The organism is Bacillus sp. CIS52 (assembly GCF_053545315.1).
In genome coordinates this window covers 170728-227341 of sequence record NZ_JBIUFR010000005.1, presented here as the reverse complement: position 1 = coordinate 227341, position 56614 = coordinate 170728, and the positions used below count along the sequence as shown (strand labels likewise).

The 56614-nt window shown below is 44.8% G+C and carries 60 protein-coding genes, 1 pseudogene and 1 riboswitch (1 of these 62 cut by a window edge); of the genes and pseudogenes, 29 read left to right on the top strand and 32 right to left on the bottom strand.

Going from position 1 to position 56614, the window contains the following annotated elements:
* Positions 1-190, bottom strand: the start of a protein-coding gene (locus ACH32G_RS17080; protein ID WP_448814618.1) for a sugar porter family MFS transporter. Its footprint begins 1229 nt before the window's first position; only the first 190 of its 1419 coding nucleotides appear in the window; the start codon lies at positions 188-190; its stop codon lies beyond the left edge, outside the window.
* 427 nt (positions 191-617) lie between these two features.
* A complete protein-coding gene (locus ACH32G_RS17075) occupies positions 618-1619 on the bottom strand; it encodes an NADPH:quinone oxidoreductase family protein (RefSeq protein ID WP_045926943.1) in 1002 nt (333 codons plus the stop codon).
* 126 nt (positions 1620-1745) lie between these two features.
* Between ACH32G_RS17075 and ACH32G_RS17070 the strand changes: the two genes are divergently transcribed.
* From ACH32G_RS17070 to ACH32G_RS17045, 6 genes are all read left to right on the top strand, one after another.
* On the top strand, positions 1746-2213 hold the full coding sequence (locus tag ACH32G_RS17070; RefSeq protein ID WP_448814617.1) for an SRPBCC family protein: 468 nt from the start codon (positions 1746-1748) through the stop codon (positions 2211-2213).
* Positions 2214-2325: 112 nt separating this feature from the next.
* Positions 2326-3171 (top strand): manganese catalase family protein, encoded by an 846-nt coding sequence (locus ACH32G_RS17065; protein WP_415273358.1) that lies wholly within the window; start codon positions 2326-2328, stop codon positions 3169-3171.
* 249 nt (positions 3172-3420) lie between these two features.
* Positions 3421-4983, top strand: coding sequence for an APC family permease (locus ACH32G_RS17060; RefSeq protein ID WP_047478243.1), 1563 nt, complete (start codon positions 3421-3423; stop codon positions 4981-4983).
* Positions 4984-5099: 116 nt separating this feature from the next.
* Entirely contained in the window at positions 5100-5681 is a 582-nt protein-coding gene (locus ACH32G_RS17055) for a TetR family transcriptional regulator (RefSeq protein ID WP_448814616.1), read from the top strand.
* Positions 5682-5752: 71 nt separating this feature from the next.
* Positions 5753-6082 carry a DMT family transporter gene (locus tag ACH32G_RS17050; protein ID WP_016937080.1) on the top strand — a complete coding sequence of 110 codons (330 nt, stop codon included), beginning with the start codon at positions 5753-5755 and terminating at the stop codon, positions 6080-6082.
* Entirely contained in the window at positions 6082-6396 is a 315-nt protein-coding gene (locus ACH32G_RS17045) for a DMT family transporter (protein WP_007409295.1), read from the top strand. Before ACH32G_RS17050 ends, ACH32G_RS17045 begins: the two co-directional genes overlap by 1 nt.
* Before the next feature lie 59 nt (positions 6397-6455).
* Here ACH32G_RS17045 and ACH32G_RS17040 read toward each other — a convergent pair whose 3' ends face one another.
* Together ACH32G_RS17040 and ACH32G_RS17035 are read right to left on the bottom strand one after the other, a co-directional pair.
* Positions 6456-7670 carry a CynX/NimT family MFS transporter gene (locus tag ACH32G_RS17040; protein WP_188154809.1) on the bottom strand — a complete coding sequence of 405 codons (1215 nt, stop codon included), beginning with the start codon at positions 7668-7670 and terminating at the stop codon, positions 6456-6458.
* Positions 7660-8346 (bottom strand): FadR/GntR family transcriptional regulator, encoded by a 687-nt coding sequence (locus tag ACH32G_RS17035; RefSeq protein ID WP_448814615.1) that lies wholly within the window; start codon positions 8344-8346, stop codon positions 7660-7662. Before ACH32G_RS17035 ends, ACH32G_RS17040 begins: the two co-directional genes overlap by 11 nt.
* Before the next feature lie 358 nt (positions 8347-8704).
* Positions 8705-8804: riboswitch (purine riboswitch) on the top strand.
* Between the two features lie 55 nt (positions 8805-8859).
* On the opposite strand from ACH32G_RS17035, the gene ACH32G_RS17030 reads away from it, so the two are divergent.
* Entirely contained in the window at positions 8860-10020 is a 1161-nt protein-coding gene (locus ACH32G_RS17030) for an MFS transporter (RefSeq protein WP_049627990.1), read from the top strand.
* Positions 10021-10072: 52 nt separating this feature from the next.
* On the opposite strand, the gene ACH32G_RS17025 is transcribed toward ACH32G_RS17030, so the two are convergent.
* On the bottom strand, positions 10073-10639 hold the full coding sequence (locus tag ACH32G_RS17025; protein WP_448814614.1) for a YdhK family protein: 567 nt from the start codon (positions 10637-10639) through the stop codon (positions 10073-10075).
* A 203-nt stretch (positions 10640-10842) separates the two neighbouring features.
* Between ACH32G_RS17025 and ACH32G_RS17020 the strand changes: the two genes are divergently transcribed.
* Complete coding sequence (locus ACH32G_RS17020; RefSeq protein ID WP_016937085.1) at positions 10843-11016, top strand: hypothetical protein; 174 nt, start codon at positions 10843-10845, stop codon at positions 11014-11016.
* 50 nt (positions 11017-11066) lie between these two features.
* On the opposite strand, the gene ACH32G_RS17015 is transcribed toward ACH32G_RS17020, so the two are convergent.
* Both ACH32G_RS17015 and ACH32G_RS17010 read right to left on the bottom strand, forming a co-directional pair.
* Positions 11067-12425: a serine hydrolase gene (locus ACH32G_RS17015; RefSeq protein ID WP_448814613.1), complete on the bottom strand. Its 1359-nt coding sequence runs from the start codon at positions 12423-12425 to the stop codon at positions 11067-11069.
* 139 nt (positions 12426-12564) lie between these two features.
* The gene (locus ACH32G_RS17010; RefSeq protein WP_016937087.1) at positions 12565-12834 is read right to left on the bottom strand and encodes a hypothetical protein; all 270 of its coding nucleotides are present in this window, start codon (positions 12832-12834) and stop codon (positions 12565-12567) included.
* Between the two features lie 232 nt (positions 12835-13066).
* Here ACH32G_RS17010 and ACH32G_RS17005 point away from each other — a divergent pair, with 232 nt between their 5' ends.
* On the top strand, positions 13067-13321 hold the full coding sequence (locus ACH32G_RS17005) for a hypothetical protein (RefSeq protein WP_016937088.1): 255 nt from the start codon (positions 13067-13069) through the stop codon (positions 13319-13321).
* A gap of 58 nt (positions 13322-13379) precedes the next feature.
* On the opposite strand, the gene ACH32G_RS17000 is transcribed toward ACH32G_RS17005, so the two are convergent.
* A complete protein-coding gene (locus ACH32G_RS17000; RefSeq protein WP_047478259.1) occupies positions 13380-14567 on the bottom strand; it encodes a macrolide family glycosyltransferase in 1188 nt (395 codons plus the stop codon).
* A gap of 143 nt (positions 14568-14710) precedes the next feature.
* A complete protein-coding gene (locus ACH32G_RS16995; RefSeq protein ID WP_448814612.1) occupies positions 14711-15394 on the bottom strand; it encodes a GntR family transcriptional regulator in 684 nt (227 codons plus the stop codon).
* 180 nt (positions 15395-15574) lie between these two features.
* Between ACH32G_RS16995 and ACH32G_RS16990 the strand changes: the two genes are divergently transcribed.
* On the top strand, positions 15575-16630 hold the full coding sequence (locus tag ACH32G_RS16990; protein ID WP_049627986.1) for a tartrate dehydrogenase: 1056 nt from the start codon (positions 15575-15577) through the stop codon (positions 16628-16630).
* 21 nt (positions 16631-16651) lie between these two features.
* Entirely contained in the window at positions 16652-17557 is a 906-nt protein-coding gene (locus tag ACH32G_RS16985; protein WP_448814611.1) for an alpha/beta fold hydrolase, read from the top strand.
* Positions 17558-17686: 129 nt separating this feature from the next.
* Here ACH32G_RS16985 and ACH32G_RS16980 read toward each other — a convergent pair whose 3' ends face one another.
* Positions 17687-18304: an NUDIX hydrolase gene (locus tag ACH32G_RS16980; RefSeq protein ID WP_415306011.1), complete on the bottom strand. Its 618-nt coding sequence runs from the start codon at positions 18302-18304 to the stop codon at positions 17687-17689.
* A gap of 271 nt (positions 18305-18575) precedes the next feature.
* Between ACH32G_RS16980 and ACH32G_RS16975 the strand changes: the two genes are divergently transcribed.
* Positions 18576-19046 carry an N-acetyltransferase family protein gene (locus ACH32G_RS16975; protein ID WP_448814610.1) on the top strand — a complete coding sequence of 157 codons (471 nt, stop codon included), beginning with the start codon at positions 18576-18578 and terminating at the stop codon, positions 19044-19046.
* A gap of 145 nt (positions 19047-19191) precedes the next feature.
* Positions 19192-19935: a sulfite exporter TauE/SafE family protein gene (locus ACH32G_RS16970; protein WP_366971493.1), complete on the top strand. Its 744-nt coding sequence runs from the start codon at positions 19192-19194 to the stop codon at positions 19933-19935.
* Between the two features lie 39 nt (positions 19936-19974).
* Here the strand turns inward: ACH32G_RS16970 and ACH32G_RS16965 are convergent, their stop codons facing one another.
* A complete protein-coding gene (locus ACH32G_RS16965; RefSeq protein WP_448814609.1) occupies positions 19975-20814 on the bottom strand; it encodes a helix-turn-helix transcriptional regulator in 840 nt (279 codons plus the stop codon).
* Between the two features lie 108 nt (positions 20815-20922).
* Between ACH32G_RS16965 and fabF the strand changes: the two genes are divergently transcribed.
* Positions 20923-22158, top strand: a complete 1236-nt coding sequence (gene fabF, locus ACH32G_RS16960) for a beta-ketoacyl-ACP synthase II (protein WP_448814608.1) — start codon at positions 20923-20925, stop codon at positions 22156-22158.
* Between the two features lie 27 nt (positions 22159-22185).
* Here fabF and ACH32G_RS16955 read toward each other — a convergent pair whose 3' ends face one another.
* Both ACH32G_RS16955 and ACH32G_RS16950 read right to left on the bottom strand, forming a co-directional pair.
* Positions 22186-23397: a Bcr/CflA family efflux MFS transporter gene (locus tag ACH32G_RS16955; protein ID WP_045926951.1), complete on the bottom strand. Its 1212-nt coding sequence runs from the start codon at positions 23395-23397 to the stop codon at positions 22186-22188.
* A gap of 155 nt (positions 23398-23552) precedes the next feature.
* Positions 23553-24665, bottom strand: coding sequence for a glycerol dehydrogenase (locus ACH32G_RS16950; RefSeq protein ID WP_032864795.1), 1113 nt, complete (start codon positions 24663-24665; stop codon positions 23553-23555).
* A 301-nt stretch (positions 24666-24966) separates the two neighbouring features.
* Here ACH32G_RS16950 and ACH32G_RS16945 point away from each other — a divergent pair, with 301 nt between their 5' ends.
* The 4 genes from ACH32G_RS16945 to ACH32G_RS16930 all read left to right on the top strand — a co-directional run bounded on the left by ACH32G_RS16945 (position 24967) and on the right by ACH32G_RS16930 (position 29234).
* Positions 24967-25824 carry a YitT family protein gene (locus ACH32G_RS16945; protein ID WP_003156057.1) on the top strand — a complete coding sequence of 286 codons (858 nt, stop codon included), beginning with the start codon at positions 24967-24969 and terminating at the stop codon, positions 25822-25824.
* Between the two features lie 113 nt (positions 25825-25937).
* Positions 25938-26465, top strand: a complete 528-nt coding sequence (locus ACH32G_RS16940) for a GNAT family N-acetyltransferase (protein ID WP_016937098.1) — start codon at positions 25938-25940, stop codon at positions 26463-26465.
* Between the two features lie 276 nt (positions 26466-26741).
* Positions 26742-28370, top strand: a complete 1629-nt coding sequence (abc-f, locus tag ACH32G_RS16935; RefSeq protein ID WP_016937099.1) for a ribosomal protection-like ABC-F family protein — start codon at positions 26742-26744, stop codon at positions 28368-28370.
* A gap of 141 nt (positions 28371-28511) precedes the next feature.
* Complete coding sequence (locus ACH32G_RS16930; protein WP_016937100.1) at positions 28512-29234, top strand: gamma-glutamyl-gamma-aminobutyrate hydrolase family protein; 723 nt, start codon at positions 28512-28514, stop codon at positions 29232-29234.
* Positions 29235-29267: 33 nt separating this feature from the next.
* Here ACH32G_RS16930 and ACH32G_RS16925 read toward each other — a convergent pair whose 3' ends face one another.
* From ACH32G_RS16925 to ACH32G_RS16915, 3 genes are all read right to left on the bottom strand, one after another.
* Positions 29268-31421 (bottom strand): MMPL family transporter, encoded by a 2154-nt coding sequence (locus ACH32G_RS16925; RefSeq protein ID WP_448814607.1) that lies wholly within the window; start codon positions 31419-31421, stop codon positions 29268-29270.
* A 98-nt stretch (positions 31422-31519) separates the two neighbouring features.
* The gene (locus ACH32G_RS16920; RefSeq protein ID WP_448814606.1) at positions 31520-32155 is read right to left on the bottom strand and encodes a response regulator transcription factor; all 636 of its coding nucleotides are present in this window, start codon (positions 32153-32155) and stop codon (positions 31520-31522) included.
* A complete protein-coding gene (locus ACH32G_RS16915) occupies positions 32148-33365 on the bottom strand; it encodes a sensor histidine kinase (protein ID WP_448814605.1) in 1218 nt (405 codons plus the stop codon). Before ACH32G_RS16915 ends, ACH32G_RS16920 begins: the two co-directional genes overlap by 8 nt.
* A gap of 383 nt (positions 33366-33748) precedes the next feature.
* Here ACH32G_RS16915 and ACH32G_RS16910 point away from each other — a divergent pair, with 383 nt between their 5' ends.
* From ACH32G_RS16910 to ACH32G_RS16890, 5 genes are read left to right on the top strand one after another with little or no spacing between them, the layout of a single operon-like run.
* Entirely contained in the window at positions 33749-33994 is a 246-nt protein-coding gene (locus tag ACH32G_RS16910) for a hypothetical protein (RefSeq protein ID WP_016937104.1), read from the top strand.
* 17 nt (positions 33995-34011) lie between these two features.
* A complete protein-coding gene (locus ACH32G_RS16905) occupies positions 34012-34380 on the top strand; it encodes a spore coat protein (RefSeq protein WP_016937105.1) in 369 nt (122 codons plus the stop codon).
* An 18-nt stretch (positions 34381-34398) separates the two neighbouring features.
* A complete protein-coding gene (locus ACH32G_RS16900) occupies positions 34399-35535 on the top strand; it encodes a zinc-dependent alcohol dehydrogenase (RefSeq protein WP_366971500.1) in 1137 nt (378 codons plus the stop codon).
* Between the two features lie 18 nt (positions 35536-35553).
* Positions 35554-35751 (top strand): hypothetical protein, encoded by a 198-nt coding sequence (locus ACH32G_RS16895; protein WP_016937107.1) that lies wholly within the window; start codon positions 35554-35556, stop codon positions 35749-35751.
* A 14-nt stretch (positions 35752-35765) separates the two neighbouring features.
* On the top strand, positions 35766-36065 hold the full coding sequence (locus ACH32G_RS16890; protein ID WP_016937108.1) for a spore coat protein: 300 nt from the start codon (positions 35766-35768) through the stop codon (positions 36063-36065).
* Between the two features lie 215 nt (positions 36066-36280).
* On the opposite strand, the gene ACH32G_RS16885 is transcribed toward ACH32G_RS16890, so the two are convergent.
* The gene (locus tag ACH32G_RS16885) at positions 36281-36859 is read right to left on the bottom strand and encodes a TetR/AcrR family transcriptional regulator (RefSeq protein ID WP_095242163.1); all 579 of its coding nucleotides are present in this window, start codon (positions 36857-36859) and stop codon (positions 36281-36283) included.
* Positions 36860-37107: 248 nt separating this feature from the next.
* Between ACH32G_RS16885 and ACH32G_RS16880 the strand changes: the two genes are divergently transcribed.
* Positions 37108-38298: an MFS transporter gene (locus ACH32G_RS16880; RefSeq protein ID WP_064778152.1), complete on the top strand. Its 1191-nt coding sequence runs from the start codon at positions 37108-37110 to the stop codon at positions 38296-38298.
* Between the two features lie 92 nt (positions 38299-38390).
* Here ACH32G_RS16880 and ACH32G_RS16875 read toward each other — a convergent pair whose 3' ends face one another.
* From ACH32G_RS16875 to ACH32G_RS16860, 4 genes and pseudogenes are all read right to left on the bottom strand, one after another.
* Entirely contained in the window at positions 38391-39026 is a 636-nt protein-coding gene (locus tag ACH32G_RS16875; protein ID WP_316936483.1) for a TVP38/TMEM64 family protein, read from the bottom strand.
* Positions 39027-39145: 119 nt separating this feature from the next.
* Positions 39146-40219, bottom strand: coding sequence for a sensor histidine kinase (locus ACH32G_RS16870; RefSeq protein ID WP_448814604.1), 1074 nt, complete (start codon positions 40217-40219; stop codon positions 39146-39148).
* Positions 40216-40902, bottom strand: a pseudogene (locus tag ACH32G_RS16865) (response regulator transcription factor). The gene ACH32G_RS16870 and the pseudogene ACH32G_RS16865 overlap by 4 nt, the downstream one beginning before the upstream one ends.
* Positions 40874-41482, bottom strand: coding sequence for a class I SAM-dependent methyltransferase (locus ACH32G_RS16860; protein WP_016937114.1), 609 nt, complete (start codon positions 41480-41482; stop codon positions 40874-40876). The pseudogene ACH32G_RS16865 and the gene ACH32G_RS16860 overlap by 29 nt, the downstream one beginning before the upstream one ends.
* A 203-nt stretch (positions 41483-41685) precedes the next feature.
* On the opposite strand from ACH32G_RS16860, the gene ACH32G_RS16855 reads away from it, so the two are divergent.
* Positions 41686-42048, top strand: a complete 363-nt coding sequence (locus ACH32G_RS16855; RefSeq protein WP_016937116.1) for a hypothetical protein — start codon at positions 41686-41688, stop codon at positions 42046-42048.
* Between the two features lie 48 nt (positions 42049-42096).
* Here the strand turns inward: ACH32G_RS16855 and ACH32G_RS16850 are convergent, their stop codons facing one another.
* Positions 42097-42717, bottom strand: coding sequence for an FMN-binding negative transcriptional regulator (locus ACH32G_RS16850; RefSeq protein ID WP_016937117.1), 621 nt, complete (start codon positions 42715-42717; stop codon positions 42097-42099).
* A 117-nt stretch (positions 42718-42834) separates the two neighbouring features.
* Between ACH32G_RS16850 and pdxR the strand changes: the two genes are divergently transcribed.
* Positions 42835-44217, top strand: coding sequence for a MocR-like pyridoxine biosynthesis transcription factor PdxR (pdxR, locus tag ACH32G_RS16845; RefSeq protein ID WP_016937118.1), 1383 nt, complete (start codon positions 42835-42837; stop codon positions 44215-44217).
* A 30-nt stretch (positions 44218-44247) separates the two neighbouring features.
* Here the strand turns inward: pdxR and ACH32G_RS16840 are convergent, their stop codons facing one another.
* Positions 44248-45537, bottom strand: a complete 1290-nt coding sequence (locus tag ACH32G_RS16840) for a Na+/H+ antiporter NhaC family protein (RefSeq protein WP_016937119.1) — start codon at positions 45535-45537, stop codon at positions 44248-44250.
* A gap of 223 nt (positions 45538-45760) precedes the next feature.
* A complete protein-coding gene (locus ACH32G_RS16835) occupies positions 45761-46165 on the bottom strand; it encodes a MerR family transcriptional regulator (protein ID WP_047478556.1) in 405 nt (134 codons plus the stop codon).
* Positions 46166-46324: 159 nt separating this feature from the next.
* On the opposite strand from ACH32G_RS16835, the gene ACH32G_RS16830 reads away from it, so the two are divergent.
* The gene (locus tag ACH32G_RS16830) at positions 46325-47374 is read left to right on the top strand and encodes an NAD(P)-dependent alcohol dehydrogenase (protein ID WP_188154794.1); all 1050 of its coding nucleotides are present in this window, start codon (positions 46325-46327) and stop codon (positions 47372-47374) included.
* A gap of 70 nt (positions 47375-47444) precedes the next feature.
* On the opposite strand, the gene ACH32G_RS16825 is transcribed toward ACH32G_RS16830, so the two are convergent.
* Positions 47445-48407 (bottom strand): arsenic resistance protein, encoded by a 963-nt coding sequence (locus ACH32G_RS16825; protein WP_448814603.1) that lies wholly within the window; start codon positions 48405-48407, stop codon positions 47445-47447.
* 361 nt (positions 48408-48768) lie between these two features.
* Positions 48769-49155, bottom strand: coding sequence for a hypothetical protein (locus tag ACH32G_RS16820; protein ID WP_448814602.1), 387 nt, complete (start codon positions 49153-49155; stop codon positions 48769-48771).
* 191 nt (positions 49156-49346) lie between these two features.
* On the opposite strand from ACH32G_RS16820, the gene ACH32G_RS16815 reads away from it, so the two are divergent.
* Entirely contained in the window at positions 49347-49877 is a 531-nt protein-coding gene (locus ACH32G_RS16815) for a DinB family protein (protein WP_342007406.1), read from the top strand.
* Positions 49878-49993: 116 nt separating this feature from the next.
* On the opposite strand, the gene satA is transcribed toward ACH32G_RS16815, so the two are convergent.
* From satA to ACH32G_RS16795, 4 genes are all read right to left on the bottom strand, one after another.
* The gene (gene satA, locus ACH32G_RS16810; protein ID WP_045926968.1) at positions 49994-50515 is read right to left on the bottom strand and encodes a streptothricin N-acetyltransferase SatA; all 522 of its coding nucleotides are present in this window, start codon (positions 50513-50515) and stop codon (positions 49994-49996) included.
* A 349-nt stretch (positions 50516-50864) separates the two neighbouring features.
* Positions 50865-51425 (bottom strand): cupin domain-containing protein, encoded by a 561-nt coding sequence (locus ACH32G_RS16805; protein WP_448814601.1) that lies wholly within the window; start codon positions 51423-51425, stop codon positions 50865-50867.
* Positions 51426-51847: 422 nt separating this feature from the next.
* Positions 51848-52885: a flavin-containing monooxygenase gene (locus tag ACH32G_RS16800; protein ID WP_016937127.1), complete on the bottom strand. Its 1038-nt coding sequence runs from the start codon at positions 52883-52885 to the stop codon at positions 51848-51850.
* 63 nt (positions 52886-52948) lie between these two features.
* Positions 52949-53890: a cation diffusion facilitator family transporter gene (locus ACH32G_RS16795; protein WP_095242159.1), complete on the bottom strand. Its 942-nt coding sequence runs from the start codon at positions 53888-53890 to the stop codon at positions 52949-52951.
* A gap of 207 nt (positions 53891-54097) precedes the next feature.
* Here ACH32G_RS16795 and ACH32G_RS16790 point away from each other — a divergent pair, with 207 nt between their 5' ends.
* Positions 54098-54520, top strand: coding sequence for a VOC family protein (locus ACH32G_RS16790; protein ID WP_047478530.1), 423 nt, complete (start codon positions 54098-54100; stop codon positions 54518-54520).
* A gap of 77 nt (positions 54521-54597) precedes the next feature.
* On the opposite strand, the gene ACH32G_RS16785 is transcribed toward ACH32G_RS16790, so the two are convergent.
* Complete coding sequence (locus tag ACH32G_RS16785; protein ID WP_047478528.1) at positions 54598-55944, bottom strand: FAD-binding oxidoreductase; 1347 nt, start codon at positions 55942-55944, stop codon at positions 54598-54600.
* A gap of 344 nt (positions 55945-56288) precedes the next feature.
* On the bottom strand, positions 56289-56609 hold the full coding sequence (locus ACH32G_RS16780; RefSeq protein WP_016937131.1) for a hypothetical protein: 321 nt from the start codon (positions 56607-56609) through the stop codon (positions 56289-56291).
* Positions 56610-56614 lie beyond the last annotated feature (5 nt).

The window sequence follows — 56614 nt, the reverse complement described above, 5'->3', positions numbered from 1 at the left end:
CAGCCCCCAAGAGAAGGGAGCTTGCCACCATGCCTTCAGTCAGGGCCGTAAGATTAAGCTGGTCAGCTTTCGCCATAAAAGGAAGCGCTCCATTAATTACACCTGTATCGTAACCGAAAAGAAGCCCCCCGAACGTCGATACTAAAATGATGGTTCTCAAAAATGAATACTGGCTGCTATTTTTATTCATCTTCAAATCCTCCCAGTTTTTATACAGAGATATAAACCGAATATTCAGTTATCTATATTTACGCCTATAATGACTTACCCACGTTTCGACAATTCAAAACAGCTTTTATATAAAAAATCACTCGAAAGTGTCATCATTTATCATTTATATTTGCTCTCTCCTTTCGTCGAATTGTTACTTTATAGTTATTTTTTAGTTAAGTTGTAATTATATTATTAGCACTTATGTTATTATCTTAATTTTAAAAGCGCTTTCAGTCAATAAATATTTCAGATAATTTCAAAACTCTTCTAAATATGATCTACAAATAATCAATATTTGTTTAAAATCAGCTCACTTTCAGAATATACTCAATAATCATCTCAGTTTTAATCAATAAATGATTATATAATGAAAAAACCCCCAACTGCTGATCGGGGGTTTTTGTTTATTCTTCGTTCAGTTTAACGATCGTTCTCCCTCTCGCTTTTCCTTTTAAGAGAGCAGGAAGCGTGTCCGGCAGTTCCTCAAGTGTAATTTCCTTTTGAATAAAGGTCTCGAGATCCGCTGGCTTGAAATCTTCAGCCAGACGCTGCCATGTTTTCTTTCTTGTCTCCATCGGACAGGATACGGAATCAATTCCTAGGAGGCTGACGCCGCGCAATATAAACGGAAAGACCGTAGCCGGGAGTTTCGTTCCCGCTGTCAGTCCGCTCACTGCAACTGCTCCGCCGTACTGAATCTGGCTGAGAACTGAAGCAAGCGGCTCACCTCCGACCGGATCGACGGCCGCGGCCCATTTTTGTTTTTGCATCGGTTTTAACGTGCCATTGTAAACTTCGTCACGGTGAATAACCGATTTCGCACCGAGACTCTTCAGATAGCCGCTTTCTTCTTCTTTTCCTGTACTGGCCTCTACGTCATAGCCTAATGCAGAAAGAATGGAAACCGCAAAGCTTCCAACGCCTCCTGTTGCTCCCGTCACCAGCACTTTCCCTTTTTCAGGGGCGGCATGGTTTTCCTCAAGACGCTGAACGGACAATGCGGCCGTAAAGCCGGCGGTTCCGATCGTCATGGCTTCTTTAAGAGTCAGACCTTCAGGCAGCGGCACGATCCAATCTGCCGGAATGCGGGCCATCCCGCTATAGCCGCCAAAGTGGGAAACACCTATGCCGTAGCTTGTCGCAATGACTTTGTCCCCTTCTTTAAAACGGGCGTCATCTGAGGAAACGACGATTCCCGCTAAATCAATTCCCGGCACGAAAGGATACGAGGTTACGATCTTGCCGTCAGGAATGGCAGCCAAGCTGTCTTTGTAATTCACGCCTGAATAGCAAACCTTAATCAGCACTTCACCCTCGGGAAGGTCCTGAACTGCGAGCTCCTGTACGCTGACTGAAAACCGGTCTTCACGTTGATCGACTACTAACGCTTTAAATTGATCTGTCATCACTACGTCTCCTTAAAATGTATTGAATGGCTTTGAAAAAGCATAAACTAAGTTTGATTTGTTTTCAAATGTCCTGCCCCGTGTAGTATGATCAAAAGAAAAAACAGCGAAAGAGTGGTTAGCAGCATGTCTGATAAACAAAACAATGATAACAAAAATAACAACAGCAGTAATCAAACATTACCGGACATTATTCATACCGCCGTTTTCAAGGCGCCGCTGCAAGTGGTCTGGGATACGGTCTCCACTGCGGACGGACTGTCTCTCTGGTTTATGCCGAATGATTTCACGCCTCAAGAAGACAGTGATTTTCAGCTGGAATCTCCATTCGGTCCGTCTCCGTGCAAGGTGCTGGATATCGAAGCGCCGTACCGTCTTTCTTTTTCATGGGATACGGAAGGCTGGATCGTTTCTTTTGTCTTGAAAGAAACGGAAAGCGGAGATACGGAATTCACTCTCATTCACGGCGGATGGAAAGAGCCGGATGCCGTCATCAATAAAGTCAATCGGAAAAGCTCGGAGATTCACAGTACGATGGACCAAGGATGGAACGGGCTTGTGAAAACGAAGCTCCGCGGGGCGGTCGAGGCTTAATGCAAAAGGACGGGACACACTTTCCGTCCTTTTTTTGCTGCCGATACATAAAAACCGACTTTGCTAAGACACTAACAGAAGAACCGAAAACTGTTTTCAGCGGGCGCTGTTAATGTACTATTACAAAGAAGAACTGATCAATATCATTAAGCCGGATCCGGCCGCCGCCAAGGTGCTTCAGGAAATTTTAGGCGGGCACTACGGAGAAATGCGGACGATGATGCAATACTTTTTCCAAAGCTCTAATTTCAGGGGAAAAGAAAAGCAGTTCCGCGACCTGCTTCGGGGCGTATTTTTAGAAGAAATTGCACACGTTGAGCTCGTCCAGCATACGATTAATGCGCTGCTCGATGAAAGCGGGGCTGAGGGCCCCGGAAATCAGGCTTCAGATCAGGCGCCGATTGACGAAGCGGTGAAGCATGCCAATCCGCACCATTATATTATCGGGGCGCAAAGTTCTCTGCCTGCAGATGCAAGCGGCAATCCATGGAATGGCTCTTGGGTCTACAATCACGGGAATCTGATTTCCGACTTATTGGACAATGTCGTGCTGGAATCAACCGGCGTGCTGCAAAAAACGCGCATTTATGAAATGAGTTCTAATCAGACGTTCAGAGAAACACTCGGTTTCCTGATTGTCCGTGACAATGCTCATCAAAATGCTTTTACAAAAGCGCTGGAAACACTGGGTGTTGAATGGGGAAAATTATTCCCCGTGCCGAATTATGACATTGAGAAATATCCGGAGTGCCGTAAATTCGTTGAGATGGGATATCACAATACCCAATTTAATTTCAGACTGGATTCGACACGGATCGGAGAAATTCTGCAAGGACAGACGCCGAGCCGAAACGGCGGCGAATTAAGTGTGTCTGAGCCGCCTAAAGGGTTCCCTGTGCCGGAACTTCCTGAGCTTCCGAATGAGCACAGCCCCGGACTGAAAGATATGAACTTGTAATAAAAAAACGCCTGCTTCGGGCGTTTTTTTATTTTTATAGATGTAAGGTTTGAACGTGAGCAAAACGGGGAATATAAGCGGGGAGATCTTGACATGCGGCCGTATCAAGTCACTCCATTATGATTTGAGCATACTGCTGTACATACTTCAGCATATAAAGCTGTCCTAATTTTCCAGCCGGCCGGCTGGGTATGTTCGAATGATAATGGGAATTATGTAAATAGAACATGTCTTATAAGGAGGCAGCGAATGTCTAAGCAAGGAAACTTCCAGAAATCTATGTCACTTTTTGATCTTATTTTAATCGGCATGGGAGCCATATTCGGTTCAGCATGGCTGTTTGCCGTCAGTAACGTCGCCTCTAAAGCGGGCCCATCAGGCATTTTTTCCTGGCTGATCGGCGGGGGAATCATCTTATTGATCGGTTTAGTTTATGCGGAACTGGGCGCCGCGCTGCCGCGGACCGGGGGAATTATCCGGTATCCCGTATATTCACACGGACACCTTGTCGGATATTTAATTTCCTTTGTCACCATTGTGGCCTACACGAGCCTTATTTCTATAGAAGTCACGGCAGTCCGCCAATACGTGGCGTATTGGTTTCCCGGGTTGACCGTGAAAGGTTCTGACTCGCCGACAATTGCCGGGTGGATATTGCAATTTGCGCTGCTCTGCATGTTCTTCCTCCTCAATTACTGGAGTGTCAAAACCTTTGCAAAAGCAAACTTCATTATTTCGATTTTTAAATATGTCGTTCCGATTACGGTTATTATAGTACTGATTTTTCATTTTCACCCGGGCAATATGACCGTTCACGGATTCGCGCCTTTTGGTTTCACCGGAATTCAAGCCGCGATTTCTACCGGCGGTGTCATGTTCGCCTATCTTGGGCTGCACCCGATTGTGGCTGTCGCAAGTGAAGTGCAGAATCCGAAGCGGAACATTCCGATCGCGTTGATTGTCTGTATTATCGTTTCTACTATTATTTACACCGTGCTGCAGCTCACTTTTATCGGGGCGATTCCGGCGGATACCCTGAAGCACGGATGGCCGGCTATCGGGACTGAATTCTCTCTTCCGTTCAAAGATATCGCCGTTTTGCTCGGATTAGGGTGGCTGGCGACATTGGTTATTTTAGATGCGATTTTATCACCGGGCGGTAACGGTAATATCTTTATGAATACGACTTCACGTCTCGTCTACGCCTGGGCCAGAAACGGAACTTTATTCAGCATCTTTTCTAAAGTCAATAAAGAAACCGGGACACCGCGTGCCTCCCTTTGGCTTTCGTTCGGTCTGGCTGTTTTTTGGACGCTGCCGTTCCCTTCTTGGAACGCTCTCGTCAACGTGTGCTCTGTCGCATTGATTCTGTCTTATGCGATTGCGCCGATTTCTTCAGCGGCGCTGAGGGTGAACGCGAAGGATATTAACAGACCGTTTTATTTAAAAGGGATGAGCATCATCGGGCCGCTGTCGTTTATTTTTACCTCTTATATTGTATATTGGTCCGGATGGCGCACCGTATCCTGGCTTCTCGGTTCTCAAATTGTCATGTTTCTGATCTATCTCTGTTTCAGTAAATATGCTCCCAAAGATGATGTCAGCATACGGCAGCAGCTGAAATCAGCATGGTGGATCGTCGGCTTTTATGTGATGATGCTGATTTTCTCCTATCTCGGCTCGTTCGGCCACGGATTGGGTATTATCAGCAATCCGCTTGACCTGATTCTGATCGCCATCGGTTCGCTCGGTATTTATTACTGGGCAAAATATACGGGACTGCCGAAGGCTATGATCGACAGTGATAAATGATGAACGCCGGAAAGAAGCATGATCTTCTTTCCGGTCTTTTTATTTTTAAGGATGACAAAAAAGCGAAAATACGATAAAATGAATGACAGTCATTCATAAAAGGAGGAACCCCTCTATTGGCAAAACAAAGCTCGGGAAAATATGAAAAGATCCTGCAAGCCGCGATTGAAGTCATTTCTGAAAAAGGATTAGACAAAGCATCCATCTCAGAAATCGTCAAAAAAGCCGGAACGGCCCAAGGGACGTTTTACTTATATTTTCCTTCTAAAAACGCCCTCATATCAGCGATTGCAGAAAACCTGCTTGATCATACGCTGGACAGAATCAAAGGGAAAACGGACGGCACTGAAGATTTTTGGACGGTGCTGGACATTTTGGTTGATGAGACATTTCACATCACCCGGCTTCATAAAGATATTATCGTCCTCTGTTATTCCGGTCTTGCCATCGATCACTCAATGGAAAAATGGGAGGCCATTTATCAGCCTTATTATTCCTGGCTGGAAGGCGTCATCAATACGGCCATTGAGCAGGGTGAGGTCATCAGCGGCATTCATGTCAGATGGACGGCCAGAACGATTATCAATGTTGTCGAGAACGCGGCTGAACGGTTTTATATCGGCTGTGAACAGGATGTCGATCTCGAAGTATATAAAAAAGAAATATTCAGCTTTCTCAAAAGAAGCTTACAGAAATGATTGGCAGAGACCGATCATTTTTGACCGCCATAAAAATGACTGACATTCATTCATAATTGAGGTGACTGTAAATGTATTGGCTGCTTGTACTGATAGCCGGACTGTTAGAAGTGGTTTGGGCGTCTGCTCTGAAACATGCGGACTCGCTCATTGATTGGATCGGTATTTTCCTGCTGATTGCCGTCAGCTTCCTGATGTTGATTCGTTCTTATAAAAAAATACCGATGGCTGCCGCATACACCGTTTTTGTCGGAATAGGCACCGTCGGCACATATGTAACGGGCGTCATTTTAGGAGAGCCTTTTTCAATCGGGCAAATCTTCTTTTTGGCTCTGCTGTTGTCCGGCATTTTAGGAATGAAGGTATTTACGAAAGAAACTGAAACAAGGGGTGAACATTAATGGCATGGCTGCTGTTATTTATTGCCGGAGCGGAGGAAGTTGTAGCGGCCGTTGCCATGAAACATATTGACGGTTTTAAAAAAAAGTGGCCGCTGATTGTCATGGTAACAGGCTTTATGCTTTCATTCTTTTGCCTTTCCGGAGCGATGCAGGTTCTTCCCACAGGTGTCGCGTATGCGGCTTGGACCGGCATGGGAAGCATCGGCGTATCAGCCGTGGGCATACTTTGGTTTAAAGAAAAATTCAATCTGTCACAATTGGTGTCTCTGGGGCTTATCCTCATCGGGGTCATCGGTTTGAAACTGACAACGTGATGTCCGGAGACAGCTTTTTAAATAAAGAACAAAGGGCCCTAAGCAGACCCTTTGTTTTTTTATGCAGTTTTAATCTGTTCCGCTTTTCCGGCCCCGACACCGAAAATGAAAATCAGAACGGAGACCGCGATCAGCATGAATAACGGAACCGTCCAGCCGTGCGTGATATCATGCAGCAGGCCGAATACGAGCGGTCCGAACGCGGCAAGCAAATATCCGAATGACTGGGCCATTCCCGAAAGCGCCGCGGCTTCATGGACATGGCGGGTCCGCAGGCTGAAGAACATCATTGCCAGACTGAACGCACAGCCTCCCGCAATTCCGATCAAAATGACCCATAGCGGAGTGAGAGCCGGGCTTCCGAAAAGAACGCCGGCAATGCCGATAAGGAAAAATAAAGCCGTCAGTCCGGCGAGTGCGCGCTGGTTTTTCATTTTAGCGGCAGCGATCGGCACGATAAAAGTAATCGGCAGGACTGAGAATTGCATTAATGAAAGCATCCATCCCGCCTTACTTGAGCTGAGTCCATTCTGCTGAAGAATTTCCGGCAGCCAAGCGATGATGGTGTAAAAAATAAGGGATTGCAGCCCCATGAACAACGTCACCTTCCAAGCCAGAGGAGACCGCAGCAGACTGCTTTTCTTCTCTCCGTTTGTCCCAGTCGTGCGGACGGGCAGTTCGCGTCCTTTCATTTGCGGAATCCACATGATAAGCGCAATGAAAGAAAGGATAGCCCAGCAGCCGAGCGCGCCTTTCCAGCCTAACCCCGCTGAGGAGGCGATCGGAACGCTGATGCCGGATGCAATCGCGCCGCACAGATTCATAGAAACCGAGTAGACGCCGGTCATGACGCCTAAATTTCCGGGAAACTTATGTTTAATGAGACTCGGCAGCAGGACGTTGCATACGGCGATCGACAATCCCAACAGGATCGTTCCGAAAAAGAGAGTGCCGATCCCTGCGATGGAGCGCAGCAGAGTTCCGGCTGTCAGGACAATTAATGATGACAGTAAGACAATCTCGGTCCCGAAGCGCCGGGACAATAAAGGAACAAACGGCGACAGACATGCAAAGGCCAAAAGCGGCACTGTCGTAATGGTGCCGGCAGCCGCATTGGTCATTCCGAGGCTGTCCCGAATTGAGGAAACGAGCGGCCCGACCGATGTCAGAGGCGCTCTGAGGTTGGCCCCTATCAATATGACTCCGATAACCAGCAATATCAGTTTTTTACGCTGACTTGCTTGCAGAATTTGATGTTCGTCTTCAATTTTCATGTTCATCCTCCATGTGTATTGTATCTTTAAATACTGTGATGTATTGGTTGACGGCCTCCATGGCCTCATCCGGTTTCTGTCCGGCAATCGCAGCGGCAAGCTGGCTGTGGATCCGGATAGCAGGCGTAATTTCCAAGAGATTATGGACTGACGCACAAAGCGCATCCGTCATATGCTCGTATAAATCAGAAAGCATATTGTTATGGGCCGCCTGTACAATTGTTTTGTGCAGTTTAATGTCAGCTTCGGCATACCGTTTTCGATCTTCATTTTGCAAGGCCGCCTCACATTCATCCAGGCATGCCTTCAGTGCTTTAAGGTCTTCTTCATTACGCCTTTGGGCCGCCAATCGTGCGGCTTCTCTCTCAAGTGCGTATCTGACTTCTAATGTTTCAAGCAAATTTGATTTTTTTATATGGCGGTAAAATGCCGCGCCGAGGACGCTGGATGAGCTGACATACGTACCGCTCCCCTGCCTAGTCTGAAGAAGGCCGGCATGTACGAGCGCCCGAATGGCCTCACGCAATGTGTTTCGGCTCACATCAAATTGCTTCATTAAATCCAGCTCAGGGGGAATGCGCGTCCCGACCGGCCATTTATCCGATTGTATTAACGATTCAATTTGCGCCACCACTTGTTCTACGAGCGACAGTCTGCTTGTTTTGGATATCTCCATCAAAACACCTCTGTAATTTGTAGGATGATTCTATCATTGGGTAATATAACATAAATGAAGCGAAGATGTAAATCAGCCGCAACGAAAAAAAGTGAGATTTCTCTCACTCTTCGGCGCTTTACGAACGTTTTAAATTGACTGACGTCACGACGAACTTGTCATGGCGGCGGCGATTTTTTTCGTACTTATTCATCGGTTTCCTCCGGCTGTGTAATGTTTGATCTGTATAGACTCCTTATGGTTATCATAAATTTTTTTCTGCTTCATCAATGACCCGCTGTTGAAATTGAAAGGATTTCCTCGAATTTTCTATGGAATCTCTCTCACTATTATGGTAGAATTCTTTGCAGAAACGGACACAAACGAATATTGTATACATTGTATAACCTCAATGATATGGTTTGAGGGTGTCTACCAGGAACCGTAAAATCCTGATTACAAAAAATTGTCCCGCACACTTTTTGTAATCAGGATTTTTTATTTTCTAAAAAATAAAAAAAGGAGTATCTGTACATGAATTTCAAAGTATTTCTGCTTGCAGCATCTACTATTGCAGTCGGATTGGTTGAGTTAATTGTGGGCGGTATTCTCCCGCAAATCGCTTCCGACTTAGATATATCCATCGTCAGCGCGGGGCAGCTGATCAGCGTATTTGCGCTCGGTTACGCGGTATCCGGCCCGCTGCTTTTGGCAGTGACGGCAAAAGCTGAACGAAAGCGGCTTTATTTAATCGCACTTTTTGTTTTCTTCCTGAGTAATCTGGTCGCTTATTTCAGTCCTAATTTCGCCGTGCTGATGGTGTCACGGGTGCTCGCTTCCATGAGTACGGGACTGATTGTCGTCCTTTCTTTAACGATTGCCCCTAAAATCGTAGCGCCGGAATACAGAGCGCGGGCGATCGGCATCATTTTCATGGGCTTCAGCTCCGCAATCGCTTTAGGCGTGCCTGTCGGCATTATCATCAGCAATGCTTTCGGATGGCGCGTTCTGTTTTTGGGAATCGGCGTATTATCTCTTGTTTCCATGCTGATTATCAGCGTCTTTTTTGAAAAAATACCTGCTGAAAAAATGATTCCGTTTCGTGAGCAGATCAAGACGGTCTGGAACGCCAAAATTGCCAGCGCACATCTTGTCACCTTGTTTACACTGGCTGGGCATTACACACTCTATGCCTACTTTGCGCCTTTTTTGGAAACAACGCTTCATTTGAGTTCCGTTTGGGTCAGTGTATGCTACTTTTTGTTCGGCCTGTCAGCGGTATGCGGCGGACCGTTCGGCGGCTGGCTGTATGACCGTTTGGGATCATTTAAAAGCATCATGCTTGTGACTGTTTCTTTCGCTTTGATCCTGTTTATCCTTCCGCTGTCAACGGTTTCTTTAATCATTTTCCTGCCTGCGATGGTGATCTGGGGATTGCTCAGCTGGAGCCTTGCGCCGGCGCAGCAAAGTTATTTGATTAAAATTGCGCCTGAGTCTTCCGATATTCAGCAAAGCTTCAATACATCTGCTTTGCAAATCGGCATTGCGCTCGGGTCAGCCATCGGCGGCGGCGTGATCAGACAAACGGGTTCTGTCACAGCTACCGCCTGGTGCGGCGGTTTGATTGTCATTATCGCTGTCGCGTTAGCCGTGTTTTCTTTAACGAGACCCGCTTTGAAAAGAAAAACCGCATAAGTGTGAGACCGCAAAAAAGCCGAAGGAGTTCCTTCGGCTTTTGCGGTCTTTTTTATTTTGCGGCGGACAGCTCGTCTTCTGTCACCCATTTATGGTTCGTTACTTTTTGGCCGCCGTCCGTCGGTGTATAGTCGACCATATAAACGGTTGTCTTTTTGGCTGAATCAATAACGGCTTCGGCGCCCTTCATGCCTTTCATATGGGATGCCTCGATGACGGCCTTGTCACCCGGCTTTAACGTCTTATCACCGGCGCCCTTTAATTCTTCCTGAATGACCCATTTATGATCTTTAACGCGCTTCCCTCCAGTTGTCGGCGTGTAAGATACACTGTAAACCGTTGTATCATAAGCACCTGTTACCGTTCCTTGCGCATTTTTCATGCCCTTCATATGAGAAGCTAAAATCATGACGTCACTGCCGACTTTATAAGTCGGATTTTCAGCCTTCTTTAAACCTTTCGGCACTTCGGATGAACCTGAGTGATTCATGTCTTCGTGAGAGTGCGTTTCTTTGTCTTTCGCTTTTTCGCTTCCTCCTGAAGATTGGCTGTTGCATCCGGCAAGCGCCAGGACGGGAATGAGGAGAAACATGCTGAATAAAAATAATCTTGCTTTCATTTCAAGAACTCCTTTGCCTTTTTGATTTTTTACTTTTCCCTTTCGGTTCGTCAGTAAAACAAAAGATGAATTGCAGCCGGTCACCTCTCCTAATTCTTCAAATCTCTCTTCATTGCCTTTCGTCAGGTGAAATTGTTCACAAAATGTACACATTAATGGAAATGCAGTATAATTCAATTATCAGATAATAGGGGGAACTCATCATGAAAACGAAGGTTTTTGCGGTGGTATTGGGCGCTGTTTTAATGGTTGCAGGTTTGATTTTGGCAGAGGTTTCACTTTATATGGAATACATCACCATGCTCGGAGCTATGATTTTCTCTTCTATCTTTATGTCAGAGCCGAAAAGGAAATTTCGCGTCATCAAAGGGGTTTGACTTTTCTATTACCGCCGTCTTCTCAGGACGGCGGTTTTTTTGTATGTCACTCAGTCTATTCGCAGAGCGGTTTCTTCTGTGCCGTCTTGATATAAAACGAAATGTGAGGCCGCTTGGTCTTTATCACCGGCAAATTCAATTTCAAGCGGCAGCGCCCGGACAAAATAACGGGTTTCCGCCATTGGGAATAATTCGAATGGTGTCTGCCCGTCTATAGTAAGATACAATCGATTTTCTTTTACCGCCACCGATGCATGTGTATCATCCTGAAATGAGTAATCACCGGTAAATCTGCTGTAAATCGCAGGATCGATATCTGCTTTTTTCTGATCGGCCGGACGTTTCGGAATCTCGTATGGCTGATCAAATAAGATGTTTACAGCCGCGGCAATCACAGCTTGTTCAAATTGATACGGTTGTTCCATATTGCTGAGATAGATCAGTGTTTTATTGTGGTCAATATATCGGATCATCAGAGTTGAATAGCCCGGCCAGCCTCCGTCGTGACTGACAACCTTCCCTTTTTGGGGGCTGTTTTGAATCATCCAGCCAAATCCATACCCGAAGTGCTCTTCTTCATTCCAATAGCCAGGTGTAAAAGCTTGGTCTTTCGTCTCTTTGCTGATGATTTCTTCTGTATAAAGAGCCTGATCAAACAGATATAAATCTCTTATCGCGGAGTTAACGGTTCCGTCACCTTGAATACCGTCAAGGAAGACGACATAATTGGTTTCCTCAAGTTCATCAGGCAGGACATACTCTCCGGAATGCACTTCATAGACATAGCCATATGCATAGTTCGGGATGTTTTCTTTACTCAGCCTTCTGTTATAAACCCGCGTATCGTTCATACGGAGCGGATGAAATACAGCTTGCTTCATAAATGCAGCAAAACTCATGCCTGATACAATTTCAATCATAACCGCTAACACAACATACCCCGTATTACTGTAAAGCCACCCCTTACCCGGCGGGAAATAAGCATCCGGTTTATGCTGCTTAAGCATATCGATCACATCTTGATTCACTGCAATTCTGTCCCGGTCCCAATGTGTTAAGAACAGCTCCATATAATCCGGCAATCCTGACGTATGATGAAGTAAATGCCGAATGGTAATGCCCGGATAAGGAAAATCAGGAAGCCACCGCTCTATCATATCGTCATACCGCAGCTTCCCCTGCTGCTCTAACTTCATAATTCCGAGAGCAGTAAACGGCTTCGATACTGAGGCCAATTCAAAGACAGAGCGGTCATTCAGCATCCTGTTTGTTTCCAGTTCTGCAGTGCCGAATGAACCCTGATATAAAATGCGGCCGTTTTCTGCCGCTAAAACAGCTCCGTTTATTTCATGCCTTCCGTCTAAAGTGCTGAAAAGCTGTTCAAAAGCTTGTTTTTTCTTATCCTTCATTATGATCCCCCCATATAAAAACTGTATCTCTCTTTTATACGAATGGCTTTTATATGAGTTTCAATATTCTTCCTTAAACGGCACAAGTCGGTAAATATACGATGATAATCAGAAGCCGCGGAGTTTTTATGACAATCTTTTATTCACACAATACAGTACAGGCTTCGAATTCAACATGCTTCTCATCTTTTTTGGCCCCAGCAATTTCCATAGTTGAAAACATCGCACAGACGACAGCTTTGTATTCGTTCATGACGGTTTGAATTTCAATCAGGAACCGTTCGGATGAAGCCGCGCATTCCGTTACGTACTCTTTCATTTTGCCGATAATATCATCTGCCTGACGGCTGAATCCTGCAGCCTCCAAATCACTCTCAAACTGGTTTTTGTTCATCAAATGAATATGCATTTTCAGGCCCCTTTCAGCAGTAGGTTTGTGGTTATACCTACTGTAAAGGACAGGGTTGGATAAACTTTTAATAAAATATGAACAAACTATGAATTGGCGCATCAGCCTGACCCGCGTGCATCCGGCTGTTCTCCATACCATTTGAACTACCTGAAAATAATACTTCTTTACTCTATTAAAAACAGCTCATATATGATCTAATACTGTAAAACAATCGTTTAGGAGGCGGCCTATGTCAACAGCAGGAAACCGGCAAAAATTTTGGGTTAAGGCGATGCTTATAGCGGTCTTTGCTGTGTTTGTCTTCTCTTTTTCTGAGAATCATTCACAAAAGGACTGGCACGCGACAGTAGATCAGGCGTCCGTGAATGTTTTCGGCCAGCAGATCTTTGAAAAAGACCGTCTGGAAAAAACACTCGGCGCACGTGAGGCAGAATCTCTTCTGACTCTTATCAAACTCGCAAATGAAGAGCATCACATCATCTAGGAATCTTTATAAAAAGCCTGTTTCCCTTTTTACAGCGGAAACAGGCTTTTTTCGTGTATTATTTTTTTTGTTCAATAAACCGGTCGATCCGGGCCAGGACATCTTTCATGTCCATGCATTCTTTAAAGCTTTCGTTAATGGCTTGAATGCCTTGTTTATATTTCCCGTTATGCAGCACTTCTTCTGCGGCAAGCTTTAACTTTTCAGCGCTTACTTCATCTTTTTGCACTGTATAGCCGGCATTCAGTTCAGTCAGGCGGCGTGCAATCATCGGCTGATCTTTATCATGCGGGATGACGACCAGCGGCACTTGATAATGAATGCCTTCATTTACACTGTTCATTCCGCCATGTGTAACAAATAGGTCAGCTTGTTCCAGCACCTCAAGCTGCGGCACGTATGGAGCGATGATAAAGTTTTCCGGCGCCTGTTTGATTTTCGACTGATCGGCTATTTCTCCGGCGGCGATGACAACCTTGCCTTCAAAATCTGAGAACGCGTCTATGCACAGATTGAAAAACGCTTCCGTGTCCCCGAGCACCGTCCCCATTGAAATATAAATGACTTTTTCATCCTTTAAAGAATCGATCGGGAAGTCGGCGTGCCCCTTTCTCTTCGGAAAACTTGGACTGATAAATAAATACTCATCTCCGAACGTCTCGCTTTCGGGCTGAAAATATCTGCTTGTATAGACGACGTTCAGTTCACCCGTGTTGTTCATAAATTGGAGCAGGCTGTCAGGAGCAACGCCGTATTTGTCTTTCATCTCAGCCAACAGCTCTTCACATTCCCTATCCGGCTGAAACGGCACGCCCGATTCCGGATGGAGCGGGAGGGTTTTCAGGCCGTCTTCATTGAGCAGGAAGGATGCTGAAGAAGAGATGCCGGGAATGTTGAGATAATCTCTCACCAGCTCTCCCGCACCGAATTTATCATAATAGACGGCGTCGAATTGAATGTCCTCAGCCAGACGCTGCACAATATGTAAAATCTCCAGTGACGTTTTGATATGAATTTTTAAGAATGGCAGTATGCCGGACGGGCTGTCTGGATCAATGGGTGTCATTCTGAGCAGATCGCGGTGAAGGTGAACCTCCGCCCCTACTCCTTCCAGCCTGCTTTTGTATTTTTCCGTTGAGATATAATGAACGTGATCGCCCCGTTCACTGAAGGCCTTTGTCATACCGAGGGTCGGGTTTACGTGTCCTTCTGCGGGAAAATTGACCATGAGAATATGTTTTGCCATTTTCAAACTCCTTTGCCTTTTTTGCGCTTTTTCCATATCCATCATAAATGAGCAGAAAAAATCATGCAAGAAACATCAGTCAGGTCTTTATTGCAGTTTGATGACACCGCAAAAAAAAAGGACAAGGCTTTTCGCCTTGTCTATCATGATGATTCGTCTGTTTCTTGTGCTTTCAGCACGCCTTTCAGATGTTCTGCATCGTGCTTGAGATGTTCCGTCATATAGTGCACAGCTTTTGTTTTGTCGCCTTTTTTTATTTCTTCAAAGACTTTCCGGTGCTCATGTAAGATCACTTCCGCACGGTCATCCCCTTTAAAATTAAGGACTCTGCAAAAATGAATCAGCACATTGACATGCTCAAGCAGCTTGGCCAGCTGACTGTTATGGCTGAACTCCACAAGGAGCTGATGAAACGTTTCATTCAAGGAAATAATCTCCGTCTCTTTGACGCCTTTATGGATGGCTTCTTCCGTCTCCCGCAGCTGTTTTTCGATGAGTTCAATTTCACTCTCAGCCGCTTCATCAATGACGAGTTCGACCGCCAGTGATTCAAGTGACATTCTGATTTGATAAATCTCTTCAACATCCTTTACGGATAAAGAATAGATGACAAAGCCGTTTCGATCGTCTGCCGTCAGAAGGCCGTCCTTTTCAAGGAGCCGCATCGCTTCTCTGACCGGCGACCGGCTGACTCCGAAATCCTTGGCCAGCTGTGTTTCATTCAGCCGTTCTCCCGGTTTAAAAATCCCGTCAAATATCATTTTTTTCAATTGGGAATAAAATTGCAGATAATACGGGGTTGGCTTATCTAATTTAAAGTTATCCATCTTTCCTACCTCTTCATACAATTTAGGCCTTATTGTTACCAAGATCATATAACAGTTTATCTATGGAAGCAACATTCCCGAGCTTGTCAGCATAGCGAATGTGGCGTAATATGGAATTATAACAAACGACGGTCGACGGTCTGCCGTAAACCGAAACAATTCATTCAGGGGGGATGGAATATGAAAACATACAAGATTGCCAGCATACCGGGGGACGGTGTGGGAAAAGAAGTCGTTCCGCAAGCGGAGCGGGTGTTGAACGCAATCGCCGAATTACATGGGGGCATGGCATTCGATTTTACTTCTTTTCCGTGGAGCTGCGAGTATTACTTGGAGCACGGAACCATGATGCCGGATGATGGATTAGAAACGTTACAGCACTTTGATGCTTTGTTTTTAGGAGCGGTGGGGAATCAAAAGCTCGTCCCCGACCATGTTTCGCTGTGGGGGCTGCTCATCAAGATACGCCGGGAATTTGAACAGGTGATCAATGTGCGGCCGGCGAAGCTGCTGCCGGGCATCACGTCCCCTCTCGTTAACCCTAAGGATTTTGATCTGCTGGTCGTCCGGGAAAACAGTGAGGGCGAGTACAGCTCTGTCGGCGGCAGAATGTATCAGGGCGAAGACGAAATCGCCATTCAAAACGCGGTCTTTTCCCGCAGAGGAACGGAAAGAGTGATGCGGTATGCCTTTGAACTGGCGGCAAATCGGAAAAAACACGTCACAAGCGCGACGAAATCCAACGGTATTGTTCACTCGATGCCGTTTTGGGATGACATCTTTAAAGAGGTCAGCAGGGAGTATGCCGGGATTGAAACGGACTCGCAGCATATTGACGCACTGGCGGCCTTTTTTGTCACTCACCCGGAGCGCTTCGATGTCATTGTCGCTTCAAACCTGTTCGGAGATGTGCTGACAGATATCGGCGCGGCGATTATGGGAAGCATCGGAATCGCTCCCGCCGCCAACATCAATGTAAACGGCAAATACCCTTCCATGTTTGAGCCTGTTCACGGCTCCGCTCCGGATATTGTCGGAAAAGGGATTGCCAATCCTATCGGCCAAATATGGACGGCAAAATTAATGCTCGATTCATTCGGAGAAGAGGAGCTGGGCAATCTGCTCCTGCAATCAATTGAAACGGTCACAAACAGCGGCGTCCTGACCCCGGACGTCGGCGGAAAACATTCAACGGAAGACGTCACCTCCGCTATTATTTCTCAAATAAAAAAATAACATTTTATAAGGAGAGAGAAAATGGATTCTTTTCGTGAACAATTTGAAAAGCATGTGACCCATGATTCAATTGAGGTAAATGGCATCCGTCTTCATTACGTCTTTGCGGGAAAGGAGGAGGCTCCCCCCGTCATTCTCCTGCACGGCTTTCCGCAAAGCTGGGTGACGTGGCGTTATGTAATTCCGACGCTTGCCGCTTCTCACAGAGTCATCGCTGTTGATCTGAGGGGCTACGGCGATTCTGAAAAGCCGGGCGGCATAAACGGCTATGATAACAAAACGATGGCAAGCGATATACAAGGTCTGATGCGCCGCCTGCATATACAAAAAGCGTTAATTGCCGGGCATGACAGAGGCGCCAGGGTAGCAAGACGGCTCGCTTTAGATGCTCCGGAGCTGGCGGCAGGCCTTGTGCTCATTGACATTATGCCGACTGAATACGTCTATGATTCTCTGACGGCAGCTGAAGCGGCAAAAAAATACTGGCACTGGACATTTCAAGTCGTTCCCTATCTGCCGGAAGAATTAATAAGAGGAAAAGAAGAGGAATATCTTAGATTTTTATTAAGCAGAGGTGACGGGCTTTTTGACCTGCTGACATCAGACGGCGCCTGGGACCGGTACTTAGCCGCCTGGAAGCAGCCCGGCGCTGTCCAAGCTGCGCTTAACGACTACAGAGCCGCTTATCAAATTGATTTGCCGAGATATCGTTCAGAAAAGGAAGCACAGAAAAAACTGGATGTTCCCACGCTTTTGCTGTGGGGAGAAAAAGGGAACTTAGCCGGCCTTCCCGTGCTTGACACATGGAGAGAATCAATTCGTGAAGTCAGCGGATTTGAGGTAAAAGGCTGCGGCCATTACGTCCCCGAGGAAAAACCGACAGAAATTGCCCGCAGGATTATCGATTTTTCAAAAACGGTTTTTTAAGGGCGGACCACACCGAAACAGGCAGACTCTTAAAACCCGGCCTGATGATTTACCATCTCTATCACAGGCCGGATCATTCATAAGTGAAATGGTTCTGAACCAGTTCCTCTCTTTTTCCTGCTTGCTGCCTTAATCAAAATAAACGGGTTCGTCCGGATGTTTGAGATATGCAAACATCCTTTCAATCTGACTTTCCGTATTGCGGGCTTCAGACAGCGGCGGCAGCTCCGTTTCTGCAAAAAAAGCGGCCGCGCTTGTTTCCGTTCCCTCCCTGAGCTGTCCGCCGATGATCTCACATTTGATAAACACTTTGTAAACGTGGGCGGCGGACGGCGGATGGGAATGGCATTTCTTATCCATTACAGCTAACAGTTTAACGGGCTTTACGTCGATTCCCGATTCCTCTTTTACTTCTTTGACAGCGGCTTCGCCCGGAGAGACCCCGATATCGGCCCACCCGCCCGGCAGCGCCCATCTGCCGTCGCTTTTCTCTTTCACCATTAATATGCTCTGATCTTTAAAAACTGCCGCTCTGACATCAACTTTCGGAGTGGGATACCCGCTGTCCCCTGCGAAGACGTCTTGTATAATCTCTTTGCCGGTCCCGGTATGATGCGACATGATATCCACGCTTATTTTTCTTATTTCTTCAAATCTCTCAATATCATATATGTCTTTGGAATAAGCCAGCCCCGCTTGCGCCGCGGATTGAAGCTGTTTTGCCCATTCAAGCCATTTTGGCTCCATTTTCAATCACCCGCCGATCTTTATGTTTTCATGAATACAGAAAATGCTGCCGGTTCATTAGACCCCAGTTTTCCGCCGATGAGACTGGGGCCCGTTCTCCCCTCTGCCGGAGAAAGCAGACGGAACAGGGTTTGTTTTTTTACATGAATTCAACTGTTATGAAGTATTTTTTGACGTCTTCGCTCATAATACCTCCTTGACGATATGGCAACCATATCCTTTATGATGATCATTGAATGATCTTCAGAAAAAGGGAAGAGGAGTATGAAGGATGACGATTGAAATCAGAGCAGTCACGGAAGAAAATCGTTCCGATATACTGGCGCTTCATGTAAGTGAAAGCCAGGCTTTATTTATTGAAACCGCGGAAGAGTGTTTACAAGATGCTGAGGATTGCCGGCATTATCAGCCGGCCGGCCTTTATGTTGACGGGGAGTTGGTCGGCTTTGCCATGTACGGCTGGTTTCCGGAATATGATGAAGAAAATAAAAACGGCAGAGTGTGGCTTGACCGTTTTTTCATTGATGAACGATACCAGGGACGGGGATTGGGCAGACTGATGCTTGATGCCCTTATCCATCATCTCGCTCAATTATATGATTGCAGACGGATTTATTTAAGCCTGTTTGAAGATAACGTGCACGCACTGCGCCTTTATCAAAAATTCGGCTTTAGATTCAATGGAGAGCTGGACTCAAACGGGGAAAAAGTGATGGTCAAAGAGCTGCGGAGCGCTGTATAAAAGCATTCCGGCTTCTTGCCAATACTTTAAATTTGAGGTAACATAAATATATTGAACGACGGTCGACGGACAACGGTCGATCGTTAAACATCTGGTACAGCGGATCGAAACATTGTCATCAGGCATCTAAATGGAGGAGAAGATTGTGCTTATTATATTCGTTATGTTTCTGCTCGGGATTATTCTCGGGTTTATCGGCGCGGGGGGAGCCGGCTTTGTTATTGCACTTTTAACCATACTTTTTCACGTACCGATTCACACGGCTTTGGGCACTTCCTTAGCCGGAATGGCTTTCACAAGTTTGTCCGGGGCTTTCAGCCACTACCGTGAAGGCAATATTCAGATGAAAATCGGTCTCATCGTCGGCGTTTTTGCGGCATTCGGTTCTTTTTTCGGGGCCAGACTTACTTCTCTTATCCCCGCAGATTTGCTGCATTACTTGACGGCGGGCATGCTGTTTTTATCTGCTCTATTGATTTTAGTCCGGTTATTTATTTTAAAAGAAACACAAGAGGACACCGGACCGCAAAGCAATCTGAACATATGGGTGAAAGCCGTTGTTCTCGGTATCATCGCAGGAATCTTGTCCGGAACATTCGGCATCGGCTCCGCCCCTTTCATCCAAATCGGCTTAATGATTCTTTTGCGCTTATCCATCCGCCAGTCGGTCGGCACAACCATGCTAGTCATTATCCCGCTTGCAGTCGGCGGAGGTCTCGGTTATGTGACGGAAGGGTTTGTCGATTATATGCTGTTGGTCAAAGTGCTGATCGGAACGATGTGCGGCGCATATGTCGGAGCGAAATTCACCAATCTCGTGCCGAAAGTCATTCTGAAATCAGCTATCTTTTTAACACCGGCCATCGCCGGTCTGATGCTTTTATTTTAAACTGAACGGAAGGCGGCGGCCTTCCGTTTTTTTCTGTTTTCACCTGTTTTCGAAGAGCTTTTTCAGCTTTGCTTCCGTTTCGGTATGATCTACCGGCGTATAGACGCTGCAGCGCAGGTCACTGTTGCCCTGAACCTGAAAAGAAGTCAGATTAAAGACCATTTTTCCCGCCTTCGCGTGGCGGAACTCAATTAATACTTCGGGAGCCGAGCTGACTTCGCTCTCATTCCACAACGTATGAAACTCTGAATATGTCTTCTCCATTTCTTCTATAAACTGAGAATACCACGTATCCGCTACATATTGGCCGTAATACGTTCTGAAAATGGCAATGAAACCTTTCACAAAGTGCTCCCAGTTCACGGCTAGACTTCTTAATTCTTTTCTTGAAAACAATAGCTCAATGAGATTCCGTTTTTCGGGGGGGATTTGTTCAAAATCTAAAAACACGTGAGCCGCCGCCTGGTTCCACCCTACGATATGACACCGCCTGTCCGAGATAATGGTGGGACAATAACGGAGCTCCTGCAGAATTTTTGAAAGGGACGGGCTGATGACCGCTTCTTCCTCCGCGGTAAACGGCTGTTTCACGCCCTCATCAATGGCAAGCGCGTACAAATAATTTCTTTCATCTTTATTCAGCTGCAGCGCATCGGAAACGGCGTCCAATACACCTGCCGACACTTTAATGTCTCTGCCTTGCTCCAGCCACGTATACCACGTGGTGCTTACGCCGGCTAATTGCGCGACCTCTTCTCTTCTGAGTCCCGGCGTTCTTCTTCGCGTACCCGCCGGCAGGCCGGCCATCTGCGGAGAAATTTTAGCCCGCTGCGTTTTTAAAAACTCTGAAAGAGCCTGCAGTCTTCCTTCTGGTATCATTCCTAATCTCTCCTCTCCTACCCTGGTATTCATTATACTAGGATAAACAACAACTTGTAATAGGATAATTGCGAGTTACAATAAATACATACCGAAGGAGGAATGACCATGAAAAGAGTTGTAATCACCGGAATGGGAGTGATTTCACCTCTCGGCAATGATGTAAATACATTTTGGAAACACCTGACGGAAGGAAAATCGGGAATTTCTTTCATAGATTCTTTTGATGTCTCCGGCTCTAAGACAAAAATAGCCGGCACCGTCCGCGATTTTGACGCAGAAGAAAGATGGGGCAGAAAAGAAGCGAGACGGCTTGACCGTTTCAGCCAGTTTGCTTTAGCGGCAGCGGAACAGGCGCTGGAAAGCTCCGGAATTCAGCTCGATCAGATTGACCGTGAACGCCTCGGCGTGTACGTCGGCTCCGGAATCGGCGGCATCACGACTTTGATTGACAATGTCCATACTTTAAATGAACGGGGAGCGCGGAAAGTGAGCCCGAGCCTTGTCCCCATGATGATCTCAAATGCGGCCGCCGCTCAAATCAGCATCAGATTAGGCGCGCTCGGCCCCTCACTTTCTCCGGTGACCGCGTGTTCCATCGGCAATACGTCGATCGGGGAAGCATTCAACGCCATTCGGAATGATGACGCGGATATCATGTTTGCCGGGGGCGCGGAGGCGGCGATTACCAATCTGTCACTGGCCAGCTTCGGCAATGCCCATGCCCTTTCAGCAAGAAACGAAGATCCCGCCGCGGCAAGCCGGCCGTTTGACGCGGATCGTGATGGATTTGTCATGAGTGAAGGCGCAGGCATCTTAGTATTAGAATCATTGGATAGCGCAATCAGCCGAAACGCCCCTATCCTCTGTGAGGTGCTCGGCTACGGCGCGAGCTCGGATGCCTATCATATGGTAGCCTCTCATCCGGAAGGAACGGGCGCTTACCTGGCGATGAAAAACGCTTTGAAGAAGGCGAACGTTTCAGCGGAAGACATTGATATCGTAAGCGCCCATGCGACAAGCACAAAAGCCGGAGATCTCTCTGAAACATTGGCCATCAAGAAATTATTCGGGGAGCTTGCCTATGACATTCCGGTCACGGCAAACAAATCAATGCTCGGCCACATGCTTGGCGCGGCAGGCGGAGTTGAAGCCATCGCTCTGACAGAAAGCTTGAGACATGGCATCATCCCGCCGACAATCAATCTGCAAAACCCTGATTCGGCGTGTGATTTGGACTATGTATCAGACGGTCCGCGACATCAATCGTTAACGATCGGTCTTTCCAACTCATTCGGCTTTGGCGGGCATAATTCAGCGATCGTGTTCAAGACATATGAATAACGGGAACAAAAAAAGGAGTGAATCATTTCACTCCTTTTTTGCTTTCTCCGGTTTAGTTGTTAAGGTGAAAAAAGCGATGGAACCGATAACGGATGTCGTAAACATAATCGCCCCCATCGGGACGGCCGTCGCTTCATTCATTCCGACAAGCGGCGACACGATGGAACCGAGAAGAAGCGGAAGCATGCCGAGCAGTGCGCTTGCGCTTCCCGCGCGGTGTCCCTGCTTTTCCATCGCCAATGTAAAGGTGCTTGTCAGCGTCATGCCGATCGTAATCATATAAATAAAAATTGAAATCACCAGTGCCGCCAGCGGCCCGTGAATGATCGTCATGACGAGCAGAACGGCAGTCGCCGTCATCGCTGTAATCACGCCGATTCTCAGCAGGCTTTTTTCATGAATAATTCCGCCGAAACGCCCGATGATAAAACTTCCGGAAATGATCGCCAGACCGTTTATGCCGAATAAAATACTGAATACCTGCGGCGAGACTCCGTAAATATCCTGATACACAAAAGGCGTCCCGGAAACATACGCAAAGCTCCCGCCGTGAATAAAGCCGACCGTCAGCGCATAGCCGATAAATGACCGGTCTTTCAGCAGGCTTCCCATTGTCCGCACGGAATTTCCGATGGAACTCGGAATCCGCTTTTCCGGCGGGAGGGTTTCTGTCAGCTTGAGCGCAATGATGAGAACAAGCAAAAACCCGATAACGGTTAAAAAGAGAAAAATCGTATGCCATGATGCAAACGGGAGCAGTAAAATCGCGCCTCCCGTCATCGGCGCCACCATCGGCGCGACGGCGGTAATGACCATCAGCAGCGAGAAAAACTTAGAAAGCTCTCTTCCCGTAAACACATCTCTGACGATCGCACGGGACAGAACGAGCCCCGCCGAAGCGGTGAATCCTTGAAGAAAACGGGCAATCACTAATGTTGTAATGTTCGGTGCAAGCGCGCAAAACAGAGAAAACAAAGCAAATAAAAAAATACATAGTAATAACGGTTTTCTTCTTCCCTTCGCGTCACTTAACGGGCCGACAACAACCTGTCCGATTGTCAGTCCGATCAGACATGCGGTTAAACTGAGCTGGACAAGTGATGCGCGGGCGCTTAAATCTTCAGCGATTTCAGGGAAACTCGGCAGATACATATCTATATTCAGCGGCCCCAGTATCGCAAGCATGCCGAGAAGAAAAGCCAGCGCAAGCCGCTCCTTGCCGGTCGGATTATGCAGCATATCGTTCCCACCTTTCCTTTGTTAGTCTCTCAAAACATTTGTATATTGTATCATAATTTTTTCTTTATTTTTAAAAGTTTTCAAGCGGGGCAAAAAGACATAAAAAAACCAAGAGCCGTCACAGCCCCTGGTTTCAAATCGCGCGATGAAAATGTTTACGCATGCTTTTCTTTAAACGCTTTTGCGTATTGGTCGGCCGCTATAATAGCATCCGCCACGTCGTCAGCCGTCACATCAAAAGCGGCATGAATCGTTTCTTCCTCAATCGTCGCGGCTTCTGCCACTTTCATAATATCCTCTTTCGATGCGTCTTTTAATTTGATGTCTTCAAGTGTGACTGGCAGTCCCAAGCTGATATAAAACGCGATATACCGCTCAATTTCTTCAAGCGAACGTTTTTCCAGCGCCAACTGAACGAGCGTGCCGAATGCCACTTTTTCACCGTGGGTTAAGTGATGGATTTCTCCTTCAAGCGCGGTGAAGCCGTTGTGAATGGCATGCGCCGCAGCCAAGCCTCCGCTTTCAAATCCCAGTCCGCTCAGAAGTGTATTCGCTTCAACTACCGCTTCCAATGCGGGCGTAACGGCTTTCGCTTTTACAGACTCATAAGCGAGACGGCCGTATTTGAATAATACCGCTTCACATTTTTCCGCGATAGCCTCTCCGGCGATTGTCGGAATTCCGCCTGCCATCGTTTTACCGCCATTGGCGATGACACTGCGCGCCTCTATCCACGTCGCCATCGCATCGGCAATCCCTGATGCTAAAAAGCGCGGCGGAGCTTCTGCAACGATTTTCGTATCGACCAGAACCAGATCAGGATTCTTATGGTAGAAACGATAATTTTCAAACGCGCCTTGTTCAGAATACACGACAGACAGCCCGCTTGTCGGGGCATCCGTCGAAGCGGCCGTCGGCACGATAACAGTGTAGCCGTTTATTTCATCTGATACCGCTTTGGCCGTATCAAGCGTTTTACCGCCGCCGACTCCGATTACAATGGACGCGCCCGCTTTCTCTGCGATGCCCGCAATTCTTTTCATTTCTTCTTGGGAGGCTTCCCCGTTGAAAACCGCCTCTTCAGCCGAAATGCTGCTTTTCTTTAATTCAGCCGTCACTTTGTGACCCGCGATATCCCATACGGTTTTGTCTGCAATGACGATGGCTTTTTCACCAACGCCCTCAAGGTGTCCGCCGATCGTTTCAATTGCGTTTTTTCCCTGCACATATTTAGCCGGACTGATAAAAATTCGTTCCAATGTTCTCATCCCTTCTTTGTTGCTTTATTCCATTTCTCTAATCAATAGATTAGAAGTAAAAACTCTTCTGATATAATTCCTTGTTTTTATTTCATTCAAACCTCATATATACAATAGAAAATTCAATTTTTACGTCATTGACAAGATGTGAAGGTGTCTATATAATCTTCGATATTGAAGCTGATCATTCTTTACTGAATGAACAAACGAGATTGTGAATGATTCGTCTTAAAAATTATTTAGTTCTGCTGGATAATTTTTGAGGCGTTTTTGTTTTGTATATATTTTTGACTGCGGAGGAGGTTTGCACATGAAGAATATTTGCAAGGATATACTGATGATTATGGCCGGAGCCTTTCTTATCGCGGCATCCGTGGAATTTTTCGTCATCCCGAATCATCTGGGGGACGGCAGCACCGTGGGAATCGCTCTCGTTTTATATTATCTTTTCCATATACCTGCAAGCATTACAACTCTGGTTGTAAATTTGATTTTTATCGGGCTGGCTTATAAATTTTTAACGAAAAAGACAATTTTATATACGATACTCGGCACGGGAATGACTTCTGTTTTTCTCAGCATCGTCAGCTTTATTCCATTCGGCGTGCACGACATGGTGCTCGGGATTGTATTCGGCGCTCTGCTGATGGGAGCAGGGCTGGCATTGATCTTTATCGCTGACGGATCTACCGGCGGAACCACGCTTTTGGCGTATTTATTGAATTACACAAAGGGCTTTAACATCTCCAAAAGCATGTTTTATATGGATTGCGTCATTATTTTCGCGTCCGTTTTAGCGATCGGCATCAATCATATGCTGTATACGTTTATATTCGTTTATCTGTGTGCCAAAATCGTCGATATTGTCATTGAGGGTTTCCATAATAAAAAAGCTCTCACCATTATGTCCGACCAATACGAAGAGATCGCCAAAGCCATCACGTCCGAATACGGCAACGCGGCGACGATTTTTTACGGATACGGGTATTACGGCAGCAAAGACAAGCGTATTATCTATGTCGTCATTAAAAAGAACGAATTGCTGAAAATCAAAAAACACGTTCAAAAAATTGATCCAAAATCATTTATCGTTATTCATGAAGTAAAAGAAGCTGTCGGAGGACAATTCGGCTTTACTAACCTGCCTGCCGCCGCGAATGAGAAATAACCGCCTGCAGTGTACAGCTGCAGGCTTTTTATATCGCCCTTCCCCGCTCAAAGGTTTTTGCATCTTTTCGATCGAAGTATTAGCATGAAACCTTTTGGATGGGAGAATGTAAAATGAAGATCAAAACCGACAGGCTCGTGATCCGGACATTTGAACGGGAAGATTGGCAAGACGTTTATGAGTACACGTCAAATCCGGAGGTCATGAAGTATATACCGGAAGGCGTCTTTTCCGAAGAAGACGCCAAGAAATTCGTTATTGAAAACAGCGGTGAACATGCTGAAAAGTATCCCGTTTTATTGAAGAATGAAAAAACGGTCATTGGCCACATTGCTTTTTTTAAGTATTTTGGCGACCATACGTATGAAATCGGCTGGGTGTTTCACCCGGAATATCAGGGCAAAGGATATGCTTCAGAGGCTGCACGCGCCGTGCTGGCATTCGGGTTTAACGAGATGAAATTACACCGAATCATTGCGACATGCCAGCCGGAAAATACGGCTTCGCACCGGGTGATGGAAAAGATCGGAATGAGACGGGAAGGTTTCTTCAAAAAATGCATCCCCCATGAAAATCACTGGTGGGATGAATATTATTATGCGGTGTTAGAAGAAGAGCGGGAAGCCTCGAATCTGGAATAAAAAGGCGAATACCCTTTGCTCTTACAGGTAAGTGTGTGCTACACTGTTTGTAACAAATACGAAGGGACGATGGGTGGACAATGATTAACTAATCTTATTTTGACCGTTTGAAATCAAATATTTCAAATTAGAAAAAATAGGATTAGTCTGCCCATTTTCTATACGATACGAAAGCTATGTGAAAATAGCTTATTTGATCATGCACAGGTACGGCTAATCCTTCCAAATCAATTGGGAGGATTTTTTTGTCCTCCCTTTAAAGCGAGGGATTGACATATGAAAGAAATATTAAAATTAAGCGGCATCAGTTATGAAATCAACAGTGTGCCCCTTTTTGAACAGATCAGCGCAAGCGTTCAGCTGGGCGACATTATCGGCGTTATCGGCAAAAACGGCGCCGGCAAATCTTTATTGCTGCAAATGATCTGCAATAAAACAGCGCCGTCACAAGGACAGATTCAGATGATGCAAGATGTGAACATATATATGGTGGAACAAGAAACGGAAGCTTATGATTCCGGCCAACCGGAGCCTGCAGAAGCAGCCCTGTTAGAAAAATGGAACGTGCCCGCCCGCACCTTTTCACAATTAAGCGGCGGAGAAAAACTGAAAGCCCGGCTTGCCAAAGGATTCTCCTCCTCAAGCGGTCTTTTGTTATTAGATGAACCGACGAACCACCTCGATCAGCAAAGTTTAGACATATTGCTTAATCAGATCAAGAACTATAAGGGCACCATTATTTTCGTATCACATGACCGTGCATTTTTGGATGCGGCGGCGACAAAAATCTGGTCGATCGAAGGAAAGAAACTCATTGAACATAAAGGGAATTATTCAAGCTATATGGAGGTCCGCAAACAGAGAAGACTGACACAGCAGCGGGAATATGAGAATCAGCAGAATATGATCAGACGGATTGAAGCTCAAATGAACGAGCTGAGCGCCTGGTCAGCAAAAGCCCATGCCCAATCAACGAAAATAGAAGGCTTTAAAGAATACCATCGCGTAAAAGCAAAACGCACGGACGCCCAGATTAAATCAAAACGGAAGCGCCTTGAAAAAGAGCTTGAAAAAGCGAAAGCAGAACCGGTGGTGGCGGAGTATGAAGTCCGTTTTTCCATTGAGCACCGCAAAAAAGCGGGAAAGCGTTTTTTAGAAGTGAGTGATCTCACAAAATCGTATGACGGCCGAACGCTGTTCAAAAACGTGAATTTCACTGTTATGCACGGCGAAAAGATTGCCATTACAGGCCCGAACGGGAGCGGGAAAACAACATTATTGAAGGTCATTCTCGGTCAGGAAAAAGCGCAGGGAAGCATATGGATATCTCCGTCTGCAAACGTCGGATATTTAACGCAGGAAGTATTCGACCTTCCGCTTGATAAAACCCCCGAACAGCTTTTTCACAAAGAAACGTTCGAAGCAAGGGGAAATGTTCAAGCTCTCATGAAGCATTTAGGATTTACCGCAGCGCAATGGACGGAACCCATCGGCAAGATGAGCATGGGAGAGCGGGTCAAATGCAAGCTGATGGCGTTTATTCTGGAGGAGAAAGATGTGCTGATTCTGGATGAGCCGACAAACCACCTTGACCTGCCGTCACGCGAGCAGCTTGAAGACACATTGGCTCAATACGACGGTACGCTCATCATCGTATCGCACGATCGCTACTTTCTCGAAAAGACGACAGACATCCGGCTTGATATCACGAACGGCAGCGTTCAAAAACAATGGAAAGAATCCCCCGCCGCCAGAGATGATATTGAAGAGCTGCGGTTAAAGCTTGAAACCGAACGGCAGGAAGTCCTCGGAAAGCTCAGCTTCATGACTCCGGCTGATAAACAATATCGTGAGCTTGACCAAAAATTCAAAGAGCTGACGGAAGAGATCAAGAAATTGAAATGAATGTAAAGACCCGTGATTATTGTCACGGGTTTTGTTTTAGAAAGCTTACGTATAAAGAGAATAATTTCAAACTGATTTGTACAACCTACGTTCAGATTTGTTATGAACAGGCTCAGAAAGAAAGGTTCAGGTGAACGAAGAATGGCCAAGCGCATTGGTATTACGGGAAATATTATGGCTGATCAATCCGGGCCTTTCCCGGGTTATAATCGGGCGTATGTCAACAATGATTATATTCAGTCTGCTGCCGAGGCCGGCGGTGTGCCGTTTATATTGCCGGTAATTCAAGAAACTGAGCTTTTAAAGGAACAGGTCTCTCATGTTGACGGCATTATTCTGTCCGGCGGCCAGGATATAGACCCGCTGATGTACGGTGAAGAACCTTTACAGGCTTTAAGAAAGACCTTTCCTGACCGGGATGCCTACGAGAAGGAGCTGATCCAAACGGCGGTTGCTTTGGAGAAGCCGATACTGGCAATCTGCCGGGGGATGCATATATTAAACGTCACTTTCGGGGGGACTTTATACCAGGATCTGACACACGCTTCGTTTGCTGAAATTAAGCACGATCAAGAAAAAGATCCCCCGTTAAGAACCCATCATGTTTCTTTTGAAAAAGGAACCCGTCTTCATTCCTTGTTTGGCGATTCAACGCTTGTGAACTCGTTCCATCACCAAATCATAAAAGAGACAGCGCCATCGTTTAAGGCCGCGGCTTATGCGAAAGACGGGGCCATTGAAGCGATTGAACGGACGGGTGAATTATTTGTCGTCGGCGTGCAATGGCATCCTGAAATGCTGACAAAAAAACATGAAGATATGAAAAAGCTTTTTTCTCTTTTTATGGATGCGGTCAGCACATAAAAAAAGCAGATCATTATGATCTGCTTTTTCATTTTATTCTTCCGGTTTCTCCGGCGTTTTGCTTTGTGTCAGCTTATGGCCTTCGATATCCACGTTCGGAATGATCTTATCCAGCCACTTCGGCAGGTACCAGGCCGCATGTCCCATCAGCTTCATGACACTCGGAATGATGGTCATTCTTACAATGAACGCATCGAAAAGAACACCGAATGTCATTGCCAATCCCATGGATTTGATCGTAGAGTCCCCTGCGAAGATGAATCCCGCAAAGACGAAAATCATGATCAGCCCCGCCGCTGTTACGACAGGCCCGCTATGTTTCAATCCGGCATGGATGGCTTGTACCAGGTTTTTTGTTTTGACATATTCTTCTCTCATTCTGCTGACAAGGAATACTTGATAGTCCATCGCCAGCCCGAAAAGAATACCGATGGCTAAAATAGGCAGGAAGGCGAGAATCGGACCTTTTTCCGGAATGCTCAGCAAGCCGGTAAAATTCCCATCCTGCAGGACGAACACCGATAATCCAAGTGTAGCGGTCATCGTCAGCAAAAAGCCAAGAACGGCCGCCAGCGGCACGAGAAGCGAGCGGAAAACAACGGTCAGCAATACAAACGCAAACCCGACAATGAGAATGGCGAATTCCGGAATCGCATCGTTTAACCGGTCTGAAATATCAATGTTCACCGCGGTTGATCCGGTGACGAGCAGGCGGATGCCGTTTTTGTCTGATAGTTTCCGTATATCCTGCACTAACTCTTTCGTTGCCTTATCGTTCGGCCCGGTTTCAGGCACTGCGGTAATAATGGCATAGTCCCCTTTTTTGTTCGGCATGGCAGGGGTGACGCTCGCCACATTATGCAAGTCCTTCATTTCATTCACGGCGTCTTGGAATGCTTCATTTTTATTGCCCTTGACATCTTTTGCATCGGCAACAATTGTCAGCTTGCCGTTAAAGCCTTCGCCGAATCCTTTAGACAAAAGATCATAGGCGCGGCGATCCGGGCTGTCTTTCGCTTTCATTCCCGCATCAGGCAGCCCCAGCTCTAAATGCATGGCCGGCAGACTGATGACGGCTAAAAGAATAATGCTGAAAATGCTTAACAGAATAGGCCTCTTTGTCACGAAGCGCCCCCAGGCATTCGTGTCGGCACTTTTCTTTTCTTTCTTCTTGTTTGATTTCGGAATCATCCGTTTTCCTGCGATTGATAACACTGCTGGCACCAGCGTAACAGAAGCCAATACAGCCATCAGCACACTGAGTGCCGCAGTCAGCCCCATCGCAGACATGAACGGAATGCCGACAACAGTTAATCCGCAAAGCGCCACGATCACAGTCAGTCCGGCAAAAACGACGGCGCTGCCAGCCGTTCCCGCAGCTTTAGCGATCGATTCATTTTTTTGTACACCTTCGCCCAAAAACTGACGATGCTTCGTAAAGATAAACAGCGCATAATCAATCCCGACGGCCAGTCCGATCATTCCGGATAATGAAAGACTGACTGAGGCGATCGTAAAGAACTGTGTCCCAATTAACGTCAGCGCGACGCTTACGCCTAACCCAATCAGGGCCGTGACAATCGGCAGCCCCGCTATGACTAATGAACCAAACGTAATAGCCAGTACGACGAATGCCAGCACAATACCGATAATTTCTGATACACCGCCGACTTCAACACCGGCCCCCGGTACATCACCGCTGAGCTCCGTCTGCAGGCCCTTGTCTCCTGCGGCAGACAGACTGTGTTTAATATGCGAAACAGACGCGGCCGAAATGTCATCCGCCGCTTTTTTGTACGTAATATCGGCATATGCTACTGACCCGTCTTTAGAAATGGTTCCTGTCTCAAAAGGACTTGCAATTGAAGCGACTGAATGATCTGTTTTGATCTTCTTTAAAGTATCTTCGATCGCTTGTTTTTCCGATTTTGAAGTCAGTTTTTTCCCATCTTCAGCTCCGAAAATAACACGTATGCTTCCTTTATCAGGACCCTTTGAAAATTCTTTTTGAATCATATCCATCGCCTTTTCAGAAGGTGTGTCGGGTATTGACATATCCTCAGAAAAAGCTGGTTTTAACGAGATGGCGATCACAGCCGCAGCGATCAGTATCACAAGCCACGCACTGATCATTTTTAATCGGTTGCGGGCAGACCATCCCCCTAATTTATATAAAAATCCAGACATCGAATACTCCTCTCCAATCATTACTTTCTGCCTAATTGTAGTTCACATTCACATAAAAAAAACGTACATAGGGGTATGTACGTTTGGGCAGTTTTTTATTATATATTCAGTTTCAAAATACCTTTTTGCATGGCAATGGTGACGGCTTCAGTCCGCGAATCCGCTCCTAATTTGTTATAAATCGATGTTAATCTCGCTTTTACCGTCCGCTCTGAGATTCCTAAATCGAAGGCGATTGCTTTGCTTTTATGTCCTTTCGCCACGGCTTGCAGAACTATAATTTCCTTGTCCGTCAGCTGTGTTTCATTGGCATTTGCCCGTTCCATTTTCATTTTCCGGAAACGCTGCAAGATGTCCGGCTGCAGAAGCACTTCTCCCCTGACTGCCGCATCCATCGTATGAAATAAGGTTTCTGAGCTTGTGTCTTTCAGCAGATAACCGTTTGCGCCTGATTCGATGCCTTCTATCATCAGGTGATCTTCATTATAGGTCGTCAAAATAATGATCGGCACATCAGAATGCTCTTTTATCTGTTTAATGGCTTCCAGCCCGCTCATTTCCGGCATGTACAGATCCATGAGAATGACATCAGGCTTTAGTTCCTCTGCGAGGCGGACGGCGGTTTTCCCGTTTTCCGCTTCTCCCGTTATGGTGTAATGGTCATTTGTTTCTATCAAAAGCTTCAGACCTTCTCTGACGACAAGATGGTCATCTGCTATTAACACTTTATACATGTTCCGCCTCTCCTTGAATTGGTATGATGATCTCAATTTGAGTTCCCGCTGATCTGGCGCTTGTGATACGGCAGGTGCCGTTCATCATATTGACACGTTCTTGTATTCCAAGCAGCCCGTAATGTCCGCTTTTTCTCATTTCCGTTCCGGCATCAAAGCCTTTCCCGTCATCTTTGACGGTTATGCGGATCTGTCCCTCTTCTTCCCGGACGGATACCCAGACGTTATCTGCTTCCGCATGCTTGGCGGCGTTTGTCAGGCCTTCTCCGATCATATAATGGCAGTTCTCCGCCATATGAACGTCAAGCACATGATGCACACTGTACTCTAAAAAACAAGACAGCCCGGTGGCTTCTGTAAAATGGTTGATTTGTTCAGTGATGCTTTCTTTTAAGAACCCGATCTCTTCTGATTTGCTGCGAAGGTTATCAATGGCCGAGCGCGCATCAGCCAATGTGCCCTTCACTCTTTTCATTGACTGGCTGATGATGTCTTTCGCTCTGTCAGTGTTATCTTTCGAAAGATGAACTTGCACCGCTTCAAGCTGCATATGCAAGCTGACCAATCCTTGGGCAAGCGTATCGTGCAAGTCTCTCGCCATCCGCTGCCTTTCGTTTTGAAGCGTCAGCTGTTTCACTTGCCGGTGAGCGAGCTCTAATTTTTCAAGCGTCATCTGTGTTTTTATTTTTTCATCAACTTGCGCGAAAAACGTTGCCGCATACGTAATAATCACAATCATAATGGGAGCGGCGATAACAATGAAACGAAGCAGATGATGCGGATGCTCCTCGTGCAAGGCTGTTATGGACATTAAAATGAAAAGATAGAGTATGAGCAGCGTTTTGCCCTTATCCGTCATTCCGATAATCTGCCCGATTAAAAAGGCATAGAGACCGACGACCACCGCGATATAGCCGCCGGCCATCAAGTTAGCCGATGTATATATGATTAATCCCTGTATGATGAAATAAAGAAACGTTTTTCTCTTGACCCAGCGATAGGAATGCCAGTGCAGCACGGCAAAAGTGACGATCAATATCGTAAATAACAGCAGCAAAAAAACCGTCCAGCTTTCATAAATGTACTGCAAAGAGACTGATGCGGCATATACCATAAAAATAAATGCCAGACCGGGCACCCGAAACGCAAGCATATGCAATGAGCGTCTGTCACGGGAGACATAGTCTTCTTGATGTTTTGTACCAAACAATCTCTGTCCACTTCCTTTTAGCCGACCGGCCTCACGAGATTTTATTCTATTTGTCATCATACCATAAGTGCCTGCCTCTCACCTTCCCCTTCTGTCCTGCATGACGGGTGAAAGAAAAAACAGCCAGCCGGAACCAGGTTCGTTGCCCTGGACAGCGTTCTGTTTGTTATCAGCACAGAGGCTTCTGCCGCTTTAAAAAGCATCTCATTCGGACGTATTTACCATATTAGGTATATCGTGATAGGAGGGGGTATGCTTCCTCTTTTTTGATGGGCCCCCAGACTTCTTCTCTGCTTTTTTTATAAACAAAATGTGCAAGAATAAAGTCCTTTTCTCAGGGGAAATTAATTACGTAATTGAGAAGAGGAGGTTTAAAGATAATTATGGAAAAGCGTGAATTAGCGGCTCACGAGTCGCTTGACTTACATGAAATGATTAACTTCAAGACGCTTTGTGTAGCGAAATCCAAGCTCATGCAAGGGCTTGTGTTTGATCAGGACCTGAAAACGTTAATGGAAAAAGATGTTCAGCAAGCCTCTCAAGACCTGGCTGATTTACAGGCGGTTTATGAACGTGCATCTTTTCAGGCTCCTGTTCCTCAAAACCGGCCGACTTCGATCATCAATTGAAAGGAAGGTAAGCATCATTGAATCATGACTATTTAGATCCAATCAATTCATTACACGTCCCTGAACTCGCAGATACGACATTCGCAATGGATTTTCTTTTACGGGCAAAAGAAGGCGTCAGAAATACCGCCGTCGCTTTAACAGAAACCGCTTCACCTGATGTAAGAGCTTTGCTGCGCAAACAGCTCATGCAAGGAATCGCGATGCATCAGGAAATTACAGACTTGATGGTCAGCAAAAAGTGGTTTCACCCGCATGATCTGAGCGAACAGTATAAACTGGATCAGCTCTCTGCGAAAAATACCCTCATGGTCGGAAACATGAATCTGTTTCCCGTTGAAACGAACAGAAAAGGGATGTTTGACCGCACACCTGATGAACACTAACACTGGAGGTATTACAGCATGAAGGCCGTAACGTATCAAGGAGTTAAAAACGTCGTCGTCAAAGACGTGCCTGATCCGAAGATTGAAAAACATGATGACATGATTATAAAAGTCACAAGTACGGCAATTTGCGGGTCAGATTTACATTTAATCCACGGACTCATCCCGAACTTGCAGGAAGACTACATCATCGGGCATGAACCGATGGGCATCGTGGAAGAAGTCGGTCCCGGCGTGACGAAAGTCAAAAAAGGGGACCGTGTCATTATTCCTTTTAATATCGCCTGCGGAGAATGCACTTATTGTAAAAATCACCTGGAAAGCCAATGTGATCAATCAAATGATAACGGCGATATGGGCGCTTATTTCGGCTATTCAGGGAGTAACGGCGGCTATCCGGGCGGCCAGGCCGAATATTTACGCGTCCCTTTTGCGAACTTTACTCATTTTAAAGTCCCCGAAACATGCGAAGAACCGGATGAGAAATTGAGTGTTATTGCCGATGCGATGACAACGGGCTTTTGGAGCGTTGACAATGCCGGCGTAAAAGCAGGCGATACGGTCATCGTTCTCGGCTGCGGGCCTGTGGGTCTCTTCGCTCAAAAATTCTGCTGGTTAAAGGGAGCGAAACGCGTAATAGCTGTAGACTATGTCAACTACCGTCTCCAGCATGCGAAACGGACGAATAAAGTGGAAATCGTGAACTTCGAAGACCACGAAAATACGGGCAGCTACCTGAAGGAAATCACCAAAGGCGGCGCTGATGTGGTCATTGACGCCGTCGGCATGGACGGAAAAATGACGGACCTGGAGTTCCTCGCCAGCGGATTAAAACTTCAAGGCGGGGCGATGAGCGCTTTAGTCATTGCCTCCCAAGCGGTGCGCAAAGGCGGAACGATCCAGATTACGGGTGTATACGGCGGCAGATATAACGGGTTTCCTCTTGGCGATATCATGCAGCGAAACGTCAATATCCGATCAGGACAAGCTCCGGTTATCCATTATATGCCGTATATGTTTGAACTGGTGTCAACCGGCAAAATTGATCCGGGCGATGTTGTAAGCCATGTCATTCCGCTTAGTGAAGCGAAGCACGGCTATGAGATGTTTGACACGAAAACAGATGATTGTATTAAAGTTGTACTCAAACCTTAGAGAACGGAGGCTACAGAAATGGCCAGCGCCTTACATGAATTACTCGAAATTCAGGAGATGGCTTCTTTTAAGTCACTTTGTCTGACGAAATCCAAAACCATGAAAGCGCTCGTATCCGATCCGCAGCTGAAAGAAATCATGCAGCAGGATACGGATACATCAACAAGGCAATTGCAGGAGTTTGCCTCGATTTTATCTGATGCAAAGCATGAATAGGAGATGAATAACGAATGAATCCGATTATGGAATACCTGACGGGGATGGATGCACTGACAGACCAAATTGTCGCTATGGATTTATTGAATTCGGCAAAAAGCGGAGTCAGAAACTATGCGATGGCGGCGACGGAAGCCGGAACGCCTGAAGTGAAAGCGATCCTCACCCGTCACTTAGAAGAAGCCATCGACATGCATGAGCAAATCTCACGCTATATGATGGAAAAAGGCTGGTATCATCCGTGGAACACAGATGAACAAGTCCGGTTTAATTTACAAAATATTGATACGGCGCTCCGCCTGCCCGTCCTATAAATCGTTTTGCTGCTGAGACAGCAGCTTCAGTATGTCAAACTGAGAACTGCCTTTACAGCGCCCAGGCAACGATACCCCCGCGAATATCGCGTGCGTGGCAGCCACCCGGCGGTTCGCTAATAAAGCAGAAAAGGCAGAACAATGACCTTGTTCTGCCTTTTCATTATTTTCCGCCCCATAGGCACAAATCCTTTGCACCCGATTCGGGCGATTATTCAGGTAGCTTGAACTCCCTTAAACGCATTCATCACCAAATCATGCACATAAGCATCATTGACCTCGTCCCCTGTTACAAGCAGCCGATAGAAAATCGGTCCGTAAATGAGATCAATACTTACTTCAATATCAAGATCCTCTCTCAATTCACCTTTCTGAATTCCCTTTTCCAGAAGGCCTTTCGCTTGGAGGCGGCGGGGCCGGAAAAATCGTGTGCGATATTCTTCTGCCAATTTGGCATCCAGCTGCCCCGCACCTATTAATTCCTTAATCACGGTTCCTTCCCGGCTTGTCAAAAACCTTGCTAAATTCGCGGCGTGGGTCGATATATCATGTACTGTTGATCCCGTATCAGGCACAGGCAGTCTTTCCGTAGCGGTCGAAAGAAAGCTGTCCATGATAACGGCAGCTTTGTTTGCCCACCATTTATAAATCGTTGCTTTACTCACTTTTGCGCGCTCTGCAATTTTATCGACTGTCACCGCATCAAAGCCTTTTTCCAGCAAGAGGTCATAGGCCGCAGAAAGAATCGCCTTATGTGTTCCTTCATCACGCGGCCGCCCTCGTTTACTCTGCACATACATCATTCCTTCCCGAAATATAAACGATACGTTCAGTATACTTAACATGATAAAAAAATAAAACAGAAACCTATTTACAAAACTGAACGTTTAGTATATCATTCACTTAGAATTAAAACTGAACGTTTAGTTTATAAAATGTTCAACACTCCGCAAAACCTTATCATTAAAAATCTATGGAGAGGAGATGAATCAGCAAAATATTTATCCAGCATCATAAATTCATTAAAAAGGAGTTCATTCACATGGCTACATTAAACAAACAAAAAGCAGATCAGGGGGTCTCAACTGGTTTAACCCTTCTTCTTGCAGCTGCATGCGGCATCATTGTCGCTAATCTTTATTATGCACAGCCCTTGGCAGGATTCATCAGTGCAGCAATTGGGCTGTCTCCAAGCAGTGCCGGATTGATTGTCACGCTGACCCAGATCGGATACGTTGCCGGCTTACTGTTCCTCGTCCCTTTGGGAGATATTATCGAAAACAAAAAACTAGTCGTGGTATCGCTCCTTCTAAGCGCAGCCGCTTTGACACTGACAGCATGTGTGAAGCATGGAACACTGTTTTTAGCCGCTGCGTTTTTCATCGGATTGGGATCGATCGCAGCCCAAGTGCTTGTTCCGTTCGCATCCTACCTTGCACCGGACGCCGCACGCGGCCGGGTTGTCGGCAATGTGATGAGCGGCCTATTGCTCGGTATTATGCTTTCCCGCCCGATATCCAGTCTGGTCGCTGATATATGGGGGTGGAATGCCATATTTGCTTTTTCCGCCGCGTTAAGTGTTGTCCTGGCAATCGTCTTAGCAAAAGTGCTTCCTGCCAGAAAACCAACAGCAAACACACGCTATACCGTCTTACTCGGTTCAATGTGGAAGCTGCTGCGCACGACTCCGGTCTTACGCCGCCGCGCCATTTATCATGCGTTTGTATTTGGAGCTTTCAGCTTGTTCTGGACGACTGTACCTTTATTATTGTCCGGTCCTGCTTTTCATTTTTCTCAGAAGGCAATCGCGCTATACGCACTGGCGGGCATTGCGGGTGCAGCCGCTGCACCGATAGGCGGCCGTCTGGCTGATCGCGGCCTGACCCGGCTTGCCACCGGAATCGCTCTCGGTGCTGTCATCGTTTCTTTATTACTCCCGCTCATGATTCAGAGCAGCTCCCCCGTCGGAATAGCAGTTCTGGTGGCCGCAGCTATCCTGTTAGATGTGGGTGTATCTGCCAATCTCGTACTCAGTCAGCGTGCCATTTTTTCGTTAGCGCCTGAATTTCGCAGTCGATTAAACGGTTTATTCATGGCAATCTTCTTTCTGGGCGGTGCTGCAGGTTCATCAATCGGAGGATGGGCATACGCTTCAGGCGGGTGGAGTATCACATTATGGATTGGAATCGCTTTTCCGGTCATAGCATTGCTTTATTTCACCACGGAGAAATAAGCCTTTCACCCAAAATAAGCCGTCAGTGACCAAGCTGACAGCTTTTTTTGGGTGTATTCTTCTTTAAATCCTTCCGAACAAAAAATACGGATTCATGAAAAATTTTGCTTCATGCGGTTCCATATTCTCACCGTTAAGACCGTAATCAATATAAATGAAACAATAATAAGTGCAATGCCTGCAAAAGACTCACTGAAATTGATAACAACAAAGCTGGACAATACGATCACAGGAATATTTGAAAGCAATACAGTTAACATGTAGACAGAATACTTTAACCCGGCTGCAGCGGATAAAAAACAAATCACATCCGTAGGAGCTGCCGGGCAAAGCATCCCCAATGCCAAAAACTTATAATTGTACGCCTCCAATAACACTTTCAAATCAGGATATTTATCTTCCAGTAATTGAGTCGTTTTTTCGCTGGCGAATTTCCTCGAAAAAAGATAAACCAATGTTTCGCTTATAAACAGACCGGCCAATGATAATAAAATGCTGACCATCGGATCAAAGCATATTCCGCCCAAAAACATCAGCGTCATGCCGGGAATAAAAAAGAGAAGCCTGACGACCCACAAAGCCAAAAACAGCAGCATCGCGTATTCCGCATGCCCTGATATAAAATCCGTTACATCATTCATATCAAATGACAGCAAGTCCAGTTCCTTCAAACAATAAATGCCTAAAAACCATATACATAATAAAACAATTTTATTTTTCAATTTCACCGCTCTCCTCGCTTTCCATCACATCATAAGCAAAGAAAATGAAGAAACAGCCGGTAAAATTCTTAAGGATTCTTAAGTTATTCTAAAAAAAAGCTTATGGAATGTTTGTGCCGCAAGCTCTAATCAATCTGGTGTTCAACAGTAAAACGAAGCCAGCCGCCGCTGTAATCCGCATGAATACGGCCGCTGTGAAGCTCAACAATTCTTTTTGAAATGGCAAGTCCGAGCCCGGTGCCATGATGACCCGTCCTGGCCTTATCCCCTCTGAAAAACCGTTCAAACAATTGATTTATATCGTCAGCCGGAACATTTTCGGCCTTGTTTGATACTTGCAAAATCGCTTTTTCATCTTTCAGCTCAAGGTTTATGAAGAATTCAGAAGGTTTGATACTGTACTTTAACGCATTCATAAAAAGATTATCATAAACGCGAACCATCTTTTCTATATCAATACATACAGGTACATGTTCTTCCGTAATTGATTTTCGGACAGTTAATTGTTCCTTTTCAAACATAGGAAAGTACTCTCCGACGATTTGTTCCAATAAAGCAGACAAGTCTGTTTTGCTGCGGTTCAAAATAACATCCGGACTCGATAAATGCGTATATTCAAACAGTTCATCTATCAAATATTTCAGTCTTTGTGATTTTGAATAAATCGTTTCAAGGTATTCCTGAAATTGTGCTTTACTATTGTATTGTTCTTTTTTAAGCAGATCCAAATATCCGATAATCGATGTTAACGGGGTTCTTAAATCGTGCGATACATTTGAGATCAGCTCACTTTTCACTCGTTCCAATTCTCTTTCATGTTCAAATTTACTCTCTAATTCTTCAGACATATAATTGATATGTTGTGCAAGCTGAGTCAATTCATCCCTACTCTCCATCCTAATGGTCAAGCCCAAATTTCCATTGGCAATATGGTGAACACTCTCAGTAATGAGCTTCAAATATCCTATTTTTTTTCGTATCAATAACCAAAAAACCACAATAAAGGTCAAAATAGCTGCAGTAAACTGAAGCAATATCTTAAAATAGGCGCCGCCTACGCTCATATTTGTCAAATGGTATATTTTATCCAAATATGAAATAGATAATATAACAAGAATCAATACACCGAATGCAACAAGATAACTAATAGCGATCGCGACCAGAAGCCTGACAATCAGCTTATTTCCAAACTTCCTCATATTTTATATCCCGTTCCCCATACCGTTTTGATATAAATCGGATGTTTAGAATCCTCTTCTATCTTGTCTCTGATCTTTGTGATGTGGACCATTACAGTATTGTCCGACTTAAAAAAGTCTTCCTTCCATACCGCCTCATATATTTTTTCAACACTCATGACAATTCCTTTGTTTCTCGAAAGAAGCTCCAGAATATCAAACTCTTTCGGAGTGAGCCTGACTTCTTCTCCCCGCACCCACACCTGCCTTGTATCCGTATTAACGGTCAAATCACCGATTTCAATAACGTTTGCCGTGCTGACCGCATCTGTATTGTATTTTTTATACCTTCTCAGCTGAGATTTCACTCTGGCGATCAATTCCAACGGATTAAACGGTTTCGTTAAATAGTCATCTGCACCGGAAGCCAGCCCTTGAATTTTATCCATATCTTCTGATTTGGCGGACAGCATGATGATGGGCAGATTTCGTTCTTGTCTGATCTTCATGCATGCCTCAATCCCATCCATATTGGGCATCATAATATCCAAAATAATCAGGTCAAACTCCTTTTGCTCCAATAATTTCAAGGCTTCAGCAGCATCTTCCGCCTTGCGCGTGCTTATTCCTTCATTTTCTTAATATACAGAAATAAGATTTCGGATATCTTTGTCATCATCCACGATAAGAATGCTTGTCCCCATATGAATCCTCCCTCGTTTTTGGCGGCAATGAACAGCTGAAAACATAAGCCGGCGGAATATTCCTGAATTCTCTCCTTACTTCTGTTTTGGGAAAGAATTGCTCAATCAATGCCTTCTTATATTGAGTATATTGGAACGTGATAAATTCTCCATGATTTCTTAAGATTTTAGCTGTATCCGTCAAAATATCTTCAGAAACATTTTTTGGCAGGCTTGCAAAAGGAAGTCCGGAAACGACATAGTCGGCATAAGGGATTCCATGCTCTTTTATATGCCTCTCAATATGTTCGGCTGATCCGTGCACAATGAATAGGTTCTGTTCATCTTTATATTGTTCTTTCAGCAAAGCATAAAATTCTTCATTTTGTTCTATCAATAAGATTATTGTCCCGGGTTGCCGTTTTTCAAGCAGCTTTTTTGTAAATACTCCCGTACCGGGCCCGTATTCAACAATGTATTCAGCTTTATGAAAATCAATTTTTCCCATCATCTTCTCAGCAAGAAAACGCGAGCTGGGCAGAACGGCGCCAACAGATCTGGGATTCATAATATATTGAAATAAAAATAACAGACGTTTCATCTTTAATCTCTCCATTTGTTTTGAATTTATAAAACACACTCTACATTCAAAACCTGAAGAAAAAGCGGTGAAAGTTCTTAAGAAATCTTAAGATATAAAAAAGACGGCGGGATTTGCCGTCTTTTTCAGCTGCCGATTCTTTCAGCAGCGGTAAAACCATGTCATAATTGATAGACATAATTGCGCTATAGGCAGGTGAACACATGAAGAAGTATTTATATAAACACCTTTTGCTGGCTCTGATTTCGTCCGTTTGCTTTTTAATGATCTTTTATTTTGGTTTAAGAATGACACAAGAAGACACACCGCCGTTGTCTTCTTATCCGTTTTACCTTTTTATTTATATGTACATAGCAGCCGGATATTTGACGGTCGGCCTTTTGTCAGCATGTATGACTGATGTCTTGAAGAACCGCTGGACATTGAATAAAACGTCTTCCATTCTATTGAAACTTATCGTTTATTTACTCATAACGTATGCTATTTCCCGTTCTTTCTTCGTTTTATCGGCGCCGTTGATTTATTTGCTGTTTGAGTCGTTATTCATCCTGAGAAAAGCTTCATAATCAGAAAAAAACATACCGCATGCTGCCGGTATGTTTTTAAGATGCGTATCAGTTTTTTGCAGTGATCCGCTTGATGTTTTCTTCCATCAGGCCGGAAATGAGCTGTTCGTTTGTGTGCGGGATCTGTTTGAGCTGTTGTACGACCATTTCCTGTCTTTGAGCTGAATGATTTTGACTCAGCTTCGCTTGCCCCTCTATTTTGCTGATTTTAATTTTAAAGCCTTTTACCCCTTTGTTCATGCCTGACAGGAATTTCGCATCGACATCCTCTAATTTGTAGGGGCTGTCGGGGCTTTCGTATTTCAATACGAGATCGCCCATCGAATGCACGGTTTCTTCCTCATCCAAAAGCTCTGCCTCCCCGTATACATGAACCGCCACATAATTCCATGTAGGAACAGCCCGATTCGTCTCATACCATTTGGGTGAGATATAACAATGAGGCCCTTGAAAAACGGCTAATACACTTTGGCCTTCAATCTCTTTCCATTGGGGGTTCGGCAAGGCAAAATGACCGTATAAGCATTCGTTGTCCTTGCTCATCGTCAATGGCAGATGGGTTGCATACGGCATGCCTCCTGCCGTTGAGAACAGTGCTGCGAAACCATACTCTTTAATAACATTGCACGCTTCAGCTTCACTCAGCTGAAATGGAGCGGGAATATACATAAAAACTCTCCTCTCTGAACCTGGATTGGTAAAGCGCTTTCCGCTATAATAAAATATCAACTGACATTTAAAAAGGTACAGTTTCGGATAAATGCACATGTCAGAGGAGAACATCTGATGAAAAATATGATTTTTGCTTTCAAAAGCGACACCCCGAAATACAAACAAATTTACGAGCAATTTAAGACATTGATTGAGCAGGGAACGATTCAGGCAAATGAGCGGCTGCCATCCATTCGGGAGCTGGCAGATTCCCTGCGGGTAAGCCGCAACACGACACTGATGGCCTATGATCTGCTTTTCGCGGAGGGATACATTCGCGGCGAAACGCGCAAAGGATATTTTGCAAATGAAATAGAGCCCTCTTTATTTCAGCAAGAAAACGATGTTGTTCACGCAGAGAACACCGAATCAACTCAGCCGGCCCTGATTGATTTTCGCGCAGGAGCCGTCGATCAAAAGCATTTCCCTCTGAAAACATGGAGAAAATTATACAATCAAGTTTTAACATCAGAGAAAAGCTTTCTGTACGGTGAACCGTTCGGCGAGAGAAACTTGCGTGAACAAATTGCCGCTTATCTCTTGGAATCACGCGGGGTGAAAACAGATGCGGATTCGGTTATCATCGGCAGCAGCACACAGCAGATGCTGATTTATCTCAGCCGGATTCTGAAAGAAGATTTTTCCGGAGTTATAGTAGAAAACCCGGGCTTCGACGGTGCCAGAGAGGCTTTTCAATTTCACGGGCTTTCTCTTGAAACGATACCCGTCTATGAAAACGGAGCTGATTTTTCTCAATTGCATGCAATGAAAGAAAAATTAATCTACGTGACTCCTTCCCACCACAGCCCTTACGGCGTAAGCATGTCCATTCAGCAGCGCCAAACTCTGATCAATTGGGTGAATAAAAGAGAGGGATATATTCTTGAAGATGATTATGACAGTGAATTTCGTTATACGCAGCAGCCGTTTCCCGCCCTTGCTTCCATTCAGTCAGACCGGGTGATTTATTTAGGGAATTTCTCAAAATCCTTTCTTCCGGGCATCCGCATAAGCTATATGGTTTTGCCGCAGCGCATTTTGCATCGGTATAAAAAACATTTCATTCATTTCGAAAGCACCGCTTCTTCGCTTAACCAGCTGACCATGGCTGAATTGATGAAGACCGGGGAATGGACCCGCCATATTAAGCGCATGCGCACTGTCTACAAGCGTAAGATGCAACACTTGACTTCACATATCAAGCAGCAGTTCGGCGATCATGTGACGGTCATCGGCGAGCAGTCCGGATTGTATATATTGGTGAGAGTTCACTTGAACTGTACAGAAGAAACGTTAATTGAGCGCGCTCTTCAGTACGGAGTGAAAGTATACCCTACCTCCGTTTATTTCGTTGCCGGAAAGCCTGAACCGCCGATCATAAAGTTAGGTTTCGCCCACCTCGATACTGAACAGATCGCACAGGGCGTGCAGCTTTTGAAACATGCTTGGCTGAGATGAAAGAAAAAAGGCGCCGAACGGCGCCTTTTTTTATTTCGTATTCCTTGTGAATTTCGGCAGGCCAAACATAATGGCGATGATGCCGCAAATTCCGATTAAAACGGGGTAGAAAGAGTATGGCAGGATGCTGACGGGGGAAATATTCCCGAATTTCCCGGCCGATAACAGCTGCGCGCCGTAAGGAATCAAACCTTGCACCATGCACGAAAAGATATCCAGAATACTTGCCGATTTTCTGTTGTCGATCTTAAATTCATCAGCGATATTCTTTGCAATCGGACCGGCTGCGATAATCGAGATCGTATTATTGGCAGCAGCCAGATTCGTCACGCTGACCAGTCCGGCAATGCCGGCTTCGGCGCCTTTTTTCGAACGGATTCGTTTCGTGATGAACTCCAGTAAAAAGTCGATTCCGCCATTTTGTTTCATCACGCCGACCATTCCGCCGATCAGCATGGACAGGATGATCAGATCGCTCATTCCGGCAACTCCATCCGTAATCGCCTTAAAATAAGAATCAAACGTCAGGCTGCCGCTCGCTAACCCTATGATTCCCGTCAAAACCAATCCGCCGAATATGACAGCCATCACATTAATACCGATTAACGCAAAAACTAACACGGCGACATAAGGAAGCACCTTAATCCAGCTGTAAGATGCAGCACCCGTATGGAGGGCGTGGCCTGCCGGAATAAAAAATAAGATAATAACAGTCACAATGGCAGCGGGCAAAACAATCAGAAAGTTCGTTTTGAATTTATCCCTCATTTGTGTTTTTTGCGTCCGGACTGCCGCAATGGTCGTATCTGAAATAAAAGAAAGATTATCTCCGAACATCGCTCCGCCGACCACAGCCGCAATCGGTATCGCGCTGGAGATGCCAAGCTCGCCGCTCAAACCGGCGCTGATCGGCGCAACCGCCGCAATCGTGCCCATTGATGTTCCCATCGATATAGAAATGAAACAAGCAATGATAAACAGCCCCGGCAGCAAAAACTGCTGCGGAATAATGCTCAAAGCAAGATTGACAGTTGAATGCACCGCTCCCATCGCTTCAGCCGCTGAAGCAAAGGCACCTGCCAATATAAAAATCATAACCATAATGATAATATCAGGATGCCCCGCGCCGGAAGCAAACCATTCTATTTTTTGATTGAGCGATTTCTTCCGGTTAAATAGCAGCGCAAAAGCTGACGCAATAATCGCGGCAATCAAGATCGGCAATTTATAAAAATCTCCGGTCACCAGACCAGAGCCGACGAAAAGCCCTACGAATAAGACTAAAGGCAATAACGCCCAAGGGTTCTTTTTATTGTTCATCTGGGTAAACCACCTCTTTTCAGCATTAAAGTCGCTAATCACAGTCTAAGCAACATTTCACACTTTAAAAGTCTGCAGTAAAAAAGTCAAGCTGAAAAAAGGATAAGTAAAGATTGATAAGATAGGAAAAACTGTTTTGTCTCCTCTCTTTAGAAAATAAAAAAACCAAGGTTCGTTTCCCTTGGTACATTTCATGCGGCCCGGCGCCCGGGACATCTACTCTTCATTCAGAAATATATTCAGCTTTCAATCTGTTTTTAAGTTTCGCTTCATTTTTGAGGATGTCTTCGTAATCTTCAATCTTCCTGTTTAATCGTTTTATAGTTTCATCAATTTCCCTCTGTTTCTCCGTCAGCCTTTTCCTTTCATTGATAAGGATGTTTTTTCGGGGTTCAATCGTATGATCGGCTCCTTCAATAAATAAAGCGGTATATTCAATCAGCGCCTCAATCGACAGCCCGGCACTTCTCATGCATTTTATAAATTGAATCCAATTCACATCATCTTCGTCATAATCGCGGATGCCGCTTTCATCGCGTTTTACCGGAGGAATCAGTCCTATACTTTCATAATACCTAAGCGTCGCGGCTGATAACTCAACCTGCTTTGCAGCCTGCGCAATCTTCATCTTCTTACCACCCATCCTTCTTCCCTTTCATAAGCGTGCCATTATAGAATATCATTTCATAAAAAAATAAACCAAACCCCTTGACTTAAAGTCCGCTTTAACATTTAAAGTAAAACCGAACAGAGGATTCATCACTTTATCTTGGAAAGGAAGATAACCATGTGCAATAATCATCCGACTCGTGTATTAAGCGCTCCGCATGCAAAAGCTAAATTTGAGCGGACGACGATTGAGAGAAGAGCATTACGGCCGCACGATATCCTGATTGATATTAAGTACAGCGGGATTTGTCACTCAGACATCCACAGCGCATTCGATGAATGGGGCGGCGGAATCTTTCCGATGGTTCCCGGGCATGAAATTGCCGGAGTTGTGGAAGCCGTGGGTGAAGAAGTCACCAAATTTGCCGTCGGCGACCGTGTGGGTGTCGGCTGTTTTGTAGACTCCTGCGGGGAATGTGAATACTGCCTTAACGGAGACGAACAATATTGCACAAAAGGCGTTGTTCAGACCTACAATAACCTGGACTACGACGGAAATCCTACGTACGGCGGCTACAGCCAGAAAATAGTTGTCACTGACAGATTCGTTGTCCGGATTCCGGATCAGCTGGATTTGGATGCTGCCAGCCCGCTATTGTGCGCGGGCATTACCACGTATTCTCCGCTGAGACACTGGAATGCCGGTCCCGGCAAAAAAGTGGCGATCGTTGGAATGGGAGGGCTCGGACACTTAGCCGTTCAATTCGCGCACGCTTTAGGCGCAGAGGTCACCGTCCTCAGCCGCTCAATGAACAAAAAAGACGAAGCTCTTGAATTTGGAGCCGATCATTACTTCGCGACAAGCGATCCGGATACATTCACTGAGCTGGCCGGACATTTTGATATCATTTTAAATACGGTATCCGCGAACCTTGATGTAGATGCCTACTTATCCCTGCTACGCATTGACGGTACATTAGTAAATGTAGGAGCGCCTGCTGATCCGGACTCATATAGTGTGTTCTCCTTAATCACGGGCCGCCGCAGCATCGCGGGTTCACTCGTCGGCGGTATTCCGCAGACTCAGGAAATGCTTGATTTCGCCGCCGAGCACGGCATTGCTCCTAAAATTGAAGTGATTCCGGCCAATCAAGTCGACGAAGCATACGAACGGGTTCTTCGAAGCGATGTCCGCTACCGTTTCGTCATTGATATTTCAACTTTATAATCATCAAAAAAACATACCAATATCTCTTGGTATGTTTTTTTAGTTCAGACGGAATCCGCTGGGTATTTTTTTATTTCAGCAGCCATTTGGGCACCGCTTTTATATAAATCAATTCGCCTATCAGTTCAACAATCGTCTGGGTGACGATAACAGCTGCGACTAATGAGGCCCAAGCATCCGGCAAGGCCAGCGCTAACGGAAGGACTGCGAGAGAATTTCTTGTGCCCGTGCTGAAGATCAATGCTCTTCCTTCGCCTGTATCCAGACGGAACGCATATGCGATAAACCGGGAAACAAACGGCATCATGAGCAGGAATAACAGATAAATCGGAATTACGCGTATAATGACCTCAAAATCACTGTATACCTTGCCGATTTGTGTGGCAACGACCGCCAGCAATACGAGAGCCATAAAAGGAACAGGCAGCCAGGCCGTCCACTCTAACATCTTTTCTCCAGCCGGCTTCTTATCAGCCCACAATTGTGTCATCACTGCCGCCAGCAGCGGCCCCGCTATTAAACATAAGAATGCTTCCAGAAACGGCCCGGCATGAACAGCCCCTATGACTTCTTTCCCGATAAACAGCCACAAGTATAACGGAAGCAATACCATCTGAACGACGAACAAAACCGGTGTGGAAGCCAGTATTAATTTCTCATTACCTTTCCCGAGCTGAGTAAAGACGATGACGTAATCAATGCAAGGTGTAAGCAATACTAAACAAACTCCTAATAATATAGGAGGAGATTGAGGAAAAATGGCGGTCAACCCCCATACAACAACAGGCACAGCTAAGAAATTACCGATCAGTAAAGCCGCCATAAACTTGAGGTTTGAAATGGCTTCCCTCAGCTTCAAGAATGGGATTTGGGCAAACATGGCATACATGAGAACAGCGATTAGCGGTGATATCGTCCAGCTCCAGCTGAGTCCTGAATCCTTCCCGGCGATCCCCGCTATTCCTCCGATCACAAGAAACACACCATATATCCAAATTTGCTGATTTTCTAATGTCTCTCTGGTTATTTTCATTGACTGGCACCCCTTCCCGCCCATTATACCTTCTTTTCTGATGCTCTTGTTATTACCGGCTGCATGAGTATATTTTGCCTCGACTTTTTTGAAAATAATGGTTATCGAGATAAAAATAAATAGGGAATATGGTAACTTGCTTAAAAATCCTATTCTATTGGTTCTGTTATCAGTTGCAGGATTTCTGGCTTATATCAGCCGGACCGCTGAATTATCAGTTCCTATTAGTTGGATCGTTTTATTACTGGGGCTGCTTTGTCATTTTACAGCGCTGTATGTCTGGCAGCATAACTAAAAATTCCCGAAGAAAAAACAAGCATGAACAATATGCTTGTTTTTTTACTTATGCATGATCAACCTTCTAGCCGTGTTTTGTTTTAACATCCTTATTCCTTCCAATGAATAAGGTCACGGCAACACTCGCTAAACTGACCAAAGTCCCCAGAACGGCAGCAAAAATTGTCAAAAAGCCATTAGGGATAAGAAATCCAATTGGAATGAGCCCCGCAAACGTGAGAACGATAAAACATTGATCGACTCCGGATATGATTCTCACAATCAAGCTGCCAAAAAAGGACATCACTAATGGGGGAATGAATAAACATAAAATGATTCCGAGTGAGATCAATAAAATCATATGCTCGTCAAATGAAATGACATGATCACCGGGAGACTCTTCAGCAGCCGCGAATACAGCAAATACAGACATTATCAGCGTAAGAAAAACAAGAAAAAACCTTTTCAGCAACGTTTTAACTCCTTTTTATAAAAACGGGTATCCTTTTTTAATTACGATAACCATTTTATGTTATTAAATGTAATAATACGAAGTCGATTGATGAATGAATCATAATAAAACGTGTCATTATCTGGATGACTTGACAAATAACAGTAATAAGGCAAACTTAATATAAAAATTGTACTAATGAGGTGGGGTTAATGATTTTAGATTTAAAAGGTGAAACACACATGGATCATGTTGTGGGGATGCTCTATTCTGCCGTTAATGAAAATTACAGCCGCTTAAAAACCATAGTATCTGACATGTCACAGGAGGAGATTGATTTTAAAGGACCAAATCAAAAATACAACAGTACAGCTCAGCTAATAAAACATTTAGCATATGTTGATCTCTGTTGGATATTTAGAATTAAGGGTGAGCCTGTACCAAAGGAACTGGAAGAAAAGTATGGACCAATGTTAGATCAAAACAATAAGATTCCTTTCATTTCCGGTGTGTCATTAAAACAAATTCTCTCTGATTATGATGAGATATTCAGCATGTTTAAGTCTGTGTGTTATCAGTTAACTGACGATCAACTGAATCGTACAATAGATTATGAAGCTGGAAAACAAGCAACCATTCAGTGGGGGATATGGCATATAGCAGATCATAATAGGTACCATCAAGCTCATATCAATCAACTTCACAAATGGTTTGAAGAAGAAAAACAGAAACTTGGCAGTTAAGTGAGATTGAGCAAGGGCCTGCTCCAACTGCAGCTGAATTTATCTCAAATTCCCTTTAGATGATCAATTTAGAATCAATGCCAAACAATTAACCTCTCATCACCCTTAAGCGGCAGTTAAAATTGATAATACCAAAAAATCGCGATCTCATTTGCCGTTGAAAAGTTGGAATAAAGCATAGTATCAACTGCGCCTATTACAAAGCCGTGTTTAGCATAAAAATGACAAGCTGATACATTAATATCTTGTGTTTCAAGCATGAGACCGCAAAAATCATTCTCCTTTGCCCATTCAATCCCTTTATTTAATAATGCCGTTCCAATACCATTGTTTCGATAGTCCTTTGCAACCGCAATGTCCTCTATCAGCGCATATCCATTCCAATTAGAACGTATCTTAATCCGGCCGATGCAGTTATTTTCATCATAATAAAAAAAGACTGCTTTCCCCTCTTCTTCAACGTAACTGACGTCAATTTCGTCATCTTCATATTTCTTAACATAAGGCTTAGAAAACCGTTCCTCAGTATATGTCCAAACATTGTTTTCAAGTGCGGGTATAATTCGCCCGAAAACAACCAGAGGTTCATTTGGTTTATTGAAGTCTTTCATATGAAACGAAGTCATTTTAATGATCATCTCAATCTCCTTCTCAACGAGATTACACTTCACCATTTCCATTATATGTTACTGCGCAAATAAATCAATAACGTTTGCCAAATGAATGAAGAAGCAAAAAAAGAGGATCTCTTTCTTTGCTGAAAAGCCTAATCAAGAAGGCCATATTGGGCTCGTGCCGGGGTATACCGGAGAATTTGAGGCCGTTAAAACCGATACATTGCCCGCAGTGATCAAAGGCCGATTTAAGGAAATTAAATCCAACAAAAAATAAGGCCGATTCATATTAAACCGGTCTTATTTACCGTACTCTTGGGCAGCCAGAAAGGCGTAATCCCAGTTTGTCAAACCTCTGCAGCATACTTTACTGCTAACCTTCCGCAGCCTCTGCATCTGCCTTAGTCGCATGAACCGTGCCAAATGGATGGTTGGGAGGCGCATAAATTGAATATAGTTTTAACGGTGTATTACCCGTATTAATCACATTGTGCCAAGTGCCAGCAGGTACAACAATGGCAAAGTCATCATAGACATTTCTTTGGAAAGTTAAATTTTCCTTGCTCCTGCCCATTTTAACGATTCCCCGGCCTTGCTCAATCCGTAAGAATTGATCTACGTGGGGGTGGATTTCCAAACCGATATCTTCTCCAATGCCGATACTCATCAAGGTAATTTGAAAATGTTTTCCTGTCCATAAGGCAGTACGGAACGTGTGATTTTGTTTTGCGGCTTTATTGATATTCACAACAAATGGTTTTGGTCCATAATCTTTTAGGAGAAGATTTCTATCTTCGGGTGAAGATCGCAAATCATCATATCGGTCTGCATACCCCATGTCGTTTGGATAAGTCCAATAAACAGATCTTCCGTCGTTATACATCGGTACATTCACATAATAATAACATTGATGCGAAAAAGGTATATAATACATTTTTCATCCCCGCAATTTCAAATTTTTATGATGTTATCCTATGCTTTTTGTAATGAGAGTGTGCCACAGCAGAAACGGCCACAAAACCTGTTTGCATAAAAAATACCAAAGGTCTGCAACTCTTGGTAACACTGTTGCAGCCGGGAAACTTGAATCTGCCCGGGGTATGCACTCACCATTTCGACAACCAAGAGATATTGTATTTTCTGTTCAACAAGCCGATTAAAACAGCGTTTTTGGCGGGTTTCCTTACGTGCCGCGCAGTTAGCTCGGGAAGTACGTCAGAATGTTGCACAATCAGTGAGTCAGGGATCTTCTTACTTAATAAGTCAAAAGATTTTTTCGGCTTTACACAGTCACATAACTGGACTTATTCAATACAAAAAAGAGCAGTAAACCCGTAAGTTACTGCTCTCCTCAGTCTATCCACCGTTCATTTGTTTTACAATGTATTCAGCATCATTTCCTACACCTTGAAGCAGCGCTGAACCTCGCCTATGCTGCCAAGGCAAACCAATAAAGTACAATCCTTTCACAGCTGAAACACCCCGGTGATGTATAATTCGGCCTTCCTTATCCAAAACACCTTCTATTTTCATCCACCAAAGCGGATTCTTAAAACCAGTTGCCCAAATAACATTGTTTACTTCTAATGAAGATGAATCTTTAAAAATGATTTCATTTTGCTTTCCGGCTATGACTCTTTGTTTTAAAATGATCTTCTTCTGTCTTATTGCATGTTTTAATTCATACCCAAATATGGGGTCGCCTTTCTTTTGAATGAACTTGCCTAATATTGATGTATGACTTGCATGTAAAACTCCTAATTTATCAAACCACCAAAAGATGCTTCTTTTTCCAATCCATAAAGGGAAATAAACCGGTTTATTACTGCAAGACAAATATGTAACTCTTTCTTTGGATAATTCAACAGCTATCTGAGCCCCGCTATTCCCGCCGCCGACTACCAGTACATTCCCAGGCGCCAGTTGTTTTGAATGTTTATATTGTGAAGAATGTAATTGATGAATATGACCGGCTACATCCTTTGATATTGATGGAATGTTAGGGGTATGAAAAGGACCTGCGGCCATCACAAGATTCTTCGTTTGATAATCTTCCCGGTTTGTTTTTATTAAGAAATAGTTGTTTAATTTTTGGACACTTATTACTTCTGTCCGTAATTGGATCGGGATTTCAAATCTTTCAACATATTTTTTCAGATAAGCAGCAATTTCATTTTTTGAAGGGAGCCCATGCTTGTCTCCTTCAAGATGCATTCCAGGCAAAGAGCTGTACATTCGAGAAGTAAATAAAACCAATGAGTCATACCGGTTTTTCCAGCTTTCTCCCACTTCATGACTTTTATCTAAAATGATAAACTTTTGTTTCGACTTCTTTAGATAATATCCTGCTGAGATTCCTGCCTGACCGGCTCCGATTACTATCGTGTCGTACATCTGAATCCCCCTCCGGTTTTATCTTAATTGTCAGAGAGACAAAGTGAGTCCCTATCTCCTCCTTTAATGATGATGGTGGCCGTCCGTCTGCTCAATTTTTGCCTGACAAAGGATTGCATTGTCGTGATTATGCGCTGCTGTTTCCATTTGAATCGTTACATGCGTAATACCTTTATCTCCAAGCTCATGTTCAATTTTGCGTAAAATACTTTCGCTTTCTGAAATGGTCAGCTGATCGTCAACAACAGCGTGGCAGGAAAGAGCATTCAATCCGCTGGTGATAGACCATATATGTAAATCATGAATATGCTGAATGCCCTCTGTCTCTTCAATCGTATGGATGATGTCAGTCACGTCAATATTTTCCGGGGTTCCTTCCATTAATACGTGAATGGAATCTTTCGTCACATGGTAACCGCTTCTTAAAACAAGAACAGCTACAATGACACTGGCCAATGGGTCTGCCCAGCCCCACCCGAAGAAGATGATAAGCACCGCAGCCAGAATGGCACCTACAGAGCCGAGCATGTCACTTATTACATGTAAATAAGCTCCCCTTATGTTCAGGTTATTCTTTGTATCTCCGCCGTTCAGCATAATCCAAGCGACCAATATATTCACAGCTAACCCGATGATACTAATGATAAGCATGCCGGTTGTTGCCACTTCTGGCGGATGAGAGAAACGTTTGATTGCTTCATAAATGATATAAAGGGAAATCAATATTAAGGCAACACCGTTTATCACAGCTGCGAGAATCTCAAATCGTTTATAGCCGAATGTCTTATTATGACTTGCCTTTTTTTCGGCCAATTTAAAAGCAATCAGAGCAACCATTAATGAGATTGAATCACTCAGCATATGACCGGCATCTGACAAAAGCGCTAAACTATTGGTTACAAATCCGCCTATAGCTTCTATTATCATATAACCTGTAATCACGATAAAAGAGATCAATAAAACCTTCTTATTGGACCCGCCGGCGTGATTGTGATTGTGACCCATAAAAAATCTCCTCCTGCATTTATTATTCCTTTTCTGTTATGAAGCATTCTAACATGTACACAAAAATAATCATATATGATTATGTGCTCATATATGAATATATAGATTCTTTACTGAAATGTCAAAATCTTTTTCTATATGATGCTGCAACGCAATAATGAAACTTGATATCATTTTCTTATCATCAGCTTGGGAGGTTATATTTTTATGAAACCGCGGGTTACAGTCATCACTTTAGGCGTAGATCATCTGGAACGATCACTTCGCTTCTATCGGGACGGCCTCGGACTGCCTACTGAGGGAATAGTCGGAAAAGAGTTTGAACATGGCGCCGTTGCCTTTTTTGACTTACAAACAGGACTGAAACTGGCCATTTGGAATCGTAAAGACATCGCACATGAGACAAACGTTGCTTTAACTGCACCAAGCCCGGCAGAATTTACATTAGGACATAATGTTACGAGTAAAGCTGAAGTCGATAAAGTCATGGAACAGGCAAAACAGGCAGGAGCGACGATAACTGATCCCGCTCATGATACTTTTTGGGGCGGGTACTCCGGTCACTTCCAAGACCCCGATGGGCACCTATGGGAAATCGTTTGGAATCCGCACTGGGATGCAAGTGAATAACCAAATTTTATAGCAACAATAAAAACACACCTGAATGTTCTGGTGTGTTTTTTATTTTGTTTCCCAAAACGATCAAACTATTTATACGATGGCGGGATGCTTTGCGGAAAATGAAATACATTTTCGGGATCGTATTTCGCCTTTATTCTTTGAAGCCTTGCAAAGTTTGAGCCATAATATGCTTTTCCGAAATTTTCAATATTCTGATCCGGAACATTGACGTATGAACCTGTTACATATGGTTTCAACAGCTGACGCACTCTTTCAACTGATGCAAGGTTCGAGGCTTCTTGTGATTTATTTTTCCAACTGGCCGTCCATTCCGTATAAAACAATGGCCGGCGCCAAAAGAAGGCTGTTTCGCTGCTGGGAACTCTGCTTATCGCACCGCCCCAATTGATAAAAAAGAAATTTGTTTCTGTTCCGGTGGCTTTTTCTAAAAATTGTCTCATCACTGAAATAGGTTTTTCCGGCCAAAGATTTAGCGCCCACGCCGAGGAGAATTTAACACTCTGATCAGATCTTCCCGGGATCGGTTCATCAGGGTCCAGGAAATCTATGCAATCCGGATAGTATAATGTTTTGATAATTGTCCGTGTCGGGGTTCCGGCATTTAATAAAGGTTTTAATAATTGAATCAGCTCAGGTTTTGAACCGAGGAACAATCCTTCCACATGACACAAGCCATTTACTTTGCTGTAAATCTCAAGGTAGCACCCCAATCGTTCGTCTGTAAACGGCGCCCACTTTTGCCAAGCTTTAAAGACCGTCTCCAACTGCTCCCATGGCCAAATAATATTAAAGACGGTTGCGGTTTTAGGAGCACGGTGAACTTTGAACGTGTATTGGGTATTATATCCGAAGTTGCCTCCCCCGCCGCCTCTGGAAGCCCATAGTAAATCTTCATTGTGAGATTGATTTGCTTGAATGATCCTGCCTTTTGCATCTACCATTTTCAGTGCGAGAAGGTTATCACTTATCAGGCCGATTGATCGTGAAAGCACTCCAAATCCGCCGCCCATCGTAATTCCTCCGATTCCCACTGTCGGGCTGTCTCCAAACGGAGCCATAAAACCATCCCGGGCCAATCCTTTCACAAGCGGGCCGACGTGAATGCCAGTTTGAACGGTTGCAATCGCGTTTTTTTCGTCTAATAAAACTTTATTCATGTCACTCACATCAATAACTATTCCATCACTTACGACTGAAAGGTTTCTATCCAGAGCATGGCGGCCGCTTCTGACACGCAAAGGCACATTATTCTCACGCGCCCATTTAATCGCATTACTTACATCGTATGAATTTTGTGCAAAAACAAAGACAAGCGGACAGACATCAACATAAGGGTTCCAATTCTTAACCGCCTGTGCATAGCCGGGGTCCCCTTTGAAGATGACGCGCCCTGTTAACTGTGCTGATCCCATCTGTTTCACTCCTCATAAACATTTGATTCCGATTCCAGTATATGCAGGATTTGGACAAATTCTTAGACGGATGATCTGCTGACTTAAAAATAAATACAAATACGCGAAGATGATATAAAAACACAAAAAAGACAAGAGCGGCAAGTTGCCGAAACTCTTGTCTCTCCTATCTTTTTAATATGATTGGCGTGATATACTGACTTGGCTATGAAAGCTCATAGGAAAGTTTTTGTTTGCCCTGCTATGCGCCCTTTTCGCCGCACCAGCTGAGTAATCTTCCTGTTTGATCCTCCAACAAGAATCTTTTTCTTTATCGTTTTTGCAGCCTTGGGACGGAATTTCTCTTATTTTTTCTTCTTGTGTTTCCGTTTGCAATCATGTTTTTTCTCTTTCTTATGATGTTTTTTACATTTCGCTTTTGCTGCTGCTTTTGCTGCTTTTGCCGCTTTTACCTTTGCTTCTGCTGCTAGTCTTTCTGCTTCTGCTGTTCTGGCTCTTGCTTCTTCCGCTCTTGCTATTGCCTCTTCCGCTCTTGCTCTCGCTTCTGCTTCTCTTGCAGCTTCTGCTCTTGCTTCGTCTTCCGCCATATCAAAATCATGGCCAAGGTCACAGGCTTCGTCGTATGGTTTTTTCTGAACGTGATTTTCACCTGGGTTATAATACATGAACT

Coding starts and splice junctions, on each gene's coding strand:
- ACH32G_RS17075 (WP_045926943.1), bottom strand. CDS start 1,619: ATGACAGATCAATTTAAAGCGTTAGTAGTCGATCAACGTGAAGACCGG.
- ACH32G_RS17070 (WP_448814617.1), top strand. CDS start 1,746: ATGTCTGATAAACAAAACAATGATAACAAAAATAACAACAGCAGTAAT.
- ACH32G_RS17065 (WP_415273358.1), top strand. CDS start 2,326: ATGTACTATTACAAAGAAGAACTGATCAATATCATTAAGCCGGATCCG.
- ACH32G_RS17060 (WP_047478243.1), top strand. CDS start 3,421: ATGTCTAAGCAAGGAAACTTCCAGAAATCTATGTCACTTTTTGATCTT.
- ACH32G_RS17050 (WP_016937080.1), top strand. CDS start 5,753: ATGTATTGGCTGCTTGTACTGATAGCCGGACTGTTAGAAGTGGTTTGG.
- ACH32G_RS17045 (WP_007409295.1), top strand. CDS start 6,082: ATGGCATGGCTGCTGTTATTTATTGCCGGAGCGGAGGAAGTTGTAGCG.
- ACH32G_RS17040 (WP_188154809.1), bottom strand. CDS start 7,670: ATGAAAATTGAAGACGAACATCAAATTCTGCAAGCAAGTCAGCGTAAA.
- ACH32G_RS17035 (WP_448814615.1), bottom strand. CDS start 8,346: ATGGAGATATCCAAAACAAGCAGACTGTCGCTCGTAGAACAAGTGGTG.
- ACH32G_RS17030 (WP_049627990.1), top strand. CDS start 8,860: ATGAATTTCAAAGTATTTCTGCTTGCAGCATCTACTATTGCAGTCGGA.
- ACH32G_RS17025 (WP_448814614.1), bottom strand. CDS start 10,639: ATGAAAGCAAGATTATTTTTATTCAGCATGTTTCTCCTCATTCCCGTC.
- ACH32G_RS17020 (WP_016937085.1), top strand. CDS start 10,843: ATGAAAACGAAGGTTTTTGCGGTGGTATTGGGCGCTGTTTTAATGGTT.
- ACH32G_RS17015 (WP_448814613.1), bottom strand. CDS start 12,425: ATGAAGGATAAGAAAAAACAAGCTTTTGAACAGCTTTTCAGCACTTTA.
- ACH32G_RS17010 (WP_016937087.1), bottom strand. CDS start 12,834: ATGCATATTCATTTGATGAACAAAAACCAGTTTGAGAGTGATTTGGAG.
- ACH32G_RS17005 (WP_016937088.1), top strand. CDS start 13,067: ATGTCAACAGCAGGAAACCGGCAAAAATTTTGGGTTAAGGCGATGCTT.
- ACH32G_RS17000 (WP_047478259.1), bottom strand. CDS start 14,567: ATGGCAAAACATATTCTCATGGTCAATTTTCCCGCAGAAGGACACGTA.
- ACH32G_RS16995 (WP_448814612.1), bottom strand. CDS start 15,394: ATGGATAACTTTAAATTAGATAAGCCAACCCCGTATTATCTGCAATTT.
- ACH32G_RS16990 (WP_049627986.1), top strand. CDS start 15,575: ATGAAAACATACAAGATTGCCAGCATACCGGGGGACGGTGTGGGAAAA.
- ACH32G_RS16985 (WP_448814611.1), top strand. CDS start 16,652: ATGGATTCTTTTCGTGAACAATTTGAAAAGCATGTGACCCATGATTCA.
- ACH32G_RS16980 (WP_415306011.1), bottom strand. CDS start 18,304: ATGGAGCCAAAATGGCTTGAATGGGCAAAACAGCTTCAATCCGCGGCG.
- ACH32G_RS16975 (WP_448814610.1), top strand. CDS start 18,576: ATGACGATTGAAATCAGAGCAGTCACGGAAGAAAATCGTTCCGATATA.
- ACH32G_RS16965 (WP_448814609.1), bottom strand. CDS start 20,814: ATGATACCAGAAGGAAGACTGCAGGCTCTTTCAGAGTTTTTAAAAACG.
- fabF (WP_448814608.1), top strand. CDS start 20,923: ATGAAAAGAGTTGTAATCACCGGAATGGGAGTGATTTCACCTCTCGGC.
- ACH32G_RS16955 (WP_045926951.1), bottom strand. CDS start 23,397: ATGCTGCATAATCCGACCGGCAAGGAGCGGCTTGCGCTGGCTTTTCTT.
- ACH32G_RS16950 (WP_032864795.1), bottom strand. CDS start 24,665: ATGAGAACATTGGAACGAATTTTTATCAGTCCGGCTAAATATGTGCAG.
- ACH32G_RS16945 (WP_003156057.1), top strand. CDS start 24,967: ATGAAGAATATTTGCAAGGATATACTGATGATTATGGCCGGAGCCTTT.
- ACH32G_RS16940 (WP_016937098.1), top strand. CDS start 25,938: ATGAAGATCAAAACCGACAGGCTCGTGATCCGGACATTTGAACGGGAA.
- abc-f (WP_016937099.1), top strand. CDS start 26,742: ATGAAAGAAATATTAAAATTAAGCGGCATCAGTTATGAAATCAACAGT.
- ACH32G_RS16930 (WP_016937100.1), top strand. CDS start 28,512: ATGGCCAAGCGCATTGGTATTACGGGAAATATTATGGCTGATCAATCC.
- ACH32G_RS16925 (WP_448814607.1), bottom strand. CDS start 31,421: ATGTCTGGATTTTTATATAAATTAGGGGGATGGTCTGCCCGCAACCGA.
- ACH32G_RS16920 (WP_448814606.1), bottom strand. CDS start 32,155: ATGTATAAAGTGTTAATAGCAGATGACCATCTTGTCGTCAGAGAAGGT.
- ACH32G_RS16910 (WP_016937104.1), top strand. CDS start 33,749: ATGGAAAAGCGTGAATTAGCGGCTCACGAGTCGCTTGACTTACATGAA.
- ACH32G_RS16900 (WP_366971500.1), top strand. CDS start 34,399: ATGAAGGCCGTAACGTATCAAGGAGTTAAAAACGTCGTCGTCAAAGAC.
- ACH32G_RS16895 (WP_016937107.1), top strand. CDS start 35,554: ATGGCCAGCGCCTTACATGAATTACTCGAAATTCAGGAGATGGCTTCT.
- ACH32G_RS16890 (WP_016937108.1), top strand. CDS start 35,766: ATGAATCCGATTATGGAATACCTGACGGGGATGGATGCACTGACAGAC.
- ACH32G_RS16880 (WP_064778152.1), top strand. CDS start 37,108: ATGGCTACATTAAACAAACAAAAAGCAGATCAGGGGGTCTCAACTGGT.
- ACH32G_RS16870 (WP_448814604.1), bottom strand. CDS start 40,219: ATGAGGAAGTTTGGAAATAAGCTGATTGTCAGGCTTCTGGTCGCGATC.
- ACH32G_RS16860 (WP_016937114.1), bottom strand. CDS start 41,482: ATGAAACGTCTGTTATTTTTATTTCAATATATTATGAATCCCAGATCT.
- ACH32G_RS16855 (WP_016937116.1), top strand. CDS start 41,686: ATGAAGAAGTATTTATATAAACACCTTTTGCTGGCTCTGATTTCGTCC.
- ACH32G_RS16850 (WP_016937117.1), bottom strand. CDS start 42,717: ATGTATATTCCCGCTCCATTTCAGCTGAGTGAAGCTGAAGCGTGCAAT.
- pdxR (WP_016937118.1), top strand. CDS start 42,835: ATGAAAAATATGATTTTTGCTTTCAAAAGCGACACCCCGAAATACAAA.
- ACH32G_RS16840 (WP_016937119.1), bottom strand. CDS start 45,537: ATGAACAATAAAAAGAACCCTTGGGCGTTATTGCCTTTAGTCTTATTC.
- ACH32G_RS16835 (WP_047478556.1), bottom strand. CDS start 46,165: ATGAAGATTGCGCAGGCTGCAAAGCAGGTTGAGTTATCAGCCGCGACG.
- ACH32G_RS16830 (WP_188154794.1), top strand. CDS start 46,325: ATGTGCAATAATCATCCGACTCGTGTATTAAGCGCTCCGCATGCAAAA.
- ACH32G_RS16825 (WP_448814603.1), bottom strand. CDS start 48,407: ATGAAAATAACCAGAGAGACATTAGAAAATCAGCAAATTTGGATATAT.
- ACH32G_RS16815 (WP_342007406.1), top strand. CDS start 49,347: ATGATTTTAGATTTAAAAGGTGAAACACACATGGATCATGTTGTGGGG.
- satA (WP_045926968.1), bottom strand. CDS start 50,515: ATGATCATTAAAATGACTTCGTTTCATATGAAAGACTTCAATAAACCA.
- ACH32G_RS16805 (WP_448814601.1), bottom strand. CDS start 51,425: ATGTATTATATACCTTTTTCGCATCAATGTTATTATTATGTGAATGTA.
- ACH32G_RS16800 (WP_016937127.1), bottom strand. CDS start 52,885: ATGTACGACACGATAGTAATCGGAGCCGGTCAGGCAGGAATCTCAGCA.
- ACH32G_RS16795 (WP_095242159.1), bottom strand. CDS start 53,890: ATGGGTCACAATCACAATCACGCCGGCGGGTCCAATAAGAAGGTTTTA.
- ACH32G_RS16790 (WP_047478530.1), top strand. CDS start 54,098: ATGAAACCGCGGGTTACAGTCATCACTTTAGGCGTAGATCATCTGGAA.
- ACH32G_RS16785 (WP_047478528.1), bottom strand. CDS start 55,944: ATGGGATCAGCACAGTTAACAGGGCGCGTCATCTTCAAAGGGGACCCC.
- ACH32G_RS16780 (WP_016937131.1), bottom strand. CDS start 56,609: ATGTATTATAACCCAGGTGAAAATCACGTTCAGAAAAAACCATACGAC.